This window comes from Shewanella olleyana, assembly GCF_023283825.1.
GTDB classification, from domain to species: domain Bacteria; phylum Pseudomonadota; class Gammaproteobacteria; order Enterobacterales; family Shewanellaceae; genus Shewanella; species Shewanella olleyana.
This window is the reverse complement of sequence record NZ_JAKILD010000008.1, coordinates 115,344-172,642: the sequence shown is the minus strand read 5'-3', so window position 1 is coordinate 172,642 and position 57,299 is coordinate 115,344. Positions and strand designations below refer to the sequence as shown.

The window sequence follows — 57,299 nt, the reverse complement described above, 5'->3', positions numbered from 1 at the left end:
GAAGCTCATAAGAAGAGAGTTGGGCATCGATAACCAACAATATTGCTCAAGATGTGTTTTTAAATAAACGTCGTGAAATGCGTATAAACCAATAAAATAAAACCCCCACTTAAAAAAAGTGGGGGTTTGTCATTAATCTGAGCCTAGCAATTGCTAGGCTTTTTGATTTTAAGCTCTTTGTTTTTAAACTCCTCGCTTTAAGGAGCTGAGAACAACTGATTTAGAACGAAGTACGTCTATAACGACGGTACTCAGGTTCCCAGAAATTACTGTCTATCTTCTGAGTTAATAACTCATCAGGACAAGGCAGGGCTAATTCTTGTTCTATCGCTTTTTTCGCGACAGCAAAGGCAATGTACTTACTGACTTCTTGAATATCTTCAAGTGCAGGCAGTAAAGAACCTGTGCCATTTTTCCCTAACGGTGAGCATTCTGATAATGCGCGGCTTGACGCCATTAGCATCTCATCAGATACGCGGGTCGCACCACTGGCTAAAACGCCTAGGCCGATACCTGGGAAGATAAAGCTGTTGTTACATTGAGCAATTTCATAAGATTCACCGTCAATGACCACAGGCTCAAACGGGCTGCCAGTTGCCACTAACGCTTGACCTGACGTCCAGTGCAGCACATCTTTTGGTGTCGCTTCAACTCGACTCGTTGGGTTAGACAGTGGGAACACAATCGGGCGCTCACAATGGCTGTGCATCGCACGAATAATTTCTTCAGTGAATAAACCAGGTGCGCCAGACACCCCAATTAATACTGTCGGTTTAGCGTTATTAACCACATCAAGTAATGAGATATGATCGCTAAAGCCGTCCCATTGTTCAACGTTAGTGGTTTTTTGAGCCAGTTTCTTTTGGAAATCTAGTAGTGTTGGCATGTTGTCGAGTAGTAAGCCCCAACGGTCAACCATAAATACTTGTGAGCGAGCTTGCTCATCAGATATGCCTTCAGCCACCATCTGGGCAACAATAGCTTCTGCAATACCGCAACCTGCACTCCCCGCACCTAAAAAGGCGACGCGTTGCTTACAAAGTTGAGTGTCAGCGGCTTTACATGCTGCTAATAATGAACCAACGGTAACAGCAGCCGTACCTTGAATATCGTCGTTGAAAGTACAGAATCTGTCTTTATAACGCTCAAGTAATGGCATGGCATTTTTCTGAGCGAAATCCTCAAACTGGATTAATGCATCAGGCCAGCGGCGACTCACTGCCTGCATAAACTCTTCGATAAAGTTTGCGTATTCTTCGCCGCCTATACGTGGGTGACGAGATCCCATATACATAGGATCATCTAATAAGTTGGGGTTATCAGTACCCACATCTAAGGTAATCGCCAAGCAATATGCAGGGCTGATCCCGCCACAGCTGGTGTATAAAGATAACTTACCGATTGGGATCCCCATACCACCAATACCTTGATCGCCTAGACCTAAGATACGCTCACCATCAGTCACCACAATAACCTTCACTTTATGGCGAGTTGAATTGTTTAAGATATCGTCAATACGATCTTTGTTGTCATAAGAGATAAATAAACCACGGTTACGGCGATAGTTTTTAGAAAAACGCTCACAAGCTAAACCCACCGTTGGGGTGTAGATGATAGGCATCATTTCACTAATATGGTTACGTACTAATCGGTAAAATAAGGTTTCGTTGGTGTCTTGAATATTACGCAAGTAAATATGCTTATCGAGATCATTACTGAAACTCTTATATTGTTCATAAGCACGAGATGCTTGCTCTTCAATGGTTTCAATAACCCAAGGAATTAGCCCTTCAAGATTAAAGTAAATGCGCTCTTCTTCGCTAAAGGCAGTGCCTTTGTTTAGCAGAGGAGATTCAAGAATGGCTGGACCTGCGAAAGGAAGATAGAGAGGGCGTTTATTATCGTCCATTGGAAACCTTATTATCAGTGTCGAATTACTGTCATTTCTAGCTATGATTAGACGGTTATTACTGTCTAATAGTAGACGTTTATTGTTATCGGTGAAGGTTAACACAAGTTAGATTTATTGTGGTCTGTTAAGTGAGCTATTTCACACTTTTTTTCCATGGTGGTGTGAGCTCTGCCAATACGTTATTTTTTATACAGCTGTTTGAATTGAGTTAAGCATCAAGGTGTCAGATACAAAAATGCACAGTCTAAGCTGTGCATTTAACGGTATTCATTCAAATGACGGAATGTTTATAATTCAACGCCGCGGTGTTTGATTGATAAGCCGTGTAAGAAGTTACGTAATATCTGATCGCCACAGGTTTTGTAGTTCTTATGTTCAGGGTTACGGAACAAAGCACCTAGCTCTGACTTGCCGATAACGAAGTCAGCTAAACCACAAATTTCAATAATGTCATCTTCACGAAGTTCAAGCGCAATGCGCAACTTTTTGAAGATTAAGTTATTGGTCAGGTTTTTAACCGGTGCTGGCACTTCACTACCTTCACGTAAACCACGCTTTTCGATAATTAGTCCGTCTAAGAACTGGCACATAACCTTGTCGTTACAGGCTTTGTAGCCTTCTTCCGCTTCTTTTTTAAGTAAGCTAATGATTTCATCAGTGCTGATTTCTACATTGGCTTGTGCGAAAACTTTAATCATTTTGGCATTTGAATAATCAAATATAAAACGAAGACGGCGAATAATATCGTTGTTAATCATATAAGTCTCTGGGCGCGGCTGCGCTGTTTTTTAACCGCAGGTTTAATATCCTGAGATTAAATAAAAATTGGACACGGATTATACCTGAAAATATTCTAATAGTTCAGATTATCTGCAATAAGTATACTCATGTTGAACAAGCTAAATAACAAGAGTCAGTATAGCCTAATCACAACGCTGGCTTTGTTTATTGTATTGCTAGCTTCCAATAGATAAATAAGCCTGAAAACCCAACCAGATACACTAAGCCTAACCAGGCGAGCATTTTCATTTTGATGCCATAACGGTGTTCTTCAGGAAGCGCGTCACAGGTCATTAAGCGTAGGTTTAGCCAAGCAAAGATGACAGTTGTTAAAAATGCTAAGGTCATTACAAATTCAAGCAAAGGTAATAGGGCGCCTTTGAAAAATAAAATGAGCCCTAAACCTAATGCAGATATGATTAGCATCACTTTGGTTAATCGTTTCGAGCAATCTTGTTGATTGTTGAGTAATTGCCAGCCGATATCTAAGGTGCGGCTGTAGCCATCAATCACGGTTACTGTGGTACTGAAAATACATAAAAATGCCACTAAACCAATTAAATAACGAGTTCCTTCACCCATCACATCACTGTATAAGTCCACTAGTTGACTAGCAAAAACAGCACCTGAATTTGAGAAGGTTTCGCCGCTACCATGCATAACAAGTGCGCCTAATGCCAAAAACACCACTGCTAAAACTGCTGTAACAATAAAACCTAAATTGAAGTCGAAAATGGCTTGTTTACTGGTCACCGTTTGTGTTTTTTTCTTTTCAATTAACCATAATGAATTCCATGCACTGACTTCAATCGGCGCCGGCATCCAGCCCATCATGGCCACTAAAAAACCAACATAAGCCCATTGCCAAGGACTCGTGCTTGCTTCAGTTACCACAGGCGCTTGGTAATGCTGCCAAGCCATTGCAACCGCGATTAAGGTTGTCAGCGTTAAGGCGAGCATGATGACTTTAGTCATTTTATCTAACAGTTGGTAGTGACCTAAGATCAACACGGCTAACGAACTCACCAATACTAAGAATGCCAGCACATCGATAGGTAAGGGGATAAATTGGGTTAACATTGCTGCAGTTAACATACAAACCCCAGCGGTACTGGCAATAGCTGCAATAGTGTTCAAGCAAGTAAACATTAATAAGTAGCCGCGGCCTTGTTTTAAATAGCCGTGCAGTAAGCTTTCGTTGGTGGCTGCTGTGTATCGCGCACCTGCGGCAAAGAAAGGATACTTGAGAAAATTCACCAGTAATACAACCCAAACAAGCTGCCAGCCAAATTCAGCGCCAGCGCGAGTGGAAGAGACTAAGTGCGATGCGCCAATCGCGGCGGCAGCCATTAAAATTCCGGGGCCAAGGCTGGCAAACAATGTCGCGGCTGAGTAATGACTGCTGGTGGCGTTTTGAGTCGTAGGCATGAGGTTCTTTTAAAGGTTAGCGTGACAGATTTGATTACAGAGCATATGACTATGTCACAATTTGGTAAGTTAACAAGTTGTTTACAAAGGCTAAGTCAAAAAGCTTTCAATGACAACAGATAAAAACTATGCGTTGACTTGCACGCATATTCGAATATGTTATTAAATCAGCTCAATTCTTTGAGTCCGTTTTAACACGACAAACTTGATATTGGCTAAAGTGATTCTGCTAAATGTGAATTCAAAAAACTTGGTTTAAAGGAAAATAGAGCATGGAAATAGTAGCAAGCACAGGTATTACCTTATATGGCACGCCGCGCAGTCGAGCGTTGCGTGTTTCATGGTTATTGGAAGAGTTAGGTGTTGATTGGCAGTTTTGCTTCCTTAATTTTGCCAAGGGCGATAATCGCTCTGAAGAATTTCTAGCCCTGAACCCAAGCGGCAAAATGCCAGTGATAACCGATGGGGATTTGGTGCTAACTGAATCTGCGGCAATTTTGCAGTATTTAGCTGAGAAGTATGGCCAAGGAAAGTTCTTACCAATACCTGGCACGGCGCAAGCAGGTCTGCACCATCAGTGGGTTAGCTTTGTAATTTGTGAATTAGAGCAACCACTTTGGAGTATGGGAAAACATCGCTTTGCATTACCAGAAGAGCAACGTTTAGATGCGATGCTGCCAGTGGCTAAATTTGAATTTGATAAAGCGGCGGCGATTGCTGAAAAGTGGGTGCCTGAATCAGGTTATGCTTGTGGTGATGAGCTAACCATAGCTGATATTTTACTGACTCAAACGCTTTTGTGGGCGACAGTGTTTGAACAAACTATTCCACCAAAACTGACGGCATATCGAGATAGAATGAAACAACGACCTGCAATGACGAGGGCGTTAGAAAAGTCAGAAGCAATTGCCAAGGCGGCTCAAGAAGAGTAACGATTAAACCGTGAAATTTTGACATAAAAAAAGGAAGCGAATGCTTCCTTTTTTATTCAATTCAATTAAGCCTTAAAGCTGAGTTGCTGCCCATTTAGCGCGGCTTTCGCGCGATTCACTCATACCATTATCTGCACGGAAACTTTTGTAAGCTTCAACTTCAAGTGGGATCAAGCTGACTTCCACTTCTAATACAATTTGGCATTCTTTTTTAATGCGCCATGCCGCGGTATTGTATAGCTCAGTAAACGGCAGTGAACTTAAAAATTCAGGGTTGTATTGGGTGTAAATCGCTTGAGTTGGGTAAACCACAAATGCTAAACGGCGCTTAGGCTCAGTTTTAAATAATGCTTCGATACCGTCTGTGGTATTGAGCACTTGCATTTCAATGGTGTCTTCAATTTCAAGGAGCTTCTTTTGCGCCACTTCAGGAGCATCAGCTTCGCCAGCTTCCCATGCCGTCACTGCATCTGCTGTGGTTTTGGTAAGCTCGGCAATTTGCTCAACACTTAAACCCAAAGATAAGCGTAAACACTGCATTTCAATTGCGTTTAAGGTATTTGATTTAGCCATGGTATGTCCTATTAATTCTGTTCTACGGTGTCATCTTGTGTAATAACTGGATTTATTTAAATATCGATTAATTTAAGTATCGATTAATTTAAGTATCGATTAATTTAAGTATCGATTATTTACGTTTCAGCCAAATGTCTTGGATCCAGTCCCACAAAGATTCCCACATAATGTCTGCCATGCGACCATTCTTAAAGAAGCGAATATTGGCTTCTTGATCGATGCAGTAAAAGTTATCCCCTTGCTGACAAATAGCGATATATTCTCGCGGCATACCGATTGACCAGGCATAGCTGGTGACTTCAGGTAGATATGTGTGCGAATAAGGATCTGATGCGGTTACCATTTCAATAGCACCATAAATCACATCGCTACCAAAAAGCAGGTACTCTTTTAAATCGTTTGGTAGTGAAATTAAAATCTGTTCTTCAACTTCAACTAGTTGCTCGAATGTCGGTAATTCAAGTGGTACAGGGACCGTTTCACTTAATTCTTGAAGCATTTCGATGACATCATTCATCAGTATTTCCAGTTATCGGCAATAATGGCGGGAGTATAGCTTGAATAGCGCTGTTAACCAATTATCTCACTGGCAAAAAAGTAAAAAAAAAGCACCTTAAATTAAGGTGCGAAAGGAAGGGGAAAACAATATATAGAAACTATGAATGAGAAAAATAGTGGCTTAAGCCGCTTGGGTCTGGCCTCCTATTTGAGTCGTGTCAAATTGAGCAAGACTTTGGCGCTTATAGCTAAGCCATGCTTTGTGATAAAGCTTGTGTGATGACTGACGTAACTTAACTATTTGCATCATCTCTAAATCTGTTAGCGCACGGTGCTGTGTTTGTGCAACGGCTTCAATATGTTGGATTTGCTCATATACCTGATGCTCAGGGCCGCTTTTTATGTCAGCAATCTCACTAAGGTGCAGCTGCACTTCTACAATCATCTGAGTTTTAGGCAATTTCACCAACAGATTTAAGTCTCGATAACCTGATGCTTTAGGCTCTGCAAAGCGGTTTTTAACTTGAACGACTTCAGTGGTTTCTGCCAAAGTTCGGTAACTATGCATTAAGGTTTCAACGTCATTGGCAACCAAGGTTGCTCTAGCAATGTCGGTGATGTAGCTGGCATCTCCATCAAATTTTCGGTCAATCTTTTGCTGGGCTCTTTGGTAACTTTTTATATCTGGAATCAGTAAATCTGTATGGCTGTCTTGGCTAATGATTTCTAACAATTGAGTTAACTCAGTTTGCGCGAGTGGTGCTCGGTCAAATAACTGGTTTAAGTCATTTGTATCTTGTTGAGGTAAACCACCTGAAGTACTTGCTAGTTTAAGTAGACTGTCTAAATCATCGACTAAGGTTTGGTTAACATCGTAAATCGGTTTAATAGGGTTCGTGTCGACAGTAACTGCCACGGCATTACGGGTGGTGAGTAATAATAAAAAGATAAAAAAGGTACGAAAAATTCTGTTCATTTGCGTTACCACTGACTCTTTAAGTAATGAATGACGGTTAATAACCCCTTTGGGATATGCCATTACTTTAGCTGTTTGAAGCTGAATCAATGCTGAATATTTTGCCGAGTTTGGGGGTGGTTTACGCTTCTTTACACAGTCAGTTTTAATAGTGTGACAGAGGATGTTGAGCAGGCTTTGATTTGCTAAATTTAGAATTTAGAATAGCAATAAAAAAGGACATCGAAATGATGTCCTTTTTAGTCGTTTTACCCTTTAAGTGATACAGGGTTACTCAAATGAGTTATTACCAAATTTTTACGCGCTTAGCAGGCTCGATATACATCTTATCGCCTTCTTTCACATCATAAGTGCTGTAAAATTCTGGCATGTTAGATAACGCACCTAATGCACGGAAATGACCTGGTGAATGTGGGTCTGTCGCAACGCGGTTACGCAATGCTTCTTCTTTCATTTTTACACGCCAAATCTGAGTGAAGCCCATGAAGAAACGTTCATCACCTGTTAAGCCGTCAATCACTGGTGCTTCTTTGCCATCCAGAGACATTTTGTAAGCTTTATAAGCAATGGTAACACCAGACAAATCACCGATGTTTTCGCCAAGGGTTAGTTCACCATTAACGTGTAAATCATCAAATACTTGGTAGCCATCGTACTGTGCTACTAGTGCATTACCTTTAGCGGTAAAGGCTGCTAAGTCAGACTCAGTCCACCAATCACGCATGTTACCTTCACCATCAAACTTGGCGCCTTGGTCATCAAAACCATGGCCCATTTCGTGGCCGATTACTGCGCCGATGCCGCCATAGTTAACTGCATCATCTGCTTGCATGTTGAAAAACGGTGGTTGCAAAATGGCTGCTGGGAATACAATCTCGTTCATGGTTGGATTGTAATAAGCGTTGACGGTTTGAGGCGTCATATGCCACTCGCCCTTATCGATTGGGCCGCCAAGTTTCGCAATATCTTTATTGTGGCTTTCAACGCTTGCACGCTGAGCGTTACCCACTAAGTCATCACCTTTAATAGTAAGCTTGCTGTAGTCTTTCCACTTATCTGGGTAGCCAATTTTTGGATTGAACTTAGCAAGTTTATCTTTTGCTGCGACTTTAGTGTCAGCGCTCATCCAATCTAACGAGTCGATGCTCGTACCATAAGCGCCGCGTAAGTTTTCAACTAGCACGCTCATGCGATCTTTAGCTGCAGAAGTGAAGTGACGCTTAACGTACACTTTACCAACCACTTCACCTAAAGTGCTACTTACCGTGTTGACACCACGTTTCCAGCGAGACTCTTGCTCTTCTTGACCGTTTAGTGTTTTAGAGAAGAAATCAAAGTTTTCAGCATCAATTGCTTCAGACAAGTTACTTGCAGCGTGAGTTAACACATTCCACGTCATGTAGGTTTTTAAGGTGTCTAAATCTGTTTCACCAATCACTTCACTCAAACCACTCACATAGCTAGGCTGATTGATAATGATATCTTTTTGGTCGGCAACCCCCATAGTTGCCAGGTATTGGTTCCAATCAATGTTCGGCGCAAGCTCTGCAAGCTCAGCTATCGTCATTTTGTTGTAAGTTTTAGTGCTATCGCGGGTTTCAACCACATCCCAGTGCTTTTCTGCAATGGCAGTTTCAAGGGCTAAAATAGACTCAGCAGCAGCTTTACCGTTCACAAGGCCTGCTAAGTTATACATTTTTTCAATGTGTTCAACGAAAGCTTTACGAATATTAACGAAACGTTCTTCTTCGTTAAAGTAGTAATCTTTTTCTGGAAGGCTTAGGCCATATTGCCAGATATGAGTGGCGTAGCGGGTTGAGTCTTTAGCATCAACGTTAACGTAAAAAGCCAGTGGTGTGCCGTAGCCATTGACTTGGCTATAGGCGAAAAAATTCGTTAAGTTAGCTTTTGAATCAATAGCAGAAATTTTATCAAACTCAGCTTGAATTGGGGTTACGCCCAACTTGTTTAATGTCTCAACATCCATAAAGGCACGGTATAAATCAGCGACTTTCTGCTCGTCTGTACCTTCTTTAAGAGTCGGCATTGCAGCGACTTCTTCAATAATGGCTTTTACATCTTCACGGGCATTTTCACGTAGGTCGTAAAAGGCACCAATATTGGTACGATCGCCTGGGATTTCAGCTGTTTTTAACCAAGTACCATTAACGTATTCATAAAAATCATCTTGTGGGCGAACTGACTTATCGATGTTTTCAAAATCGATACCAGACGTTAGCGCCGTCTGAACAGCTTCAGCCGTGGCAGTTTTAGCGGTGGTTTGCACTTCATTATTACCACAAGCACTCAGGCCAGCGATAAGTGAGGCACATAGACCCCCAATAACAAGCTTTTTCATGTTGTTTCCCTTTGCATTATTTTAATAAGCCCTTCAATGAACTTTAGATGCTGATTTTTCATTTACTCTTTTTCGTTATATAAAGCGATTTAACGAGAAACAGTAAATAGAAAATCAGTCTTTATAGTTGTGAAACCCATGTTAAGTGCTGAAAAGGGCATTTAACAAGGGGGAAATCTGTTTTTGTTGAGAAAATGTGAGACTTTAAGAAGGAGATATGTAACTAAAAATTACCATTTTAGGCTCAGGGTCGAATATTTGATGTTCATTTATTCGCTGACGGCTCATAATAGCGCGCAATTAAGACAAAGAATTGGTTGTAGCAATGCGTTTAGATAAGTTTATCTGTGAAAGTACTGAGCTGACACGCTCACTGGCGAAACGAGTATTAAAGTCAGGCGAAGTCACTTGTGATGGTGTGGTAGTGAAAAGCTCTAGTTTTAAGGTCGGCGATGAAACTGAAGTGTGCATTGAAGGTCGTCAGATAAATATCATTGGCGATCGTTACATTATGATGAATAAGCCAGTCGATACTATTTGTTCAACGATTGATGAAGAGTATCAGTCGGTATTAAGTTTGATGGACATTGAAAAGGTCGATACCTTGCATATTGCAGGACGCCTTGATGTTGATACCACAGGCCTTGTGTTGATCACCAGTGATGGATTGTGGTCGCATAAAATCACCTCGCCTAAAAAAGATTGTGGTAAACGCTACTATGTTGAAGTGGCTGAACCTTTAGATGAAAGCTTAGTAGACACCTTTAAAGAAGGTGTTCAGCTTCGCAGTGAAGATGGCTTAACAAAGCCAGCTGTACTAGACATTATCGATGCGACACATGCTAGATTAACAATCAGTGAAGGCAAATATCATCAAGTAAAACGCATGTTTGCAGCTGTTGGGAATAAAGTGGTTAACCTTCACCGTGAAGCTGTTGGTAGCATTGAAATGGAAGATGATCTATTGGAAGGTGAGTGGCGTTTTCTTACCGATGAAGAAGTTAAATCAGTTAAATAGTACCCGTCTCTTTTGCTTGTGTCTTAAACACATCAGTTAATTTCTATCTCATGTTCAACAGCAAAGCATAAAAAAGGGCCTTCTTTGCAGAAGGCCCAAACACTAGTTTTGGAACGCTTTTCTAGTGTAGTTTACGACGGCGACTTGCGCCTAGTAAGCCAACTAAAATCAGACTTAAGATCTCCATGCTACCGCCATTTGAAGAACTCGTTTCAACAGGAGCCTCTTCTGCTGGTGGAACTGGTGCAGGTTCTACACCGTCAGAGTTCACTGTAAGCATGAAGCTAGTAGAAGCACTATCCGATGGATAAGCCATATCATGTACCATAACCGTTACTATCGTCTCGCCATGCCAGTCTGCAGCTGGAGTGATAGTGATATCATTACCGTCAATTTCAGCTGAGATATTGTCTCCAGACACTTGAATACCGTTAACAGTATTTTTAAGGTCAGCATAAGTCACTGATAATTCTAGCGTGTCGTTTTCTTCAATCATTTGATCGTTAATCGCAACAACTTGAATATTACTCGGTGAGCTTACGGTCACATCTGAGGTGATTAATTCTGAGTCACTATATTGGCTTGTCACCGTGACTGCATTTTCAATTCCAACAGCTGCCGCAGATACTCGGGCTGAGAAACTTACCGTAAGTCCAGAACTTTCTGGACCTTGATAGTTAGCACAGACCATCATACCTTCTGACACTTTGTCATTTACATTATTGTAGGCAAATCCATCATTTGACCAACCATTGACAGGAGCAAATGTAGCACGCTCGCCATAGTAGCCATGTAGGCCGATAGAACCGTAATGATCATTTGTAGTTTCAATTGACTTGTAGGCAAACATCATTTCATGCTGTCCAGGTGCAAAGTCGATATTGGTTGAGATGATGGTCTCAATGTCAAAGAACGAGTTTACGTCAGGATTACGATTTCCTGTGAAACGGTTGACAAATTCCTCACCGCCTTTCCACTGGAATACATAATAATCACCAATAACGGCACCATAAACATTATTTATTACCTCACCACGGTCTTCACTAAATGTTGATTCCGGCATCATGACATCACCACGCCACAGCGGCGCGACTATGGTGTCAGGAAAGTCTTGGAATTCATCATTAAATTCTCTATGAAAACTATAGAAATCAGGCATCTCATCAAATTTTACATAACCGAATGGCGATATCTCTAACAAGTCATGCAACATATCAGCCTCGGCACCGTATAAAGGCACATGAGGTAAGCCATTGCTCGACATAGGCAAGCTTAGATATTGGTTTGAGTAGCCAGTAATCCCCATCGCAGATGAAGCCATATGTAGACTTAGATCGAGGTATTTATCTTCATCAATTTGTATTGAGGAAGGAACCCTACAGGTCGCATCTTCAAGGCTTGTTGTGAAGACATAATGACGTGCTATATCCGCTGAAGAAGGCTGAACAGTATTGAAACTAATGCTGTTTCCTTCAACCATCATGGCATCAGTATATTCCGCTAAACCAGCAACTGTAATCGTATCTTCGAGTAACTGTAATCCAGAAGCTAATTCTGTGTTTAGAGTAAACTGACGCTCACCACCGAGTAGATTTGGTTCCAGTGATACTTCAAAGTCAATAATATCACCAGTCTTTGCACTTGACTGACTCGCGATGACTTGGGTATCAGTACCACTATGAATTAACTGAACAGGAATATAACCTAGGTTCGCAGAGTTATAACTGTCGCTTCCTAACCCAACATAACCATAGAAAATATCGCCTTCCATTGCCTCAGGTAAGTTGTAATCAAGTTGAATACGATAAGGGTCGATACCATTACTCATATCCGGCCCAGAAGCTATCAAGTTACCATCATCTTGTTCACCTATAACCGCTAGTGCTAAGGTGAAATTATCCGCTAAATTATCAGGGTCTTCATAGTCATACTTGTAGTTTGAAGCATAGGCCCAATATGTGCCTGGAGTAGGATTATTGATTGCACAGAAGTCATTGTTATCAATTCGAGAGTAACAAATAGCCTCATCTTGCCACTGAATATCTCCATCATCATTGAGATCTAAGCCTAAGTCGATAGAAGCGTACGCATTATTGTCGGCATGAATCACTTCCCAAACAATGCGTTTAGTGCCTTCTGGTACGTCAAAGAATCGTACCACTTGTCCATCAGCTTCTCGTGCTTCACGGCCAGCAAAGTCTTTCACATCACTTCGCTGTATTTGCGCATCGATGCGTTCAGCTTTAATCAACCCATTAGACTGATAATTGAATTGTTGGATTTCTTCTGTATAAATTTCAGGTGTAAGAATGTGGCCTTGTTGTCGGTGGATTTTACCCATGACATTTTCAGGCATGTTATTACCACTATAACGAATGCTCACAGGAAGATGCTGTAGTGGCATATCAAGGCTACTTGGTGTAATGGTGACATCACCCAAGAGGCGTAATGATGATGAGTCAGCACCAGGCGCTTGAACTTCAAGCACTTTTGCTGTCAGCATAATGGTTTGAGATTCACCTTTTGCTAATGAGAAGCTGCTAGGAGAGACTTCTAGCGATAACATGTCAGCGCCTTCCATAGCTAGATTTTGCGCATCAACAGTCCAAGTACCATCCGCTGTAGCAGTAAAGGTACGCATCATAGTACATGTACCGTTACATTCTTCATTGTAAAAATATGGCAGGTTCAAGGTGCTAACTGTACCACCATTTTTAGGATTAGCAGCGCGATAGTTATCGGCGGTTTCATCCATAATCAAGCCCGCTTTATAGGCGTGGGCTACATTGATCACTCCGCTACCAGCATCACTAAATCCTGCAGGCTCTGAGTCATCATATGGATATTGCTCAATGGTTCTATTCATGCCCTCTAAACTGGCGGTTGTCATTAACGCTGACTGAATTTGAGCCGGTGTCCAGCTAGGCTGTGCTTGTTTGAGTAACGCCATTGCGCCAGCAACATGTGGTGCAGCCATTGATGTTCCGCTAATCGCATTGTAATCACTCGGTACACCTACAGCAGTCATTGGCATATCATCTGCCCAAGCGGCATAAACATCGACACCTGGCGCAGCTAAATTAGGAGACATAACTTCTGGGTTATCAAAGTTATGACCACGTGATGAGAAGTCAGCGACATAATTAGCTTCTCGCGTCTTAGCAACCACCTCTGATGCCGTTATGGTTAACCGATGATCGCTACCATTAGATAACCATTTTGATAAACCATACCAGTTATTTGAAGAGTCACCATTGTAACCTGCATAGGAGATGTGAACTCCCGGTATAGCAAAGGCGTCATTATTGATGCTTTCAGAATTGCTTGCGTTACGCAAAATAATGGCACCAGCACCACCTGCAGCAACATTCATCGCTTTTTCTACACGTGCAATATCACCTCGCTTACAAACAACAATAGGCGCTGTGTCGAATGCTACACCGTCAGGGTCTAAGTCAAAAAAGCCTTCAGGGAAAGGTTCGTTACATTTTTCATATTCCCAACCATATGCTTTCGCATCGACGACAGGACCAGTATAACTTTCTGTTATGCCGCCACCTTCAATATTAGTAAGCTCTTGTTCACCACCAACAGAATCCGTAATCATCTTACCTTCAACACCAAATTCTCGGGTGTGAGTTGTTGCTGCAACGGAAGTTAACCAAGGTGATAAATGGTCAATTGCACCACGACGAGCGTTAGATTCTCTAGGGTCAAATGAGTTACCTGCAGAAGCTGCGACAGAAATACCGGCTTCACGAGCAGCAAGAAATGCCATTTCCATTGGGTCTTCCCAAGGAAAAGCGCCATAAGCAGTACCAATAGAATAGTTGATAACATCAACACCATCAGCTACAGCATCTTCAATCCCTGAAAGCAGTGCAGAGCCTGGACAACCAGAGTATTGGTTAAGCGTTGCGTCACCTGGGTGACATACTTGATACATAATGACATTGGCATGAGGCGCAACCCCTGAAATACGAGGAAGGCTAAGATTCGTTGGGTTACCACCGCCAGTAACGCCCACTTCAGGAACAGTATAAAAGGTGTCGACTAAAATATTACCTGCAACCGTAGAAGCCGTGTGTGAACCGTGGCCATTATAATCTTCACCGTTTGCAGGACGAACTGGATCCGTTATTTCCCACCAATTCTTGTCTGGTTGGAAAGTCGGGTCTGTGTAAGTATCAGTAATAACAGGGTAAGAGCGGACACCAATAAGTTTGTCATTACACATGGATTCAAATTCGGCTAATTCACAATCACCTATATAGCCATCGTAGCGAGCGGGTAATTGATGTACATAACCATCATCACCCTCAGCAGCAAAAGACACATGATCACTGTTGATACCTGTATCTAGAACACCTACAACAATACCTTTACCGGTAAAAGCTTCACCTGTTACTTCGCCAGTCCAAAATTTATCAGCCCCAATATGTTGTGGGCCAACGTCGGTGTGAAGTTCATACATTTTTTCACGTGTGACATTAACAACACCTGGTAAGCTTGCCACTTGAGCGGCTTGATCTTGGGTCATTCGCATCGACATACCGTTAAAGGCTAACTGGTATTGGGCGATGGTTTCTGCTGTGCCTACGGTGCTCGTAATTTGTGAGATAACATTATCTTGCTGTTCAAGTAGGTGAGTGCGATAAGCTTTAACGGTTGCACTATTAACATCGATTTTGTTATGAAGGTTTGGGCTTAAACTGGCAGGTATGCCATTGCTTTTAGCTGATGTGGCCAGTAAACCAGTTTTATTACCTTGATATAAAGAAACAGGTTTGTCCGATAATTCAATAATATAGACTTGTTCACCTTCAACGTCAGCTTCATATTGAAAAGGCACTTTACGGTTATCACTACTGACGGCTCGGTGAATATTACGGCCATTAGTGATAGTGCTATTTGACTGGGTAGATGCACGGTCACGATAACGATCTTCATTAAATTTTTTTACCGCGTCAGTGACTTCTATTGGTTTAATTATTATTCCATTAGGTGTAGTGACTGTGCTATTGATTGCACTTGCTCCTACAGCTCCTGCATAGATGGCCGCGAGCGTCATTATGCTTATTTGCTTTAGTTTCATTGTCCTTTCCTTGATTGCTATTTTTTATTGTTACACAGACGTTAAATTCGTCTGATTACCTCCTTTTTATCGTTTGCTTGTAAAATCATCCAATATCTATCAGTAATGAATTGATGCGGTATGCGCATTAATTAATTGTTCTTTTATGTGGTCAATTTAGCTTTGCGTTTATTTTTTTGAATTTAAACAGTGTTTTAGCTGTGTTTAGTTGATGCTTGGTGTATCTGGGGGGAGTCTACTAAGTTAGCTGGAATGATCTATTCTGATGAGTATTGATACAAAAAGTAACACTAATGTAACATTTGGTTCGGTTAAAGGTGGTAGGACTCTGTTACTCTGAAATAACTGACATGGAGAGACTATAGCTCTTGGTTTTTTCACCTTGAACAAGGAACCGTAATGGAGTTACGCCATATAAAACATTTTGTCGTATTGGCTGAGTTAAGGCATTTCTATCGCGCAGCTGAGAAGTTAAATATTACTCAGCCATCATTATCTAAAAGTATCAAAAAGCTTGAATTGCTAATCGGAGGTAAGTTATTTGATAGGACAACAAAAGAGGTACAAATAACAGCGTTAGGTAAGCTAGTGTTAGCGCGTAGCCTAAAAATATTACGAGAGGTAGAGTCGTTACATCAAGATATTTCTAATTTTAATGGTACAGACACTAAAGAGCTAAACATTGGTGCTAGCCCAATCCCTTCTAATAGTCTCGTTGGCCCTATTATTGGTTACTTTCTTAGAGACTTCCCCGATATGGCCGTTGAATTGAAAGTGGCGGGGTGGAGTGATTTGTATCAGCAATTAGTTAACGGAGATATCGATTTTTTTGTTGCGGCTGAAACTAAGAAATCTGACATTGATAAAAGTGAATTGGTGACTATGGTAGATTTACCACCTTTTCCAGTAATATTTTGCTGTCGTCCTAACCACCCTTTACTTTCTCTTCCTCGATTGTTTTTACCGACTTTACGTGATTACCCTTTAGCTATTCCGCGTCACTTACCTGAAGAAGTGTCACATATATTCGAAGATTTATTTATGATACAACGTGATGATTTTTCAGGTTTAGTTCGTTTTGAGCAGTTTCATCCAATTAAAGAGGCCATTATGACAGGTGATTTGGTGGCATTAACGCCAGAAATTGCAGTTAGAGCAGAACTAGAAAGTGGCGCCTTGGTAAGCTTAAAACCTACTATGATGCCTGAGTTATTTGCTCAATTTTGTATTGTCTACTTAAAACAAAAAAGTCAAAGCCCATCAGCCAAAGCTTTTATAGAATATTTAAAAGAGCGCGCTATGGATGTAAAACTAAAACAAACAGTGCTAAAAGAATCAGCATAAGAGCAATGGTGTAAAAAAAACAACGGTTAACACATGCCGTAAATGATATTCCCTATTCAATAAATAAGGCCTTCGATTGAAGACCTTATTATGTAAACTTATTCAGAATACTCGACTAGATTAATGCACTTTACGGCGACGATTTGCAGCTATTCCGGCAAACATCAGTAAACTTAATATACCTAAGCTACCACCTGAACTTGATTTAGGTTCTTCCGCTTCAGGTTCAATTGGGTTTTCAGGTGCTGGTGGTGTGGGTTCCACCCCGTCAGAGTTTACTGTCAACATAAAGCTTGTAGAGGCCATATCAGTTGGGAACACATTATCAGCAACCGAAACAGTCACTAAGGTTTCACCCCAAAAGTCTTGATTAGGCGTGATATCAAAGCTAGATCCCGATGTATGACCATTAACAGTCGCTGTAAAGTTATCGCCCGTTACAGTAATCGTGTTGGCAGACTGACCGCCATCATTATCAATGTAATGAACTGTGATACCCGTTAGCGTGCCATTCTCATCAACCGTATGATCAGCAATTGACTGCATTGAAATATTGGCAGCTACAGTGACAGTTTGAGATGTGTTTGCATCTGCAATGCCATCAATAGTTCCTGTAACATCAATTAATTGATTCACTCCAAGGGCTGCTTGAACGACTTTAGCTTGGAAGCTCACTTCAACACGACTAGACTGCGGGCCATCAATGTTATAACAAACCACTAATTCATCATGTAATTTGTCGTTAAGATCGTTATAAGCATATGAAGCACCTTGATGACCATTAAGCGGCCAGAAACCCGCTCTTGGTCCATTGTAACCACGTACACCAATTGATCCTGAACCACTTTGGCTGCCTACATCAACATTGTTGTAAGCCATGATGTATTCATATTCACCAGGTTTATGGCTAGTGTATTCACGCATAAATACTTGGAAGTCGTAGCTATCATCACGAGGTGTAATGATTTGATTCCAGTTTTCATCGTAGCCAAAGTCATGGGTGGAAGCATTATCCCACTCAACTAGGGTGTAGCCATCGTAGTAAGCAATAGATACACCTTTTTGTAATTCAGCATCCCAGCTAGGTTCGTACATTGCTAGCGTGGTTTTCTGATTCCAGTTGATGTCTTGTTCTGCATTCCATAAAGGGGCGACAATAAAGTCAGGTGGAGTAGAGTAGTCTGTTGCGGGTAACTCTAAGTGTACTTGTTGCGGCATGATATCCCATGGATTGAATTGCACATAATCAAGCTGCAGCCAACCACGAGAACTCAAGACAACTTGATCAGTCACAAAGTAGTCTTCATTATCAAACGGTTTCATGTCGTTATAAATCGTCGGAATGGTGACTTCATGTGTCCAGTTACCCCAGCCCCATTCGTTCACTTCATATATTGAGCCCCAAGAAGGTTGTATATCGAACTTAGCGAGATCAACATACTTACCATCAATTGGCGTACCATCGATATAGTCAATGTTCCAAGGAGTACGACACATAGGATCGGTTTCATTGGTCGTGACGACATAGTTAGTGGCTTTATCTGCAGTATTTAATTGACTTGTGGCCAATGTAAATCCGCTGTCAGTTGCAGTAACGCCCGCTAAATCCACCAGTGAATCAGGTACGATACTTAGGCCTTCTGATAGTAAAGTTGTTAACTCTACATTACGGTCGGCGCCGCTTTGATTCGCTTGAACAATTAAGCTGACATCAATAATGTCACCCACTCGTGCAGCATCTTGTGAACTGTTGATTGATACTGTATTCACGCCACGTTTTATGGTCATTGGGACTAAAGCCAGTGAACCTTCTTCATTGGTACCAGCTTGAATAGCTGCCGCAGAGTAATAGGTTTTACCTTGCTCCATCATCATATTCCAATCAATATTTAATGATGAATTTAGCTCCTCTGAATCACTGAAAGTTAAACTAATATCATTAGCTTGTTCTTTGGCGACCAAAGCATAAGACATTTCATAAGTATCGACAGTTTCCCATGGGTACAATAGATAGTTTTGCACCATGATGATGTATTCACCTGCAGTTGGGTTTTCCAATGCACAATACTCACCTATCGATGTTTGCGGCAGTTGAGAGCCACAAATGGCCTCAGAGTAATGAAGTTGACCGTCGTTGTTATAGTCTTGGAATATCATAATATCCGCATCAGCAAACACGTCATAAGCCGTATTCATAGAAGACTTTATACGGTCGGTTAATTCAGCTCTGAAAACAGCTGTATTCTGCGGTACCGTTACGTTGAAGGTTTTGATATTGGCAAGTTCGGTATTCCAAAAACCATTTTCATCGACCATTTGATCGCTAAATTGCTGTCTTGGTAAATCAAACTCATGAACAATCGCTTCAACAGGCGCATAGGCAACACCTGAAAGTGAACTCGCTGGGACCCCAAATGGCACATCCTCAATGGTATGAGATGCCATATCATCATGGGCTTTGACATTAATGGTATTTGGCAGTGTTGTGCCAGTAAACTTAGCCGAAAATGGCCAATGTGACGTTGGAATTGTTTCATCAGTCGCGATGAATTGGATTTCACCATGGGTTTCAGCGATAGTTCCGTCATACCATGCCATGTCAGATTCTTCGAAAGAGCCGTTAACGGTTAAGGTAATTGATTCACCTTTTTTCAAACTAAACTCTGCCGGAGTGACAGTTACTTTTGCACTAGGATCTAATGAATAATCCCAGTACATAGGACCTTCCTGCGCTTGGTTAACTTCAACATTCCAAGTACCGTCTTTGGTCGCTGTGACAGTACGTAGCCAAGTGCAAGTTCGGCCACAATCATTATTGATTAGCTGAGGTAAATTCAAATCACGAACTAGACCACCATTTTGTGGATTCGCACGGCGGAAGTTATCAGCAGTTTCATCCATTAACAGACCCGCATTAATAGCGCGTTCAACATTCGCTAAACCATGACCTGCACGGTAAACACCTGCAACTTTTGTTTCCCCTGACATAGGGTGAGGGGTTTTAACCGCCATACTATCAGCGGTCATCTGTAATGCCGATTGAATTTGGCTGGCAGTCCAATCAGGGTTGGCCTGACGAATAAGCGTCATCATACCTGCCACATGTGGCGAGGCCATCGAAGTACCACTAATGGTGTTGTAATCTCGGGTATCACCTTGAGGGTTAAATGGGCTTTCATCATTCCAAGCTGCAAAAATATTTACCCCTGGCGCTGCAATGCCTGGTGAAAATAGTTCATCAACAGTACTTGATGGGCCTCTTGAAGAGAAGTCAGCTAACCAATCTGCATCATCAGGATTGATATCACGTGTAGCTCGTGACGCTGTGATAGTGCCTGATAAGGTTTCGCCATTGGCAGACATAAGCCAGGGCTGTAAACCGGTTACGTTCCAGCTACCAAAATACTGGTTTGCTGTTAAATGAATGCCTGGAATAACGTATGCATCGTCAACGACATCATCACCTTCATTCCAAGTGTTATAAAGAACAAAACCACCTGCGCCACCGGCTTGTACATTCATCGCTTTTTCTACACGGGCAATATCGCCGCGTTCACAAATAACAATGTCGGTTGCTTGGAAGGTGTCAACAGCAAACGGGCTATTACAACGGGCATCGCCAAAGTCGGCAGCAATAACAAAATCACCGCTGAATTCCCCTGAAATACCAGCGCCATCAAGCTGCTGAGGTGCTAAGTTACTGTCGCCACCCATAAGGTTATTAAGTGCTTTATCATGGATATTGATTGAGCGAGCATGAGTTGTGGCCGCGACATTGAGAACCCAAGGTGAAGTATGATCTACCGTGTATAAACTATCTGAACCATAGGCTGCACCTGAGTTACCCGCTGAAAGTGCGACAGCGATACCTGCTTCACGAGCCGATAAGAATGCCATTTCAAAGGCATCGTTCCAAGGGAAGCTTTCACCGCCACCAATGGACATGTTGATTGCATCAACACCGTCAAGGATTGCCTGCTCGATACCAAATAAAATCGCATCACCAGGACAACCATCAGAATCACACACTTGATATGAAATTATATTGGCATGGGGCGCAACACCTGAAATCATTGGCATGGTGACACCAATAGGGTTACCCGCACCGCCGCCAAGTTCTGTGGTGACTACATCTACATCATATAAAATATTACCCGCAACCGTGCTGGCTACGTGGCTACCGTGGCCTTCATAATCTTCACCAAACTGCATGTCACTTGGATAGGTACCTGTGATGTTTTCATGGGTGTAAACCCCAATAAGTTTGTCATTACATTTATCTGCAAACTCGGCTTCAGCACAACCGCCTAAATAGTTACCACTGCCTAGCGGGTTAGTATGAGCATAACCGTCACCGCCCACTGCAGCAAAAGAAGGGTGATCGGTATTAACGCCGGTATCAATGATACCCACTACCATGCCTTCACCTTGGTATTTCATTCCATTTGAGGTTGCGGTTCCATCCCATATTCCACTTGCGCCAACATGTTCAGGCCCCACATCAGTATGTAGCTGCAATTTTGTTGAACGTTGAATAAAGGCAACTTCAGACTGCTCAGCTAAGCGCATCGCTTGTTGCTGAGTCATTTTTACCGTGAAAGCATTAATGGCAGTGGTAAATTGCTTTTCTGCTTGAACACCTGCTGTTGCGATAACTTGTTGTTGTTTATTGAGCAAGTGAGTTTTATAGCCATCAATGGCTTGTTGATGCTGTGGCTGGGCGTTGAAACTATTTAGATTGCTACGCTTTCGCTGCAGCGCTTGTTTGGTGGATTTCAGCCCCGGAATAGTGCCATCATAAGTGGCAATCGGTTTGTCATTCATTCGTACTATGTAAGTGTGTTGGCCGCTCAGTCCTTGTTCTAAATTAATCTTTTGTGTGGCTGACTTAGGTTGATAATGAATATTTGCTGTTTGTCTATGACGCAAAGGCGTTGAAACTGTGTTTGCTTTAGATTGAGCCGCTAATTGTTTTTGTTTGTGTAACTCCATCATATTAATTGTTGAAGGTATTTGCGGCTCAGTATTCAATTTAGACTGCTGATTAATATCAGCTGCCGCATTGGCAATACCGCCTGCATAAATAGCAGCAAGTGTCATCAATGTCAGTTTTTTTATTTTCATGATGCTTCCCTATTAATTATTATTTTATTAACCGCAAATAAGTTAATTTGGCAGTTAAATAGATATTGCAAAATTGTTAACCGATAATCCAATGCGAAATTAAGCAATAAACAATGCAAATAAACTATTAATGGTGAATTGTTGTATGTATTTATTAATGCATTTTATGAATTGAATTAATACCTATTTCAAATCGATTGAAATTAAAAGGTTTGATACATTCTGATACATCCTTGTTTGGTGCTTAATGGTAAATAAATCAAGTGCTTATCCTTTATTTTGGTGGCGTGAAATATTGTTTGTTTTTATGGTTGGATTAATATTTAATACTCAGTTAATTTTTTGATTTTTTAAATTTTAATTTTATTTGATGTATATTGATTTTCTGAGTAAGTTGACGTGATTGTTATTGGTTAAATTTTTTGTTTATTTTATATATTTGGGATTGTTATGGAATTGCGTCATTTAAAACATTTTCTGGTAGTTGCAGATTTAAAACATTTCCATCGTGCAGCACTAGAATTAAATTTGGCACAGCCTTCTTTATCTAGAAGTATTCAAAAAATGGAAGACTTATTAGGGGCTAAATTATTAGAGAGAACATCACGTTCTGTGACATTAACTCCTTTTGGTGATTTAGTTGTTGAGCATGGAAGTCGAATTATTCGTGATGTGGACTTTTTAAAACGTGAAATTAAAGCAATTCAAGGATTAGAAACCGGAGAGTTAATTGTTGGCGCCAGTGCAATACCTTTAAATAGTATTGTTGGACCTAGTATTGGTCAATTTGTTAATACTTTTCCAAATGTGAATGTGGAGCTAAAAGTCGGTAATTGGTTGTCGCTATATCAGCAGTTGTGCAAAGCTGAAGTGTCGCTATTTATCGCAGAAACCAAAGCGACTGAGTTGGACCACAGAGAAGATATTGAGGTGTTACCGTTGCCAAGTTTTCAGGCTATATTTTGCTGTCGAGCTGAGCATCCATTAGCGGAATATACAGCATTGACTTTAGAAGACATTAAAAGTTTTCCCATTGCCATTCCATCTGCTTTGCCTAAGACTTTGTATGATCAATTTGGCGATCTGTTTTCAAAATATCGAGGTGACTTTTCGGGTTTAGTTAAATTTGAACAGTTTCAGGTAATTAAAGAATCATTAACTGAGTGTGATTTGGTGGCGTTAGCGCCAGATGTTTCGGTTAAAAAAGAGATTAACTCAGGGAGTTTAGTGGCATTATCTGTTGTGGATATGCCAAATATTCAAGCGTCTTTTAGCATAGTGCATTTAAAAAACCGACGACTCACGCCTGCAGCTACAGCTTTCATCAACTTTATTAATCCGCAGTAGATTATTTAGTGGTTTTTTCTATTTGATGTTGATGGCTTATTATTTGATTTACAGTTTCAAATACCCATTGAAATAACGGCTTGTTTCGATGGCGGTAATGGTGACAAAAGTAGCTGTTAAATTTTACCGGCTTGTTTTCTAGATGGATGCGCTTACCTAATACCTGAGTTGAGTCCACACCATGATATTGGGCGCTCGCAGCATGTAGCAGTTCAGTTTTAGCGACAACACTTAAAACAGAATTTGGATGCGGACTTCGATAGACTATTTTTGGGGTTAATCCTAATTGCTCTAGGTATTTTTCTACATAAGTGGTGTTCTCATTCCAACCTGGTACATGTAAAACAGCGAGAGGGTAGGTTGCAAATGCTTGCTCATCAATGGTTCTGCTAGCAAGCGGGTGCTGCTTACTTAAATATACACGGGCATGTAGACTTGGCATTGATTTTACCGTCATTTCTTTCGACAATTTCGGCGAAAGCATTGTCACTGCAATATCTTGCTTTCCAGTTAATAAATCTTCTTCTGTATCATTACTCCAAACTGACACAATCAGTTCGACTTTTGGTGCGACCTTGTGAAGTGCTAAAAATAACTTATCACTTAATAATCCTATTAATGCTGGATGCAAGGTGACATTGAGTCGTCCTGTTAATTCTGACATCTCAAACTGTTCTACATGATTAATAATGTCGGATAGTTCTTGCCAGGTATTAGGTAAGCGCTGGGCTAAATAGTGAGCTTTGTCTGTAGCACTAAGGCCATGTCTCGTTTTAACAAAGATAGGGTCATTAAAAGCATCTCGCAGCTTTTGTAAGGCGCGGCTTACCGCAGGTTGACTCATATTAAGTCTGCTTGCCGCTTTATGGGTATTAAGCTCTTCATATAAAATGAAAAAAACTGTGATCAAATTAAGATCGAGCATTTCAAATGGTGTTTTATTCATTGTATTTAAAGATAATAGCTTTTAGGTTTTTACAGTGTATTGCGGATCCGCATAAATGTCGAAATTGCTGTCATTTTGATAGCGTTCAATTAAGCAAATTCAGTTAAAAAGCCCTTAACAGCAGCGTTAAGGGCTTAGTATGCATCTATTGATAAATGACATTAGCGCTGTCGAACTACTTCTCTAAGATGACTTTTCCGCTAATCGTACTAGCATCAAAGCTGCCACTGCCTTGTTGGGTTTTAAATTGCATAGATTGTCTTGAGGTGTACTTGGTTTTCATTGGTTTATCGTCAGTTAAACGATTTTCAATTCTTCCACCTGGGCCACCGTCAATCTCAAATGCTAAATTTGGCATATTGGTAAACTTAACTTCAATGTCACCGCTGACAGTATCGAATAATACTTTAGTGATGGCGTCACTCAGTTTGACTTCAATATCGCCGCTAACAGTGACTACTTTCACTTTTTCCGCAGCTGTAAAGCTGCCTTCTACGTCACCAGAAACTTGGTCAATGCTTAAGTCAGTCACTTGGTTGTTTTCCGATTCAAGTTCACCACTCACTAAGCGATACTTTGCCTTGCCTTTAATATCCTTATCTTTGATATCACCAGACACTGTTTCTAGTTCAATTTTACCATTTAGCGATTCGGCTTTGATGTCACCAGATACGTTAGTAAGGCTTATTTTTCCTTCAATATCTTCGACTTTCATATTGCCGCTTACTAAAGATAGCTCGACTTTACCGGTGAGTTTCTCCATCGCATAATCAGCTGATACGCCTTCAGCGGTGATCTTTAATTCTGATGGCACGTAAATCACTAAATTAGAACCTTGGGTATTATTGCCTCGGTAGCTACTTGGCATTTTATCTTCGATTTTTATTTCATCGCCTTTCTGCGCCAAAATAAAACCTTCTGAAAGTTCATCTAAATGACCTTTTACACTGATGAGATCTTTATCCCAACCAATAATCTCTACTTTTCCACGCTGAACTTTTAATTCAATCTGCGGGTTAGCGGAAACCGAAATTTCACGGTCAATTTGCTCTGCGGCTTGGGCTATGAGTGAGGTGAATAACACACTAGAGCCGATAATAATGCGGCCTAGCAGCTGGCTAAATTTAGCGTTCATATTAGATTTCCTTGAGTCGATGGAGTCGTATTAATTGGCGTACGTTGTTGCTGTTGTAATAATTCGATTTCTCGTTTCATGATCCAAAGCCATAAATCCCATACAGGCTTGTTATTTGGATCATTTTTTAAGGCTTGTTGGATCTGTTTTGATGCAAGCTCTAGTTCTGAAAATCCTTTATTGAAAGGATTAGCTTGATTATCAAGCTGCATACCTACGGTATATTTGTTGTCATCAAAGGCGGCTATTTGTTGCTTGTGGGTCTGAGCAATTTGATCCACCAATGCGATTAAATCTTCAGTTGATTGATTCGATAAGGCATTGTTGACCGTCACAGGCTCTTGAGTTGGTGACACGGCTGGAGTTGATAGTTTCCAACCTAAGACCATCACAAAAGCGAGACTTGCAGCCATAGCGAGCATTTTCCAATGCTGTTGATGACTGGTGCTATTTGAATGGCTGATATCATGAGTCGTTTTAGCACTGATTTGCTCACCAATGTTTTGCCATAAATCAACAGGAGGCGTTATTTCTTTTGGCAAACTTACAATGAGATCATCAAGTTGGCTGTTATTATGATCTTGTTGCTGTTCTTGAGACTTTGAGTGTTTATTTTTCATGACAGCATCTCCTGTAACATCTGCTTTGCTCTGTGGTACTGGGCTTTACTGGTACCGACTGCAATATTGAGTATTTCCGCAATTTCTTGATGTTGGTAGCCTTCAATGGCACTTAATACAAAAACCACTCGGGTTCTTTCTGGTAACTTCATAATCAACTTATCTAAACGGTGATATTCATAGTGAACACTTGCATCTAGTTCAGCGTCTTGCGTCACATCACTACTCGGTAAAAATCGATGCCAAAAGCGCTGTTTTGCTTTCATGCTATTGATTGCCTGATGAACCGATAATTTATGCAGCCAAGTCGTAAACTGACTCTCTCCGTTAAATTGATCTAACTTTTGCCATAACCTTACAAAGCAGTCTTGGCAGATCTCGTCAGCATGATCGTGACTACCGCTTAAGCGGAAACTAATCGCGTAGACTCGACCTTGATGTCGCTGATAAAGCTGTTTAAAAGCGGCTTTATCTCCTGTCTTTGCTTGGTTCACTAATATCTCGTCAGACAATTGTCCGTCGAGTTGCTCGTCATTCAATTCAGCTTGCTTTGTTTGCTGCTGCATTTGATGATCATTATCAGTGATGTTACTGGAATTCAGATTCACCGTTTGTTCCGTTTAGGTGCGAGTTACTAGATTAGACATTAGCAAGTTCATAAAAGGTTTACTCGCTTATAAAAAATATATTTAGATAATGGCGCTGTGGTCGATAAATAGACAGGGGTAAGGTAAGGCTAATTAAGTCATAGCTTGTATTGCCTGCACAAATTTAGTTTGCTTAAAAATTGTCTAATACTGAATTAAGCATCTATGTTTTTATATGTACCTTAAGGTTATTAGGGATTTATATGCTAATTCGTACCAAATTAATGTTGAGTGTTGCAGTGTCTTTGGTGGCATTTGTCGCCATGTTTTTATTACAGCTTTACACGAGTGATGTGAAATCAACCTTGGCGGATGCAGCCAACAATATTATCGAAGTAGAACGTGATGTTTTGCAGCTTAGAGCAACTGAGAAAGATTTCTTTGCCCGATTAGATGCTAAATATATCGAACGTCACGATGCCATTTATGGTGAAATCAATGACACAATGACAATCCTGGCAGAAACCCTTAAGAGTCGAGGCTTATCGACTCAAAGTTTATCAAGTTTTGAACAAAGTTTAGATACATATAAAGTGATGTTTGCCGAGTTAGTCACGCTGCAAACTGAAATCGGTTTAACGCCTAAAACTGGCTTATATGGTGAGCTTCGAAAATCGGTTCACAATGTTGAATCAATACTTGAAGCGCAAGGAGAAGCAACTCTTTCGGTTACAATGTTGCAGTTACGCCGTAATGAAAAAGACTTCATGTTAAGACGTACACAGAGTTATCTAGATAAATTCGATAAAAACCTCAGCTTGTTTAAATCCCAATTACAAACTTCGTCACTTAACGCTCAAACCCAAATGCAACTGGCTTCATTAGCCGATGCTTACCAAGCTAGCTTTAAATTACTTACCGACAAAGAGAAGCAATTTGGTTTAACAGCCTACGATGGTGACATGCTTAAACTGAGGCAGGCAATTCAACGTACTGATACGGATTTGAATCAGTTACATGTTCAAGCTTATACCGAAATCGAAGATGCAGAAAATAATGCACTGATATTAGGAATAAGCATATTTATCCTCATTACGTTGGTGTTGTCGGTGTGTGCTTATTTGATTTTGCGCAGCATTGTGGTGCCGATTAACGATATCAATAAAGTTATTTCCGAAGTTGAAAAGAATAAAGACCTTACTTTACGTTGTGATGAAAGTAAAAATGATGAACTTGCTAGAATTGCCAAGCATTTTAATGCCATGGTGGTGAGCTTTCAGACCTTAATTGAACAAGTTAATGAGTCCGTCGATGCAATGAATATATCTTGTGAAGAGCTAACCCAAAATGCAGTTGTGGCATCAGAGGGAGTGTCAAGGCAGCTAAGTGAAACCGACATGGTCGCTACGGCGATTACTGAAATGGGGGCAACTATTGAAGAAATTGCCAGTAATACTGAACAAGCTGCGCTTAAAGCCAACGAAACTAATGATCATGCCCAGCAAGGTCTGGTCAGCGTTGAACAAACCATTGTGAAAATCCAAACCTTGGCGAGTCAATTAAGTGATTCATCTGAAGTGGTAGGTGACTTAGAGCGTGACAGTGAAACCATTGGCAGTGTGTTAGATGTTATTCGAGGCATTGCCGAGCAAACAAATTTATTGGCATTAAATGCGGCGATTGAAGCGGCAAGGGCAGGTGAGCAAGGTAGAGGTTTTGCCGTCGTTGCAGATGAAGTGCGTAGCCTTGCAATGCGAACCCAAGAATCCACCGAAGAAATATCTAAAATTATCACCACATTGCAATCAAGGACTCATTCAATTGTGCAATTGATGGATGCAAGTCAGCAACAAGGTAGTGACAGTGTCGAGCAAGCTGCAGGAGCAGGGGATTTATTACAGTCGATTACCCAAGATGTGCAAACCATATCAGATATGAGTACGCAAATTGCGACAGCGATTGAAGAGCAAAGTATGGTGGCAGCTGAAGTGAATAAGAATGTGGTGATCATTCGAGATATCGCTGATGAAACCGCAAGCGCAACGGAAGAGAACTCTGCAGCTACCCAAGATGTCAGGAATAGGGCTGAGTCACTGCATGAAGCGGTCAGCTTATTTAAGGTAAGCTAACTTATTGGTTCTCGCTTATTAGACCCATATCCATTGCAAGCGGTGTCTGTCGGTTTCGCATTAATTTAGACATGAAAAAGCCCAATTAATTGGGCTTTTTAGTCTTTAATAAACCAAACTGCTGAAGTTTGTTAGCGCTCTATACTGGTGGTTTACTCAGGTAAAATAGTTTTAACACCGTCTGGTGAGCCAACAAGTAATACGTCTGCGCCACGGTTTGCGAATAAACCGTTAGTCACGACACCCACAATGGCATTCAGCTGAGTTTCGAGGGCTTTAGGGTCCATTATTTTGTAGTTGTACATATCAAGAATAACGTTACCGTTATCAGTCACTACGCCTTCACGATAAACAGGATCGCCACCGAGTTTTACCAATTCACGAGCAACATAAGAACGTGCCATTGGGATAACTTCGATTGGCAAAGGGAACTCGCCTAATACGTCTACCTGTTTAGTATTATCAACAATACAAACAAACTTTTTAGCCACTGCAGCAACGATCTTCTCACGTGTTAACGCAGCGCCACCGCCTTTAATCATGTCCATATGAGCGTTGATTTCATCAGCGCCATCAACGTATACAGATAAATCTGCAACACTGTTCATATCAAACACTTCAATGCCTAACTGCTTCAGTTTTTCTGTTGACGCTTCAGAGCTTGAAACTGCCCCTTGAATGTCATGCTTCATGGTTGCTAATGCATCAATAAAGTGATTTACCGTTGAACCCGTGCCAACGCCAACAATACTGTTTTCTTCAACGTATTTAAGCGCAGCCCAGCCGGCAGCTTTTTTCATTTCATCTTGGGTCATATCAACATCCTAAAGTGGCAAGTTTGCAATGGTATGTATTAAATTTGGCAAGAGTATAGCAAATGCTGTGCTGTTCAAGATATGGCAGTAATTTAATTAATTGCCTCAGCGGTCTCAGAAGTTGACATAGAATAAAATCCTGCCTGTTTAAAGGCATTTAAAACCCGAAAATTAATGTCACTGGCAAACTTTCGCTCTAGCCTGATATCCATCACATAGGCTTTTATCGTTAACTGAATAAGGTGCTCGCCATACTGATAATCAGTAGCAATATTGACGGTAATGGGTTTATCTAAAAAAGTATAAGGTGAGCATTGAGTCGCTTCTTTTGCGAGTTGTATTGCTTTTAAGTGATCAGCTTCAATAGGGAGGTTAAACGTGACTACGACCATTTCATCTAATGCACCGCTATTAGCATTCGACACCGCAGTTTTAAGCGCCTCAGCATTAGGCACCATCACAGTATTATCATCAAATGTTCTAAGCCATGTGACACTCCAATCAAGCTGAATCACTTCACCGTAATGGCCTGAAAGCGTCACCATGTCGCCAACGCGATAAGGCGGGGTAATCATAATGATAAGGCCTGCAATCATGTTTTTAGCAGGCTCTTGGGTCGCTAAACCCAATACAATTCCGATTGAACCAATAACAGCTAAAATCAGATTTTCGTGGGGATCAATAATTTCAGTAATGGTGTAAATGATAACTGTTGCCCATACAAACAGGCGTGCAAAAGGATATAAACGACTCCAGAGTAATCGATATTTGGGTAGTTTTATGGTCAGTTGTTTTAGCACAAACTGCACAATGATCATGATAACCCAAGCAAATATGCAAACCGTAGCGAACGCCAACAATTTATCGAAAGAGATGATATCTAAAATGGCCTGTAGAGCTTTACGAGAATCTTCCATTTACTACTACTCCCTACTGCAAACCGAGCTGATTAAAAGAGATAATATTTAATATGGCTTGTAGTGCTTTACGAGAATCTTCCATTTCCTATTGCTCCTACTGCAAACCGAGCTGATTAACAGAGATAATATTTAATATGGTTTGTAGAATTTTACGAGAATCTTCCATTTACTAGTACTCCCTACTGCAAACTGAGCTGATTAACAGAGATAATATTTAATATGGTTTGTAGAATTTTACGAGAATTTTCCATTTCAATTATTTCCTACAAGTACAATTTATTATGATTTAGCAAGTGATTGGCAATGATGCGGGTTAACGAGGGGGCAATCGCATAATAATGCTGGGCAAAATCTTGTTTAGAGTAATGTGCCTTCAGCAGCCCCTGCCGTGATAAATACTCAAGTTTTAATGAGCTTTGTTCAACGCTGCAAGCAAAGATTTCAGCATGTTGAAATATTCGCAGGCCGCCATGGACGTATAACTCCGCAAGACTGAATAAGTCTTCATCTGAGCATTGTTTGAGTGTAGTGGTATCGGGTGTGCAAATAGGCTGCAAACTTAATGGGTGGTTTCCATCTTCTGCTAATGCATTAAATAACAATATACAGGCAAGCTTACTATGGCCACCACTCACTTGATGTAATTGTTTGCTCAGTTGCTCTACTGCGCTCTTTTCATTTTCATCATCACTATCGAGTGTCAGCTTTAAGCCAATTTGTGCTGTTTTACTTTCAACAATATCTCTAAATTCTAGTGCAGAAAAGTAGTCTAATCTAACGATGATTTTAACGAAGTTAGTGATGGAATATTGCGATGACAAACGATGCCATACATAAGTCTCACAGCCTAATATCCAGCAGTGTTGTTGCCTGGTTTCCATAATGATAGTGGCAAAGGTCACTAAGGCTTGATAATTGCCCATCATTCTCAGCATCAACTTGTGAAGATCATCAATGATAATGATGTGTGACTCTTGCTGATTGATCAGTGAAATAGCCGCGGTAATTGATTTGGGTTCGTCAGTTATATTGAAGCAATAGCAGAGGTTTGCGATAGCTTCTTTAGCTGAGAGCGCTGCATGGTAAAAACTTAAATAAGTCACAGGTTCTGTTTGGTGATATTGATTATGAAACTGATTCAAAAAAGAGCTGACTCCAGAACCAAACGGGCCAATTATCGCGGTCAATTCTCCCTTATTATTTTTCCAACGATTGATAGCATCAACGACTTTTTGTTGCTGAGTGTCACGGCCAATAAAAAGGCTTTTGCTTGCTGAGCTTGTATTTTCAACCTGTGAGCGTGGTTCTTGGTTTTGTTTGCTGAAAGGCTGGGAGGGAGTCGATAGATTATTTGTTAATTTACCGTCTATAACAGATGTACTTGCTTGATTAACTTTAGCTTCTGATTCATCTAGAGACGAGTTAATGGGTTGATTACCAGGTTTTATTGGATTGTATAACAGGCATTTTTCTATTTCTGACTGTATAGGGGTATTACGAGGATACAGTTGGGTGATTTCTTTGAGTGATAACTTGCCTTCAACGCTATCACTATCGGCGCTGACGTTGGTTTGCCCTGAAATGAGGTTTTTAATTGCTTGCCATGCTTTTGAAACGAGAGGGAGTTGAACATCCATTTAGTGGCTACCTTCATTATCGAATCGGTGTTATTTCTAAGCTTGGTTTTAATCAGATTGATTGCATTGAGCTAGATTTGCTTCAGTTTTTAACCATGAGCAACATCAAAAAGATAATTATTCCATTGTTCTATCATAGTGCTAGCTTAACTTAGTCTTAACTCTAGCATATACCCAAACAAGCTGAAGATGCTCGATTTCAGCAAGAATTTACACGCGTTTAGGCAAGGCATTGATTGCGGGTAATGGTTATTCCCTTTTCAAAATCAATAACGCAGCATAAACGCGTGTAAAACTTGCCCTCAGGGAGTTTCACCGTGTTCCCACTACGTTGTTGCGCTAATTTATAAGGTACCTACATTACCGCATTAACGCGCCTAGTATTGAAAACACGGCGAAGCTCTGAAACACGTATCTTCAAGTTGTTTGGGTATAATTAATTTAGCTTAAATTAATCACAGTGATGATTCACAAGACTAAAAGGCGATAAAGTCCAAGTTGATATCGACCTAGCGCTGCTCATCTTTGTAAGGTGTAACTGTGAATGAGGCTTTTTTGATACAAAGTAGTGTGATCTACCTTGGTTGTAATCGGTATTTTTGATACAGCTTCGCTTGCTAATCTGTTATGGGGTTAACCTACCTTATTAGTTATTATTTACAGTGATTTAAGTCTCGTTTTTATCATCCAAATACGCGATAGACCCAATCGAATTTAGTCGCTGTAACTAATAAAAAGTGGAGGATATGATGGCGTTAATTAAACCATACACTCTATAAGGTTATTAGTTATGACAAAGCTAACCTCAGTTGCAATTTTAATTGCATCAATTTTTTCAATCTCTACCTCACAAGCTAGTGAGCCAATCGAAGTGATCAAGCCAGCTGTTATCACTGAGCCTGAAAAAGTTGAACTAGGCAAAATGTTATTTTTTGAACCACGTCTTTCTATGTCTGGTTTCATTTCATGTAACTCTTGTCATAACCTCTCTCTAGGTGGTGTTGATGCTCTGCCAACTTCTATTGGTCATGAGTGGCAAGAAGGGCCAATTAACTCTCCTACTGTATTAAATGCCGAATACATGCTTGCCCAGTTTTGGGATGGCAGAGCAGCTGACTTAAAAGAGCAAGCTGCGGGTCCAATCGATAACCCTAAAGAAATGGGCTACACCCATGAATTGGCTGTAGGCACTATTGCGTCAATGCCTGGATATGTAGAACGTTTTAAAGCGATCTACGGTTCTGATGAAGTGAATATCGACAGAATTACCGACGCAATTGCAGTATTTGAAAAGACGCTAGTCACGCCTAACAGCCCATTCGATAAGTATTTAGAAGGCGACAAAAAAGCCATTACAGCGGATGCTGAAGCCGGTTACCAGTTATTTAAAGATAAAGGCTGTGTAGCTTGTCATAACGGTCCTGCTGTTGGTGGCACCATGTACATGAAAATGGGCTTATTAAAACCATTCCATACTGAAAACCCTGCAGAAGGTCGTAAAGGCGTTACAGGTAAAGAAGCTGATAAGTACGTGTTTAAAGTACCAACGCTGCGTAATATCGAACTTACCTACCCGTACTTCCACGATGGCAGTGTATGGACGCTTGAAGAAGCAGTTAACACTATGGCTGATATTCAATTAGGTCAGAAAATGACTGAAACTGAAACTAAGCAAATGGTTGATTTCTTGAAAAGCTTAACCGGTGACCAGCCACAAATTATGTTACCAATTTTACCACCATCAAATGAGAACACGCCGCGTCCAGTTCCATTTAAATAAGACGTTTGGCTCGCTGTTTTATTGAATGATGAACAGTGAAAGCAGTAATTAGCTTCATCTCCTGATGACTACTCATTGCAATCTCCCTTCCAAAGCCTGTTCAATTTATTGAGCAGGCTTTTTATTTTCTGCTTATTAAACCTATCACACTTTAGGTGCTGACTAGGCTTTAATGGTGTTTCAGCCTATGATGTTGCCATTAAGCAATAACGAAGAGTCGTGGTGCAATGGATACTATCAATATGGATTTCACTCAGCGTGTGGTGATAAACACTCAGCAGCTGAAGTGGGATAAAAGCCCTGCCAAAGGAGTTTGGCGCAAACGACTAGCACGTGAGGAAGCGGAGCGTGGTCATGCAACAAGCATTGTTAAGTACGATGCTGGCGCGAGCTTCTCATCACACCCTCATCCATTAGGCGAAGAGATTTTAGTGTTATCTGGGATCTTCTCAGATGAAACGGGTGATTATCCTGCTGGCACTTATATCCGCAATCCTGAGGGATTCAGTCATGCGCCCTTTAGTGAAAAGGGCTGTGAGTTATTAGTTAAGTTGCATCAATTTTTACCTAGCGATACAGAGCAAGTCAGAGTCGATACTCGAAATACTGATTGGTTACCTGGCCAAGGTGATTTACAAGTGATGCCTTTGCATCAGCACTTAACTGAATCTACCGCTTTAGTGTTTTGGCCAGCAGGTTGCCAATTTCAGCCACATCGTCATTTTGGCGGGGAAGAGATTTACGTGATAAGCGGTGAGTTTATCGATGAGTTAGGTCGCTATCCTGCTGGCAATTGGATCCGCAGTCCACACTTAAGCCAACATAATCCGTACGTTGAACAAGACACTGTGATACTGGTAAAGGTTGGTCACTTGATGGTGGATGATAACAATTAGCGTAGGTTAACATAGCGGCGATTTTAGTCGCTATTTTGATCACTGCAGTGGCAATAAGAAATAGTTTGGAAATAAGAGTTTGTTTCAATTGACCTAAGTTGTTCATGCCTTTAGGGTAATTTAAATTTATTTTTCAGCAGTTTATTTATTGTATTGTCATTTTATATTGGTAAAGAGGATTAAAAACAGGTTATGACACCATCAACATCAACATCAACATCAACATCAACACCAACATCAACATCAACATCAACACCAACACTGACACAGTTTATTGCCGCATTAGCAGATCCAGAACAAATACAGTTTGAACAAACCATGGCAGTTATTGAAGCAAATTATAGTTATACCCCCAGTGCATTTACTAATGGCGCGCAAAACAATGCAGAGGGTGAAAATGCGGGTTCTTGTAAGGTGTTTGCTTTTGGCACTTTACATCAGCTAAATGAGCAACAAACCTTGAGTTTATTTGGTCAGCATTATCGAGATGTAGTGGCCACCCCTGAAGGCAATGACCACCAAAATATCCGTCAATTTATGCAAAATGGTTGGGAGGGGATTAGCTTTTCTCAAGAACCATTAGCGTTAAAAGCATAAAGAGTAAAAGACTTGTTACTAGGGTTTAGTTACTAGGTTTTAGTTACCAGGGCTTTAAAACTAAGCGCTTTATAACTAGGCCCTTTATAACCAGGCGCTATTTTATAAAGAGGGAGGATTTGCCCTCTTTTTATCGACTTAGTCTATCAATGCACTTAGTTTTATTTGATATAAATTACCTCTGCCATTTTCAATTCGAGTAAAGAATAAATACTCGCCGTTAGGGGAGATAATGGGAGTGAATTCATGATCGGCCGTATTCACTTTATCCCCTAAGCTTTTGGCTACAGTCCATTTACCGTTAACACGATTTGATATGTATAAATCGCCTTTACCTTTGCTGTCATCACGATCTTTAATACTAAATACAATCGTGTTCCCGTCTCGAGATACGGCTGAGTCACCAATATTACCATTGAAGCCATAGATATGACTTGGCAAGGGTTTGGGCTTACTAAAACTGTTTCCTTTTGGCTGAGCAACATACATATGGCGGCCATTATCTCTAAAGGAAGGGAAGTAGAGCTCGCCTTTGTCGGTTATCGATGGGTATAAATCTGCCGCATCTGAGTTCACATTAACTAAGTATTCTGGAGTTTGCCACTGACCATTAAGTTTAGTTGAACGCCATAAATTCACCTCTGCTGACTCAGCTTCCCCTTCTGCAATCGGACGCTTAGAGACAAAATAAAGCTGAGTATAGTCAGGACTATAAAAAGGGTCCGCATCTAAATAGTCACCTGATATTGCAAGTGCAGTTGGGTGCTGCCATTCACCCGATACAAACGATGACTGCATCATAGTGCAGTGGCTAAAGTCATCTTTACATCTTGCAAAAATTACCTCATCACCCGTCTTATTGAACACAGTATTAATTTCAAAATGAGCTTTAGTTGAAATAATACCAGGCGCAAACTCTACCGCTTTATCTTTTGCTAACGCTGAATGGTAAGGTGCAGCGTATAACTCCGGTTGCGGAAACAAGGTTGAGATAACTGCTGTGCAAGCCATTAATTTAACGATATTTTTCATCTTTTATTAAACTCCCTTTATATACTTACTCGCCACAGTTCCACGTTAAGTAGCCTAATTTTTGAGTAGAAATTTTGGCAATGGTATTATAAAAAACACAAAATGTGAATCTGAGTTCATATTTTGTTGGTTATATAACTTATTCATTTGGCTTAATTGTCGAATTTAAAATCAGTAGAAAGGGGTTAAAAAAGAAAATAACATTTCGCTTTGCGGGAGCATCTAACGCTTAATTAAGTGTAAACAAAATGTCATAATAGCTGGCGCTGTTTTGTTATGAGAATAATCTCGGCAAAGAGGGGTTTGACTTCTTGCAAACATAACTGTCGGTAATCATTAAATATAACATTTACAAGGATTTAATATGAAACGTTTGCTCGCCCTGATACTGCTTTGTCAGGCTCCATTTGTTGCAGCAAATGAGGCTACTTCAAGTGAGATAGTTCAATGGCAAGACAATAGCCTGTCCTATCTTTATGGTGATAACTTTAAAGTTAATCCTCAAATACAACAAACAATCACTTATGAACACGCTAGTGGTTGGAATATTGGTGATTTATTCATGTTTGTCGACTTCACAAAATACAATGGTGAAGAAGACTTTTTAAATGGTGAAACAGCCTATTATGGCGAATTCTCTCCACGTTTTAGCTTTAGTAAAATGTTAGACAAACCTGTAGAAATAGGTTTTGTAAAAGACGTACTAATTGCGACTACCGTTGAATTTGGTGAAGGTGATGTTGAATCTTTTCTTATTGGCGCAGGGCTTGACTTAGCCGTTCCGGGCTTCGATTTTTTTCAATTAAATATGTACAAAAGAATGCCCGATGGTCGTGATGGTGACACTTGGCAAATAACCCCAACTTGGAAAATGAGCTGGCCTGTGGGCGAGTCAACAATTGTATTTGATGGCTTTATTGATTGGGTTGTCGATTCAGACGGCAGTTACGAGAAAAACTTCCATTTTAATCCGCAGCTTAAATATGATTTAGGTAAACAAGTCGGCATGCGAGAAAGCGCGTTATACGTGGGTATTGAGTATGACTATTGGAAGAATAAATACGGCATTAAAAGCAGCTCAGGCTTTAACACAGATCAAAGCGTGACGAACTTATTGGTGAAATATCACTTTTAATCAGTTCTGATTTAATGACTACAGCATATTGAGTTGAAATACGGATATCGTTTATGCGTATATACCCAAACAACTTGAAGATACGTGTTTCAGAGCTTCACCGTGTTTTCAATACTAGGCGCGTTAATGCGGTAATGTAGGTACCTTATAAATTAGCGCAACAACGTAGTGGGAACACGGTGAAACTCCCTGAGGGCAAGTTTTACACGCGTTTATGCTGCGTTATTGATTTTGAAAAGGGAATAACCATTACCCGCAATCAATGCCTTACCTAAACGCGTGTAAATTCTTGCTGAAATCGAGCATCTTCAGGTTGTTTGGGTATAGGTGCCAAGTGCGGCATAAACGATATTCGCTCTAGCGCTTATTTAGGATCGCGTAAATAGGTTTTACGATGGGGAAATTGCTGATTAAGTTTACTCACATCAGCTAGAGTCGGATCCAATACCTCAGTAGTACCATCATCATTAATCATATATTTATCAACGGTTTTATTAACAAAATCCACCACGAAAACAGAGCCTGTCTCTCGTTGAGCGATTGAAGCATCTCGCTGCTCAGCAGAACAATCATTACATTCGATAACCGCAGCAAAAGTGCTTGATGCCATGAACAAGGAAGCAGCTAAAACACAAGCGGCAAAAGATAAGTTCATCATGACTTTTTTATTGATAGAAAGGTTATTGATAGAAAGGTTATTGGTCGCAACCTGACTCTTAGCTCCATGATTCGTAGCCCTCTGACTATGTAGTAGCTCAGACTTGATCTGACAGTTACCCATTTTTTATGGTGTCTGTCAGCTTAGATTTGAGCTAGATTTTTATCCGCCCAAATCTGTTTCCCATCCAATAATGTTTCAAGTGGCGTTCGACTACAGCACATTTTGCCTTGATGGGTTCGTTCATTGTTGTAGTAATTTATCCATTCGTCTAGATCTTTTTGCAACATGTCTAAATTATCGTATAGCTTTTTTCGGAAAGTGACTTGATAAAACTCATTCAAAATTGTCTTATGGAACCGCTCACAAATACCATTAGTTTGCGGTGACATCGCTTTAGTTTTTGTATGGTCAATATCATTTATTGCTAGATATAACTGGTAGTCATGCTGCTCAACTCGCCCGCAATATTCTGTTCCCCTATCTGTTAATATTCGTAGCATAGGAAGCTCATGCTGTTCGAAATAAGGCAGCACTTTATCGTTGAGCATATCTGCTGCGGTGATCGGGGTTTTCGTCGTATAGAGCTTAGCGAACGCAGTCTTGCTATAAGTATCGACGAAAGTCTGTTGGTAGATCCTACCCACACCTTTTAGATTGCCGACATAGAACGTATCTTGTGAGCCGAGGTAGCCTGGATGATGTGTTTCTATCTCGCCACAAGCTTCATCATCATGTTTTTTCTTTTCAAGAGCGGCAACTTGGGCATCGGTGAGTATGATCCCGTCATTAGCGACCTTGTCCTCTAATGCTTTAAGCCGTTTCTTGAAGTTTTCTAGATTATGGCGAAGCCAAATAGAGCGAACACCACTACCTGACACAAATACACCCAACTTACGCAGTTCATTACTGGTTCTATGTTGGCCATGAGCGGGGAAGTCGATAGCATATTTGAGCACTGACTGCTCGGTCGCTTCGTCAACTCGATTCTTTAGATTAGGTGTTCTACGTGTCTTTTCGATTAAGGCGTCAATACCACCATCTTCAACAAGTTCTTGATAGCGATAAAATGTATCTCTAGAGACACCCATGACTTTACATGCTCGGGATACGTTACCCAGCTCTTCAGCTAAATTGAGTAAACCCGCTTTGTGTTTAATGATTGGATTGTTAGTATGCAACATGAGAGTTACCTTTGGTTTTGATTAAAAGATTCGACACCTTTATCAAAACGGGTAACTCTCACTTTTTCAAGTTGAATGTCAGCTCAAGTCGAGACTAATACAATTCAAGATGGTCACAAGTGTGGATTGGATATCATTCAACGGATCAACAAAAGCCAATTCAATTTGATTGAATTAGATTTTGCTGAAAATGAGCGAGTGACATAACACTTGTTATGTTAGTTATGATTAGTTTAGTGCTTAAGTAGATCGGTAAAATGTTTTGTATATTCATCTACAGCCATCAAAATTGATTTTTTAATCGGCATTAATGGTTTGGAGTGTGGATTCCACAGCGCAAAAGGAAATTTTAGACCTTGTTTGAGTTGTTCAAGATCCATCATTTGTAAATGTTCGGTGGCATAAGATGATTCACTTAAGACTTTAGGCAACCATGCCCAACAGTTATCGTCTTGTAGCATTTTTATGATTAAAGCCACTTGGTCTACTTCTTCATGAATCGCTGATAATACGACTTTATCTTTCAAATTTTCTTGTGAAAAAGCGCTTAATACATATTGTCTGCTTTTTCGCAGCTCGGTTAACGCCATTTCAGGCGTGACATTAGCTAGAAGGCCTTCTTTCTTTACAAAAGGCATGAACTCAATATAACCGATAAGACTTGAGTCCATATCGAACATACCCTTACCGTGATGCACATTGGCAATACCAAAATGGATGCTTCCTTCTTTTATTTCTTTTTCTAGCTCCGCTTTATTTTTGATTAAAAAATTGACTTTCATACTGGGGAAGTCATTCGTTAATTGGCGACGAATTATCTGTAACAAACCAAGCGGTATCATACTAGAGTAACCAAAAGAGATAGACTCCAACCCGCCATAGGCAAGGCTTAAGGCCATTTTATCGAAGATTTTTGATTGTTCTATTATCGACTTGGCGTAGTGGTACAATAAATGAGCTTCTTCTGTAGGTTCTACATATCTTCCTTCCCGCACCATTAATTCAACGGCAAGCGTATCTTCTAGGTTTGTGATTACCTGTCCGGTTGTGGTGCGATGCTTATTAAGTTTTGTTGCAGCTTTACTAAAAGAGCGTTCTTCATAAACCGCAACAAACGCTATTAATTGCTCGAGACTAAAATTCATTAATGTAGTTCTAAAAGTATTGTTGTTAGAGTTATTCAATATATCACTTTAATGTGGGTATTTATACGCAATGTAATCAGTGCGTTAACAGTATTTAAAGTCAAGATTAGCTACTTTTGTTATTTCCCCAGTAAACCTTGTGACGAAGTGAGAACCGCGTCCTCACTTAGCGAGGAGGTCAATTCAGTTTTCCCCTATAAACTAACACCTAATTCAACCAACTTAGAGGTAGTTCGATATGAGTTTTCACTCTTTTATGATGCTTACAGTGGCAGATGATAACAATGCAGAACTAATAAAAATCTGGAAAGAAAGACGCTGCATTGAAGAAGCTGCAGAGACGATAGCAGGATTTAAATATGGAGAAGTATTAGCTTCCGATGAAGATCCCCGTGTGACTTATATTCACTGTTGTTGGGAAAAAGAGTCTTGCTATCAAGCGTGGCTAGATAGTCCCCTACGAAACAAGCAAATTGAAGATTTAACGCCGATTGCCAATGTACTAGAGATTAAAAATATTTTACTGACCAGCAAGCATTTAGTTGAGGTTTAGCTTTAGCTTAGCGGTTTAACTGATTGACTTTACGCAAATAAAAAATTGTAACTTAACGAAAATAAAGAAATACAAATAGGATAAAGGCTATGACAAACAAAAAAGTAACCGTATTTACAGCAAAAAAAGTGCTAACAATGGATCCAGGCCGCCCAGAAGTTGAAGCTGTCGCCGTTTTAGATGGCAAAGTATTATCAACAGGTACCATTGACTCAATGTCTCCTTGGCTAGCTCAATATGACTGGGAAGTTGATAACTCTTTTGAAAACAAAGTGATTATGCCAGGTTTCATCGAACCGCATTCTCATTGCTGGATGTCTTCTGGCTTTATGTCATTGAACTTTATTGGACCATTAGCGTGGCCAGGAAGAAATGGCATGAATAAACCGCTGAAAAACTGTGAAGAAATTTTAGACTTTCTACGCAAAGCAGATAAAGAAGAAAAAGACCCAACGGCACCCTTGATTGCTTGGGGTTACGATGAAGCAAAACAAGGTGGCGGTGTATTAGAACGTGACGTATTGGATAAGATTAGTTCAACTCGTCCAATCTACCTTATTTCTTGGGCACCACACTTGATTTATATGAATACGCCTGCGATTGAGTTGTCTAATATTCCTCAACATAGCAATGACCCTCATATTAAATTTTATGAAGATGGTCGCTTAAAGGGCATTGTTACCGAGCCAGAGGCTTGTAGCCATGCACTTATTCCTATCATGCAGACAATTTCAGAGGCAAGTGGTGTCCCTGGTCTTAAATTCATGGCTGATATTGCCAACCGAGCTGGCGTGACAACCATTGCCGATTTAATGTTTGGCGTGATTGATTTTGATATTGAGCTTGCAGACCACCAGGCAGCAACGCAAGACGCTGAGTTTCCTGTACGTATACGTCTAACGCCATACGCTGCTGCACTGAATGCTAAGTTTGGTGACGCAGGCCCTCAGTATATGGATACACTTAAGAAGAATGAAACCGATGACCTGTGTTTTGGCGGCATCAAATTCATGAGTGATGGCTCATACCCACTGATGGGTTCACTAGTCGGCTTTCCGGGCTATCTAGATGGCTCAAATGGTCAACCGGGTGATAGTAATTTAGCAAAAATAATGAAGCCATACTGGGACGCAGGATTACAGCTACATTGTCATGCAAATGGTGATTTTGCTATTGACCTGACCTTGGATGCTTTAGCTGAGTTACAAGCAAAACACCCACGCTTTGACCACCGCTTTACGGTAGAGCATTACGCCATGAGTAATCAAATGCAGGCTCGCAGATTGAAAAGCCTAGGCGGAATTGCCAGCGTTAATAATTATTTCTCTCACTTCCGTAGCTTGTTACACAGAGATCATGCTTACGGTCCTGATCGTTCAGAAACTGTGGCACGATTAGGTACACTTGAGAGAGAAGGTGTCACTTTTGCGTTGCACTCTGATTATCCGCAAGTAGTTGTTCCTATGCTGCCTCTAACGGCTGTGTATGCAGCTGTAAATCGTGTTGCAGAGGATGGCGAAACGGTCGTTGCACCCGATGAGTGTATTGGCGTGGAAAGAGCGCTTCGCGCAGTGACGATTGATGCGGCTTATATTCTTGGTTTAGAAACCACCTTGGGTAGCATCGAACAAGGAAAGTTTGCTGACTTTACCGTTCTGGATGAGAACCCATTAGAGGTTGAGTCAAAATCTATCAAAGATATTCCGATTTGGGGCACCGTAAAAGGTGGCGTTAAATTTGAGGCAAAGGATTAATTATGAAGCCACTTGATGATCAAATCTTTAATACAAGCGTGTCTGACTCAGACATTCAGACTAAAACAGAAGAAAGTCGTCGAGCCTTATCAGGCATGTTTTTTGCTGCATTAGCAATGCGAAAACATAAACCTGTGCTAAATAAGAAGTCGCTTCCATTGACTATACTGAGTGGATTTTTAGGGTCAGGTAAAACTACGACCCTAAACCATTTACTTAATACTCCTCATGGTATGAAGCTGGCTGTTTTGGTCAATGATTTTGGTCGTATCAATATTGATGCGGAACTGATTGAGTCAAAAACAGATGAAATGATCAGTTTAACCAACGGCTGCGCATGTTGCGCAGTCTCTGGTGACTTAACCAAAACCTTGATTGAGTTAACTGAAAAAGAAGATGCGCCAGATGCGATCATCATCGAGGCAAGTGGCATTGCTGAACCCAATGGTATTGCACAAGTGGCACTAGTTAATCCTGCTATTTATCTTGACGGTATCATTACAGTTTTAGATGCAGAAACATTATTGTCTCAAGTTGCCACAGAATACACAGCAGGAACCATCTCTAGACAGATGCAGTCTGCAGATATTCTGCTGTTGAATAAACTTGACATTGTTTCTGCAGAAACAAGAGCTGAGGTTATTGAGTACTTGCAAAAGCATTACCCTCAAAAGTCACTACTAGAAAGTGAATTTGGCAAAGTCCCAGCATCAGCAATATTGGGATTATCTGAACCAGGTAAGAAAATGAGAATTTTGCCTGTGGAAGATAAATCACACTCTGATAATTTTGAAAGTATTAGCTTCACTCTATCAAAACCACTTGAGCGAGAAGCATTAAATCAATTTTTTGCTCAGCTTCCCGTCACGGTAATACGTGGAAAAGGGGTATTAGATGTTTTGGATAGCACCGAAAAAACGACCTATCAACGAGTAGGAAGTCGATGGAGTTGCACAAATTCTGGTGCATGGGAAGAGGCTGATAAACGATCAAATATCGTATTTATTGGACAAAAGGGACTGTTAGATCGCGCAAAGTTAGAATCACAACTATTAGCATGCTGTGTGAATAACTAACTTTTCAAGATAATTAAATTTCCCTATTTTATTTGTGGGAATTTTAATAATGTCACTCAGTTTGCTGTAAAATTCACATGTGAAATCACGATGGCATAGCATTTATTCATAAATTGCTTGCCATCTGTGAGCCTTTTATATTTAGTTTACATTGAGATTAACATGTTCAGTTCTTTAACTTTTATTGAATTTTTAACCATCCTTGGTACCGCTGCATTTTCCATATCAGCGGTATTGGCTGTCAACAAACAACAAATTGATATATTTTCAATTATCGTGCTGGGTATTATTTCTGCCGTGGGTGGCGGGACGATTCGAGATTGCTTATTAGACACTCCTATCTTCTGGGCTGAAGATATCTCTTACATATATATAGCCATTGTTGCAGCTATTATTGGCTTTTATTCACGCTCTTTATTGACACGAAAATGGATAACAAAAGCATACCTTTATATTGATGCGTTTGCGGTTGCCATGTTTTGTATCCAAGGTACTGAAAAGGCTTGGTCGTTTGGCTTTGGACTGCCTATAGCGCCTATTATTCTGGGTACGATGACAGCGGTAGGTGGTGGAATTATTCGAGACTTGCTTTTACAAAGACCTTCTTTGATTTTGTCCCGAGAGTTGTATGCTATCCCTATTGCGCTAGGAGGAACCGTGCATGCAATGACATTAGCTTACGCTCCTGAATATAAGGGAGTCAGTGCCGTTGTTGCTTCAGCATTAATCATCTATTTACGCCATCTTGTTATCAAAAATAACTTAGTGGTACCGAATTGGGCTGTCATTAACCCGAAATAATTATTCGGGTTATTGATTAAGGTGTTATTGACTAGCTTGCTAAACTTGCTGCTTTAAAGTTTGGTCAATAACATCTTTTTGTGTCAAATAGGTTCTATTTAAACAATGGACGATAAAACAGAGCCAGCCTCTGATTTTACTGTTTAAGCATCTTGCTGTTCAGCGAGGCAATTATTACATTCGATAACCGCAGTAGAAGCGTAGGTTATTAAATACGAAGTCGTTAAAACACAAGTGGCACAAGATAAGTTCATTATGACTTTGTAATTGACCTTTTAGGAGACTCTGACAGCCATATTAAAGAAACGGTCATCTTCACTTTCAACTACAAACCCATTTCGTTCATATAAGCTGATTGCTGGGCTAACTTTTAATACGCGTAGCTTAAGGTATTAAAGTTTGCACTCAGCGTTTTTCGTTTGGCTTCATTTAATGCCACTTTTCCAAAGCCTTTGTTTTGATGTTTAGCTGAAATTTGGAGATCCCTGAGATAGCAAAAGGTATCTTTATATTCGAGTCTCATAACGCCTATAACTTCATCACCAAGCTTAATATCAAAGTTCTCTAAATCTTTTGTTACTTCAACTATCTTTGAGGTATTCCATTCAGGAGCAATTTTTTGATAATACTGATGCATATTTTCAAAAGTAAATTGTGCTGCTTTTTGAATATTGTCAGTGGGACAAAATATAATATCCATTTAGCCTCCCAATGCCCAATTAAGTTGCAGGCCAATGCAAACTTGAACCTAAAGCAACACACCGATTATACAAAACCACTTGGAACTGAAAATGTCACGTGTTAGCTGTCAGCTAAAATTGTTAGTTTAAATCATTAAAACACAGCGCATATTCGACTTCAGAAACACTAGCCTTCTTAACTTTAACGTGACTAAGCTCAGGATTATCTGCAATAATTCTTAGTATGGCTTCAGTTAACGAAGCCTTTGCATTAACACCAATGATTACTTCTTCAATTAAGTCTTCTGGAAATTTAAACAAATGAACGGGAGGGGCAATTGCATCTATAATCGTATCTGCGTCAGGCAGAACTGCACACATACGCCACTCTTGTTCATACTCCCAAACTTCTGATTTTAATAAGAGCATATCTGTTCCATTCATATCAACCATCATCTTTGATGGTCTATGAGGTAGATATTTTACCTTTCTCAAATGGTAAAACTCGTCCTTTTCAGAACGTTTTCTCTTAAAGAATGAATGATTAGAATTGAAGCCTATGCAGTAACCACTGTGCGATTCAGCATAGTGAGACCACATAAGCAAATTGTCCTCCTTTTCAGTTAAGCTCAAGACACCAATTAGTTCATTTGATTTTTCGGTTAAAACAGTTGAAGCATGCTCTTTTGCTTTATCCATAACAGCATTAAATTCTTCATTCTTGCTCTGAACGAATAGCTCTAAAAGTTCTTGAAATTTAGACTTGGGAATTTGATTTCGTATATGTTCTGGATATTTAGATAACTCAGATTCGACCATACTTTCTAAGTTTTCTTCCATATAAGCGTCTATGTACGTGTCAGGTGTTAAACCACTAATCACTGGTTTAAACTCGAACGGATCATTGAACGCATTGGGTGGAGAAAAACGAATGGATCTATTTTTCAAGACATCTATACGATCAGGATGTAGGTATTTATATAGTTTCAATACTCACCTTTGATTTATAACAAAGTTATTGATTAATAAGCACTCTACCAGACTCCTGTTTGATAAACGAGCATCGGAATTGGGAAAGTGAGCATAAGTGATAGGTTAGCTATTTCGTTTCCAAACTTTGTTTGGATTAAGGTCAACGTCGTGGCGCTTCGCCCACACCAGACGAAAGGGAAACAACAGCATTTCCCTTTTCGATATCCCTTGCCGCCCCTACGAAATTGCTCTGAAAAGCGAGCAAGCTTCATGCTTATTCGAAAATAGCTAACGCTTTAGAAAGGCCATCCATGGCCAACTAAAGCTAGTCTGACGTCCTGTCAGTCTTTCGCTATTTTCTTCAACACATTTCAGCAATTTCAATGGGGTTCGTTGTGTCCGTAGATTCATTTGTTTTTACCCAATTTAAAAGTGTTCTTCTAGACATTGAATGTTCAATTTGAATTGAGGTAAGCAAGAAAATTGCATGAATCTGGCCATGGGTGGCCAGCTAGCTTTCGAGAGTAGTTGTTGGGTCAGTGTATACTAATTCAAAGACCGCCGCAGTCCCCAACAATTCCCCATTCCAAGTTGCTGAAATACGTAGATGAAAATACCGTGTAGCTATCATGGTTTTCTCTAATGATAGGGCTGTTTACACGTATATTACTCACAAATAAGCTCCAATCGAAGAGATAGAATCTCAGGTGTAAGCACGGCTGTGACCGTCCATGACATGGACGTCATGGCCGAGCTTTCAGGGATGAACTTGCAGCGTGTCACAGTCGTGCTTGCACGAAGGCCTGCGGCAGGCAATGGGTTACAATGAACCTAGAGTTTTAGATTAATTAATCAATACCTTAACTGGTAAAGTTTAGACGTAAAAAATGCGGCCTAGTGGGCACATTTTTAATTCAAACGAAGTTTGAAAAACTACAGAGTAACCTTATGATTACTCTGGGTCATAGTCCAACACCGGTGCTAACCAACGCTCGGTTTCTTCAAGGCTCATGCCTTTACGCTTAGCATAATCTTCGACCTGATCTTTACCTACATTAGTTACGCCAAAGTAGCGTGATTTCGGATGAGCAAAGTACCAGCCTGATACCGCTGCGGTTGGGAACATCGCATAGCTTTCTGTGATGTTTAAGCCGATGGTTTCATCTGGCTTGAGCAAGTCCCACAATAAGCCTTTTTCAGTGTGATCAGGGCACGCTGGGTAACCAGGAGCTGGGCGAATGCCTTTGTATTTTTCACGAATAAGCGCTTCGTTATCTAATACTTCATCAGCGGCATAACCCCAAAACTCTTTACGTACTCGTTCATGCATTCGCTCAGCAAATGCTTCAGCTAAACGGTCTGCAAGACACTTAAGCATAATGGCGTTGTAGTCATCATGGTTAGCTTCAAAACGTTCGACATGTTCATCAATCCCGTGACCTGCTGTGACCGCAAACCCGCCCATATAATCGGCGACTCCTGAGTTTTTAGGCGCAACAAAATCTGATAAACAGAAGTTGTCATTACCCACACGCTCTAGTTGCATACGTAAGTGATGCGTAGTCATTTCCACTTCGGTGCGTGATTCATCAGTATAAATTTCGATATCATCATGGTTTACAGTATTCGCTGGAAATAATCCCATCACTGCTTTGGCTGTGAGCCATTTTTCACTGATGATCGTTTCAAGCATCGCTTTACCGTCAGCGTAGAGTTTACGGGCTTCTTCACCGACCACTTTGTCTTCTAAAATGTCTGGGAAGCGACCATGTAATTCCCAGCTTCTGAAAAACGGTGTCCAGTCGATGCGATCGACTAAGTCTTCTAACGGGTAATCATCAAAGACTTGGCGACCTAATACATTAGGCGTGAATGGCGTATGATTTTGCCACTCATGCTGACAGCGGTTTTCGCGTGCCGCTTCAATAGGCACGATGGTTTTACGTTTGGTCTGCGATAAACGTTTTTCACGCATCACATCGTATTCGGCATAAGCTTCATCGATAGTGGCTTGGCGGGTGTCGTTATTAATTAACTTCGACACCATAGGCACTGCGCGTGAGGCATCAGCAATATAGATCGCACCATGTGGATAATGCGGCGCAATTTTCACAGCCGTGTGAATTTTTGAACAAGTCGCGCCGCCAATAATGGCTGGAATGGTTAAACCTTCACGGTGGAAGGTTTTCACGTTATGCACCATCTCATCAAGGCTTGGAGTAATAAGCCCTGACATGCCGATAATATCGATATTGTGCTCTTTTACGGCATCAAGGATTTTATCAACGGCGACCATTACGCCTAAATCGACCACTTCATAACCGTTACAGGCGAGTACCACACCAACAATGTTTTTGCCGATATCATGGACATCGCCTTTTACGGTGACCATCAAAATGCGGCCATTTGATTGGCCTTCGACTTTTTCAGCTTCAATATAAGGGTTGAGATAAGCGACGGCTTTTTTCATCACGCGGGCAGATTTCACCACTTGTGGCAGGAACATTTTACCTGCGCCAAATAGGTCGCCAACCACGTTCATGCCATCCATTAATGGCCCTTCAATCACATCTAAAGGTCGGCTGGCTTGCTGTCTTGCTTCTTCGGTATCGTCATCAATAAATTCTGTAATGCCTTTTACCAATGCATGAGACAGACGCTCGTTTACTGGTAGACTTCGCCATGCTAAATCTTCTTTTTTAGCGGCTTGTTTGCCGTCACCGCGGAATTTTTCTGCCACATCAAGTAGCTGCTCGGTGTTGGTTGAATCAGCAACTGGGCATGGCAGGTTTTGCACCACGTTCTCAACTTTTTCTTTAAGTTCTGGGTCGATGTCATCATAAATCGCTAGCTGACCCGCATTAACAATCCCCATGTCCATACCTGCTTGAATCGCATGATATAAAAACACCGCATGAATCGCTTCACGTACAGGGTTATTGCCTCGGAATGAGAACGATACGTTAGACACACCACCTGAAATCATTGCATAAGGTAGGGTGGCTTTAATGTCTTTAATGGACTCAATAAAGTCGACTGCATAGTTATCGTGCTCTTCAATACCCGTGGCGATAGCAAAGATATTCGGGTCGAAAATAATGTCTTCTGGCGGGAAGCCGACGACATCAACCAACACGCGATAGGCGCGGGTACATATTTCGGTTTTACGGGCGCGGGTGTCGGCTTGGCCATCTTCATCAAAGGCCATCACAATGGCTGCAGCGCCATAGCGTTTAACTAAAGTCGCTTGTTTAATAAAGGCTTCTTCGCCTTCTTTCATCGAAATAGAGTTAACGATGGACTTGCCTTGAACACACTTAAGGCCAGCTTCAATCACATCCCATTTTGATGAGTCAATCATGATAGGTACACGTGAGATATCAGGCTCTGAGGCGATTAAGTTCAAGAACTTTTTCATCGACTCAGCGCCATCGAGCATGCCTTCATCCATGTTGACGTCGATGATTTGGGCGCCGTTTTCAACTTGCTCGCGCACCACATCTAACGCTTCTTCAAATTTCTCTTCTTTGATTAAACGCAGGAACTTAGCTGAACCTGTCACATTAGCGCGTTCGCCGACGTTAACAAACAACGAGTCGCCATCAATGGTTAATGGCTCTAACCCTGAAAGGCGACAAGCCACTGGAATATCAGGTATTTGACGAGGCTGGTGATTAATTACCGACTCACGAATGGTATTGATATGATCTGGCGTACTACCACAGCAGCCACCAACGATATTAAGCATGCCTTCGCGTGCCCACTCGCTAATAACGTCGGCCATTTCTGCTGGGGTTTCATCGTAACCGCCAAACTCGTTTGGCAGACCTGCGTTAGGGTGGGCAGAGACAAAACATTCAGATATACGTGATAACTCTTCAACGTATGGGCGCAGTTCTTTCGGGCCTAACGCGCAGTTAAGACCGATTGAAAGCGGTTTGATATGACGCAGTGAGTTGTAAAAACCTTCGGTTGTTTGTCCGGTAAGGGTTCGGCCTGATGCATCGGTAATGGTGCCTGAAATCATCACGGGTAGGCGATCGCCCAAGTCATCAAAGACTTTTTCGATGGCAAATAAAGCGGCTTTAGCGTTAAGGGTATCAAAGATGGTTTCTACCATGATGATATCTGCGCCGCCTTCGATTAGCGCAGTTGTTGATTCAACATAGGCATCAACGAGTTCATCAAAGCTGACATTACGAAAACTTGGGTCATTTACATCTGGGCTAATTGAACAAGTACGGTTGGTTGGGCCCAAAACACCGGCAACATAACGTGGACTGCCAGTTTGCGCGGCCACTTCATCAGCCGCTTCACGGGCAACACGGGCACCTTCAAGGTTGATTTCTGTAGATAACGACTGCATGTCGTAATCTGCCATGGCAATCGTGGTGGCGTTAAAGGTATTGGTTTCGATAATGTCGGCGCCAGACAACATGTACTTGGTATGAATGTCTTTAATGATTTGGCGTTGGCTCAGTACCAACATGTCGTTGTTACCTTTTACGTCGCAATGCCAATCTTTAAAACGCTCACCGCGGTAATCGGCTTCTTCCAATTTATAGTCTTGGATCATTGTGCCCATGGCACCATCAAGAATTACAATGCGCTCTTTAAGCGTATTTGTAAGTTGTTCAAGAACCTGACTGTAGGAAGTCGACTTCGTCATATCGGAATACCTTTATTGCTATATTAGTTGGTGCTATAGGCCAATTGATTGGGCGATGAAGCAGTGCGATTGATTAAAAATAGCATACCTTTATTTAGCTTATAAAAGGCGGCTAGTGTTAAAAAGTCCCCGCTGAAATACTCGTCCCAATCATTATCTTTAATCCCATCTTCAATATGGATGAGACTTTTGTTTGGACATTTAAACGTATAGACGTCCATAATACGTTTAAATGGTTTGTAAGAGCAAGCGCATTACTGAACTAAGCAGGCCAGATTGTTAAATTCACTGTCTTTGAAATCTCTATAATCAGTGATTGTAATTGCCGTTTATGGTTAGCAATTGAATGACTTGAATAAAGTGACTATCTGCAAATACCTGCAATTTCGGAACGGAATAGAATAAGCAAAATATCTTTAGACAGAAAAGTAACCATTAATAATCGTTTATAAAGGTGAAAGGATTAAATGAAACAAGCCAAATTGATATTACTACGCCATGGCCAATGCGAAGGCGGCAATATTTTACGGGGAAAAACCGATGTTTCATTAACGCCACTTGGCTTGGCGAACATGCAGGCAAGTGTTAAAAAGCTTGGATTGAATAATCTAGCGAACTCCCTGTTGATTTTTAGCTCGCCTTTAATTCGATGTAGCCTATTTGCTGAGGCGTTTGCCGCAGATATCAATCAAGCTCGTTTGTTCTCTGAGAGTATTGATAATAAAACTCAGGTTGCAGCTTCAGCTAACTCTTCACTTAATCAGGAACAGGAACAGATGCAAGAACAGAAGCAGGCTAAGAATCTGCTGCTACAAGCTAACCTGCTACCTCAGTTAAAAGAAGTGGATTTTGGTGATTGGGACGGACAAAGCTTTGATGCTTTATACCAAGCCCATCCGCAAGCGTTAGATCAATACTGGGATAATCCATGGGACAATACGCCGCCTAATGGCGAGCCTATGCCTGACTTTGAAGCGAGAGTGACACAAGGGCTTGCCTTGATCACAGCTATGTTGCACAAGCAACTTGAGTCTAGCAAAGCTCTAAGTGGGCAAGATAGTAAACAAGAAAGCGGACAAGACAGTGGACAAGGCAGTGGAGAAGAGAGTACAGCCACTGCATTAGTGGTGACTCACGGCGGGGTCATCAGGCATATTATCGGTCAAGTGCTCGTGCTTGAACGCTGCAAAGGCCTGTATGCGCAATTAGCCATTGATTATGCTGCCAGTGTGACTATCGATGTTTATTGGCCTGAAAGTCAGGCTAATACCGATGGCGACAATTCGGTTTCAGATAAAGCAGGTTCACCAGAAGCAGCTATGGTTGACGAAAATAAACAAGCACATTCTGCTGCGATAAAGCCTGTATACCGATTGAATTGGCCAAGCTAAAAGATATTACTGAAAAGCTCATAAACTCAGCCAGATATATCGTACAATAGTGCGATAAGATTGTTAGCCTGTGTTCAGGTTATTTATAAAACAAAATAGCGTTAATTTGTTGCTAAAGTTTATCTGTATTAACTGGCATCAAATGAATAGGGAATCATGGTTCTCATAAGGCAACTTATGATGATTAGCATGAACTGTACCCGCAACTGTAATGTGAAAATACACTTTGCTTAAACTGTGTAGTATTTTCATAAAGTCAGATACCTAGCGCCATTTTCCTTGCTGTTATCAGCGTTATACAACCTGTGCGGGTGACTCAGGCGGAGTGTGAATGTTATTAAATTTTACGTGTGCGTTATTGCACAGAGCGGCAGTTTTAATAGCTAAGGCTATTAAAATATGAGCTTAAATCCTGCTTCAGCGTTAAACGTTGAACAACTCAGCTGGTCTGTGGATCAAACCCAGATCCTTTCGCGAGTCAGTTTTGCCCTATCAAAAGGTGAAATGCTCGGACTTATTGGTCCAAATGGGGCTGGTAAATCTAGTCTGTTACGTTGCTTGTACCGCTATATCACCCCAGACCAAGGCCAAATTAAAATTTTTGGGCAAAACATCAGTGGTTTGAGCCAAAAGCTGTTAGCGACCAAAGTTGCCGTAGTGCAACAAGAAACCCCTCATTATTTCGAAATGACCACAGAGCAAATCGCTTCAATGGGGTTAACCCCTCATAAGGGCTTATTTGAAACCGACTCCCAAGCTGATAAGCAACATGTTGCAGAAGCACTTGAGAAAGTGGGTTTGCAACATAAGGCGCAGCAGCAATATGAGCAGTTATCAGGCGGTGAAAAACAACGGGCGTTAATTGCCCGCGCCATTGTGCAAAAGCCGCAGTTGTTGATCCTCGATGAGCCCACTAACCATTTAGATATTCGCTATCAAATACAAATATTAGAACTGGTTAGACAATTAGGGATCAGCGTGATCGCATCTATTCATGATTTGAACCTTGCCAGTGCTGTGTGCGATCGCTTGTTGTTATTGGATGAAGGGAAATGTATTGCTCAAGGGTTACCTGATGAAGTGCTAACTGAAGCCATCATTGGTGATGTATTTGACGTTTGTTGTCAGATTTCGAAGCATCCCCAACATGGTAAACCTTTGATTACCTACTTTTACGGTTATCAAACAGGCCAGCCACATGGTGGAGAGCATGACTCATGAGTTTAGCTGCAACATCATTTAAGTATAAAGCCTTACTGTTTGCGACCGCATTACTGACGTTAGTCACCCCGATTGCAGCAGCGAGTTTCGGGGCTGCCAATATTAGTTTTGAGCAAGTTATCACTCTATTTAGCTCATCTATTTTTGGCGCTGATCCCTCTGGTTTAGAGCCCTTTGGTTCAAGTAATACTAGTGCGATAACTCAGCGAATCGTGTTCGAACTTCGCTTGCCGCGCATCATATTGGCGTTTATTGCCGGTGCTGGTTTAGCGTTAGCAGGGAGCGTGTTGCAAACTGTCACGCGAAATCCATTAGCCGATCCCTATTTATTTGGTATAAGTTCAGGAGCCTCTTTTGGGGCGGTATTAGTATTGAGCTTTTTTGGTAGCCAAGGATTGGTGCAGCAATGGCTATCGGAGTCAGGTAGTCATTTAGCTGATGCTTTATTGCGTTCGGGCTGGTTTAGTCATGATGCTTGGTGGTCTTGGTCATCCCTTAGCTTACCAATTGGCGCGTTTATTGGCGCTTGTTTTTCCGTGTTATTGGTATTGTCTTTATCGGGTTTTGGCCGCGCAAGCCAAGTGGAAAGAATGCTGTTATCGGGTGTGGCTACCTCGTTTATGTTTGGTGCACTCACCAGTTTAGTCTTGTATTTTTCTAGCCCGCAAGCCGCGGCTTCTGTGCTGTTTTGGAGTTTGGGCAGCTTTGCTAAAGCAAGTTGGGAAGGACTGGTTATACCTGCAGTTGTTGTGTGCAGTAGTATATTGATTATCTTAGCTTTTAAACGTCAAGTTATAGCGATACAAGCTGGGGATGAAACCGCGCATTCTCTTGGTGTTAACGTGGCTAAATTGCGCTTGTATATGCTGTTATTGTGCTCGTTAATTACGGCGGTATTGGTCGCAAGCTGTGGCGGGATTGGTTTTGTTGGCTTAATGATCCCTCATACCGTTCGGCTACTATTTCCTGGTCAGCAGCCCATTTTAATCACCGCGCTAGTGGGTGGGCTATTTATGATTTGGATAGACGTACTTGCCCGCTGTTTACTGGCTAATCAAGAGTTACCAGTTGGGATCATTACTGCTGCTATTGGTAGTGTGTTCTTCTTATTTGTTTTACGCCATCGTCGATAAGACGCTGTTTTGGAGTATAAAAATGTTTGCAGTAGATCCGGTTAACCATTATATCGATGAGCAGATCCAACATAAAATAAACCAAAAAACTAAGCCTTTGGGCGCCCTAGGCCTATTAGAAACCTTGGCAAAGCAAATTGCTCAAGTGCAGTTTGCCAAACAATTTAATGGTAGACACAAATTGTCGATTAAAGAGCCTGCAATGTTAGTGTTTGCAGGGGATCATGGTATTGCGGCCCACGGGGTGTCTATTGCCCCAAGTGAAGTGACTAAACAAATGGTGGCAAACTTTGCCACCGGCGGCGCAGCAATTAATGTTTTTTGCCGTCAAATGGGCTTAAACCTTGAAGTGATTGACTGCGGTATGCTTACCCCAAGTGATCATCCAAGTGTGACAAACCATCGACTCGGCGCAGGCACCCAAGCCATTCATCAAAAGCCTGCAATGAGCTTATTGTCAGTAAAAGACGGCTTTAGCTATGCCCATGAAGTGGTGCAGCGCCATTATGACTCAGGTTGTAATTTAATTGCCTTAGGTGAAATGGGCATTGGCAATACGTCATCAGCGGCAGCGGTAATGGCAGCCTTATTAAAGCTTGAGGTCAAAGACTGTGTTGGCCGCGGAACTGGCATTAACGATGAAGCTTTTGCATTAAAAACTGAATTATTAACCGTGGCGATGAACTTACATCGCAATAAACTTAACGACCCAGTAAATATTTTGGCGTGTTTGGGGGGCTTTGAGATTGTACAAATGACTGGCGCTATTTTAGCGGCTGCCGAGAAAAGAATGCTGGTGGTAATTGACGGTTTTATCGCGACAGCGGCAGCATTAGCTGCGGTAGCACTGCACCCTGACGCCCGAGGTTATTTGATTTTTGCCCATCAATCAGATGAGCAAGGCCATGTAAAAATGCTTGAAGCCTTGGATGCAAAACCTATTTTATCTTTAGGGTTAAGACTTGGCGAAGGCACTGGCGCAGCACTGGCGTTACCGATTATTCAATCAGCGGTTAACTTTTACAATGACATGGCCAGTTTTGAAAATGCTGGTGTGAGCAATGTGGTCTAGGCCGCTATTAACATAAACTCTATCAAGGATTAGAGAATGTCTCAGGGTTCAGATACTGGCTCATATTTCAATATGGGCTGGCTTAGGAAACAACTAAACTTACTGCTCATCGCAATGAGTTTTTTTACTCGAATTCCTATCCCTGCATGGGTTGAGTTTGATAGCGATAAGCTCAATAAAGCCAGCCGTTACTTTGGTGTAGTCGGACTCATTGTTGGCGTGTTGAGTGCAGCGGTATTTGGGCTCAGTCAGTTTATATTGCCAAACAGTGTCGCGGTGATCTTAGCGATAATTGCTAGCGTATTAATTACAGGTGGTTTTCATGAAGACGGCTTAGCTGATACCGCAGATGGTTTTGGTGGTGGCTGGAAAGTGGCTGACAAATTAAAGATCATGAAAGACTCCCGCATTGGCACTTATGGCACCTTGGCAGTGGGTTTAACCTTACTGCTTAAGTGGCAACTATTGGTTGAAATTGCACTTTATAGTCCATTAAAAGCGGCAATTGCGCTGATTGTGGCACATTCTTTAAGTCGGGTTGTTGCCGCTAGCATGATTTTCTCTGAGCAATATGTCACTGAAGATGACGGCAGTAAATCTAAGCCGTTAGCACAGCACCAACACATTAATGATTTATTGATTTTATGCCTCAGTGGATTTGTCGTTTTAGCTTGTTTAAATGGCCTTGTAGCATTTGTGTTGTTGCTGGCATTAGTTGCGGTTCGACAACTATTGATTTGGGGATTCAATCGTCAAATTGGTGGATACACAGGCGATACCTTAGGGGCAGCACAACAAATTAGTGAACTGATGTGTTACTGCATCATTTTAACCATAGGATTGAATTAATGATCCATCTTGTTTTAGGCGGCGCGCGTTCAGGAAAAAGCCGATATGGAGAGTCACTTGCTCAGCAATATGCCGAGCAAGGTGGTACTTGTGTTTATATCGCCACCGCAACCGCCTTAGATGACGAGATGCAGCAACGTATCGCAAGACACAAACAAGACCGTGCAGATGCAAATGTGGATTGGACATTGATCGAAACTCCTTTAGCACTGGCGTCCGCTTTAGTTGAGCAAAGCGGTGAAGATACGGTGATTTTGGTCGATTGCTTAACCTTATATTTAAGCAATCATTTGATCGCGAGCGAAGAAACCCACCGTAATGGCGTTGATGATTTATGGCAGCAACAGAAAAAAGCCTTACTTGCATGCTTACCCAAGCTTAAAGGCAAAATCATTTTTATCAGTAACGAAGTGGGCTCAGGTATTGTGCCTTTAGGTGAGCTCACTCGCCGTTTTGCCGATGAAGCAGGTTGGCTTAATCAAGCCATTGCAGCTAAAGCAGATAAGGTGAGTTTAGTGGTCGC

Annotated in this window: 42 protein-coding genes (1 of these 42 only partly in view); 19 read left to right on the top strand and 23 right to left on the bottom strand. The window is 41.1% G+C overall.

What is annotated here, in order from left to right; translation table 11 throughout:
- Nucleotides 1–220: 220 nt before the first annotated feature.
- From L2735_RS07910 to L2735_RS07900, 3 genes are all read right to left on the bottom strand, one after another.
- Nucleotides 221–1,909, bottom strand: coding sequence for an NAD-dependent malic enzyme (locus L2735_RS07910; RefSeq protein WP_248984175.1), 1,689 nt, complete (start codon nt 1,907–1,909; stop codon nt 221–223).
- A gap of 290 nt (nt 1,910–2,199) precedes the next feature.
- Nucleotides 2,200–2,670: a YehS family protein gene (locus L2735_RS07905; protein ID WP_248984174.1), complete on the bottom strand. Its 471-nt coding sequence runs from the start codon at nt 2,668–2,670 to the stop codon at nt 2,200–2,202.
- A gap of 187 nt (nt 2,671–2,857) precedes the next feature.
- The gene (locus tag L2735_RS07900) at nt 2,858–4,120 is read right to left on the bottom strand and encodes an NRAMP family divalent metal transporter (protein WP_248984173.1); all 1,263 of its coding nucleotides are present in this window, start codon (nt 4,118–4,120) and stop codon (nt 2,858–2,860) included.
- 272 nt (nt 4,121–4,392) lie between these two features.
- On the opposite strand from L2735_RS07900, the gene L2735_RS07895 reads away from it, so the two are divergent.
- Nucleotides 4,393–5,052, top strand: coding sequence for a glutathione S-transferase family protein (locus L2735_RS07895; protein ID WP_248984172.1), 660 nt, complete (start codon nt 4,393–4,395; stop codon nt 5,050–5,052).
- A gap of 72 nt (nt 5,053–5,124) precedes the next feature.
- On the opposite strand, the gene L2735_RS07890 is transcribed toward L2735_RS07895, so the two are convergent.
- The 4 genes from L2735_RS07890 to L2735_RS07875 form a co-directional block, all read right to left on the bottom strand.
- The gene (locus L2735_RS07890) at nt 5,125–5,625 is read right to left on the bottom strand and encodes a DUF4447 family protein (RefSeq protein ID WP_153914217.1); all 501 of its coding nucleotides are present in this window, start codon (nt 5,623–5,625) and stop codon (nt 5,125–5,127) included.
- A gap of 115 nt (nt 5,626–5,740) precedes the next feature.
- Nucleotides 5,741–6,145 (bottom strand): SMI1/KNR4 family protein, encoded by a 405-nt coding sequence (locus L2735_RS07885; RefSeq protein WP_248984171.1) that lies wholly within the window; start codon nt 6,143–6,145, stop codon nt 5,741–5,743.
- A 162-nt stretch (nt 6,146–6,307) separates the two neighbouring features.
- Nucleotides 6,308–7,102, bottom strand: a complete 795-nt coding sequence (locus L2735_RS07880) for a RelA/SpoT domain-containing protein (protein WP_248984185.1) — start codon at nt 7,100–7,102, stop codon at nt 6,308–6,310.
- 286 nt (nt 7,103–7,388) lie between these two features.
- Nucleotides 7,389–9,461, bottom strand: coding sequence for a M13 family metallopeptidase (locus L2735_RS07875; RefSeq protein ID WP_248984170.1), 2,073 nt, complete (start codon nt 9,459–9,461; stop codon nt 7,389–7,391).
- A gap of 325 nt (nt 9,462–9,786) precedes the next feature.
- Here L2735_RS07875 and rsuA point away from each other — a divergent pair, with 325 nt between their 5' ends.
- On the top strand, nt 9,787–10,479 hold the full coding sequence (gene rsuA / locus L2735_RS07870; protein WP_248984169.1) for a 16S rRNA pseudouridine(516) synthase RsuA: 693 nt from the start codon (nt 9,787–9,789) through the stop codon (nt 10,477–10,479).
- 121 nt (nt 10,480–10,600) lie between these two features.
- Here rsuA and L2735_RS19990 read toward each other — a convergent pair whose 3' ends face one another.
- Entirely contained in the window at nt 10,601–15,574 is a 4,974-nt protein-coding gene (locus L2735_RS19990; protein ID WP_283104574.1) for a S8 family serine peptidase, read from the bottom strand.
- Between the two features lie 399 nt (nt 15,575–15,973).
- Between L2735_RS19990 and L2735_RS07855 the strand changes: the two genes are divergently transcribed.
- Nucleotides 15,974–16,918 carry a LysR family transcriptional regulator gene (locus L2735_RS07855; RefSeq protein WP_248984168.1) on the top strand — a complete coding sequence of 315 codons (945 nt, stop codon included), beginning with the start codon at nt 15,974–15,976 and terminating at the stop codon, nt 16,916–16,918.
- Between the two features lie 120 nt (nt 16,919–17,038).
- Here the strand turns inward: L2735_RS07855 and L2735_RS07850 are convergent, their stop codons facing one another.
- Nucleotides 17,039–22,042 (bottom strand): S8 family serine peptidase, encoded by a 5,004-nt coding sequence (locus L2735_RS07850; RefSeq protein WP_248984167.1) that lies wholly within the window; start codon nt 22,040–22,042, stop codon nt 17,039–17,041.
- 450 nt (nt 22,043–22,492) lie between these two features.
- Here L2735_RS07850 and L2735_RS07845 point away from each other — a divergent pair, with 450 nt between their 5' ends.
- Nucleotides 22,493–23,389, top strand: a complete 897-nt coding sequence (locus L2735_RS07845) for a LysR family transcriptional regulator (protein WP_248984166.1) — start codon at nt 22,493–22,495, stop codon at nt 23,387–23,389.
- Nucleotide 23,390: 1 nt separating this feature from the next.
- Here the strand turns inward: L2735_RS07845 and L2735_RS07840 are convergent, their stop codons facing one another.
- From L2735_RS07840 to L2735_RS07825, 4 genes are all read right to left on the bottom strand, one after another.
- Nucleotides 23,391–24,314 carry a LysR family transcriptional regulator gene (locus L2735_RS07840; protein ID WP_248984184.1) on the bottom strand — a complete coding sequence of 308 codons (924 nt, stop codon included), beginning with the start codon at nt 24,312–24,314 and terminating at the stop codon, nt 23,391–23,393.
- A 196-nt stretch (nt 24,315–24,510) separates the two neighbouring features.
- The gene (locus L2735_RS07835; RefSeq protein WP_248984165.1) at nt 24,511–25,470 is read right to left on the bottom strand and encodes a DUF4097 family beta strand repeat-containing protein; all 960 of its coding nucleotides are present in this window, start codon (nt 25,468–25,470) and stop codon (nt 24,511–24,513) included.
- Entirely contained in the window at nt 25,467–26,090 is a 624-nt protein-coding gene (locus L2735_RS07830) for a hypothetical protein (protein ID WP_248984164.1), read from the bottom strand. The genes L2735_RS07835 and L2735_RS07830 overlap by 4 nt, the downstream gene beginning before the upstream one ends.
- Nucleotides 26,087–26,656, bottom strand: coding sequence for an RNA polymerase sigma factor (locus L2735_RS07825; protein WP_248984183.1), 570 nt, complete (start codon nt 26,654–26,656; stop codon nt 26,087–26,089). Before L2735_RS07825 ends, L2735_RS07830 begins: the two co-directional genes overlap by 4 nt.
- Before the next feature lie 284 nt (nt 26,657–26,940).
- On the opposite strand from L2735_RS07825, the gene L2735_RS07820 reads away from it, so the two are divergent.
- A complete protein-coding gene (locus L2735_RS07820) occupies nt 26,941–28,806 on the top strand; it encodes a methyl-accepting chemotaxis protein (protein ID WP_248984163.1) in 1,866 nt (621 codons plus the stop codon).
- A 152-nt stretch (nt 28,807–28,958) separates the two neighbouring features.
- Here L2735_RS07820 and rpiA read toward each other — a convergent pair whose 3' ends face one another.
- The 3 genes from rpiA to L2735_RS07805 form a co-directional block, all read right to left on the bottom strand.
- A complete protein-coding gene (gene rpiA, locus L2735_RS07815; RefSeq protein WP_248984162.1) occupies nt 28,959–29,621 on the bottom strand; it encodes a ribose-5-phosphate isomerase RpiA in 663 nt (220 codons plus the stop codon).
- Nucleotides 29,622–29,713: 92 nt separating this feature from the next.
- Nucleotides 29,714–30,538: a mechanosensitive ion channel family protein gene (locus tag L2735_RS07810; RefSeq protein ID WP_248984161.1), complete on the bottom strand. Its 825-nt coding sequence runs from the start codon at nt 30,536–30,538 to the stop codon at nt 29,714–29,716.
- A 266-nt stretch (nt 30,539–30,804) separates the two neighbouring features.
- Complete coding sequence (locus tag L2735_RS07805) at nt 30,805–32,178, bottom strand: ATP-binding protein (protein WP_248984160.1); 1,374 nt, start codon at nt 32,176–32,178, stop codon at nt 30,805–30,807.
- Nucleotides 32,179–32,968: 790 nt separating this feature from the next.
- Between L2735_RS07805 and L2735_RS07800 the strand changes: the two genes are divergently transcribed.
- The 3 genes from L2735_RS07800 to L2735_RS07790 all read left to right on the top strand — a co-directional run bounded on the left by L2735_RS07800 (nt 32,969) and on the right by L2735_RS07790 (nt 35,451).
- Nucleotides 32,969–33,958 (top strand): cytochrome-c peroxidase, encoded by a 990-nt coding sequence (locus tag L2735_RS07800; protein WP_248984159.1) that lies wholly within the window; start codon nt 32,969–32,971, stop codon nt 33,956–33,958.
- Nucleotides 33,959–34,185: 227 nt separating this feature from the next.
- The gene (locus tag L2735_RS07795; RefSeq protein WP_248984158.1) at nt 34,186–34,854 is read left to right on the top strand and encodes a cupin domain-containing protein; all 669 of its coding nucleotides are present in this window, start codon (nt 34,186–34,188) and stop codon (nt 34,852–34,854) included.
- Nucleotides 34,855–35,046: 192 nt separating this feature from the next.
- Nucleotides 35,047–35,451, top strand: a complete 405-nt coding sequence (locus L2735_RS07790) for a HopJ type III effector protein (protein ID WP_283104573.1) — start codon at nt 35,047–35,049, stop codon at nt 35,449–35,451.
- 138 nt (nt 35,452–35,589) lie between these two features.
- On the opposite strand, the gene L2735_RS07785 is transcribed toward L2735_RS07790, so the two are convergent.
- The gene (locus L2735_RS07785; RefSeq protein ID WP_248984157.1) at nt 35,590–36,483 is read right to left on the bottom strand and encodes a TolB family protein; all 894 of its coding nucleotides are present in this window, start codon (nt 36,481–36,483) and stop codon (nt 35,590–35,592) included.
- Between the two features lie 364 nt (nt 36,484–36,847).
- Here L2735_RS07785 and L2735_RS07780 point away from each other — a divergent pair, with 364 nt between their 5' ends.
- Nucleotides 36,848–37,618, top strand: a complete 771-nt coding sequence (locus tag L2735_RS07780) for an outer membrane protein OmpK (RefSeq protein WP_248984156.1) — start codon at nt 36,848–36,850, stop codon at nt 37,616–37,618.
- Nucleotides 37,619–37,982: 364 nt separating this feature from the next.
- On the opposite strand, the gene L2735_RS07775 is transcribed toward L2735_RS07780, so the two are convergent.
- From L2735_RS07775 to L2735_RS07765, 3 genes are all read right to left on the bottom strand, one after another.
- Complete coding sequence (locus L2735_RS07775) at nt 37,983–38,276, bottom strand: hypothetical protein (RefSeq protein WP_248984155.1); 294 nt, start codon at nt 38,274–38,276, stop codon at nt 37,983–37,985.
- 143 nt (nt 38,277–38,419) lie between these two features.
- Nucleotides 38,420–39,460, bottom strand: coding sequence for an IS481 family transposase (locus L2735_RS07770; protein ID WP_248984154.1), 1,041 nt, complete (start codon nt 39,458–39,460; stop codon nt 38,420–38,422).
- A 233-nt stretch (nt 39,461–39,693) separates the two neighbouring features.
- Nucleotides 39,694–40,644 carry a LysR family transcriptional regulator gene (locus L2735_RS07765; protein WP_248984153.1) on the bottom strand — a complete coding sequence of 317 codons (951 nt, stop codon included), beginning with the start codon at nt 40,642–40,644 and terminating at the stop codon, nt 39,694–39,696.
- 199 nt (nt 40,645–40,843) lie between these two features.
- Here L2735_RS07765 and L2735_RS07760 point away from each other — a divergent pair, with 199 nt between their 5' ends.
- From L2735_RS07760 to L2735_RS07745, 4 genes are all read left to right on the top strand, one after another.
- On the top strand, nt 40,844–41,158 hold the full coding sequence (locus tag L2735_RS07760; RefSeq protein ID WP_248984152.1) for an antibiotic biosynthesis monooxygenase family protein: 315 nt from the start codon (nt 40,844–40,846) through the stop codon (nt 41,156–41,158).
- Nucleotides 41,159–41,247: 89 nt separating this feature from the next.
- On the top strand, nt 41,248–42,912 hold the full coding sequence (locus L2735_RS07755; protein WP_248984151.1) for an amidohydrolase: 1,665 nt from the start codon (nt 41,248–41,250) through the stop codon (nt 42,910–42,912).
- A 2-nt stretch (nt 42,913–42,914) separates the two neighbouring features.
- Nucleotides 42,915–43,988 (top strand): CobW family GTP-binding protein, encoded by a 1,074-nt coding sequence (locus tag L2735_RS07750; protein ID WP_248984150.1) that lies wholly within the window; start codon nt 42,915–42,917, stop codon nt 43,986–43,988.
- A 162-nt stretch (nt 43,989–44,150) separates the two neighbouring features.
- Entirely contained in the window at nt 44,151–44,789 is a 639-nt protein-coding gene (locus L2735_RS07745) for a trimeric intracellular cation channel family protein (RefSeq protein ID WP_248984149.1), read from the top strand.
- Nucleotides 44,790–45,159: 370 nt separating this feature from the next.
- On the opposite strand, the gene L2735_RS07740 is transcribed toward L2735_RS07745, so the two are convergent.
- The 3 genes from L2735_RS07740 to metH form a co-directional block, all read right to left on the bottom strand.
- Entirely contained in the window at nt 45,160–45,489 is a 330-nt protein-coding gene (locus L2735_RS07740) for a GNAT family N-acetyltransferase (protein WP_346348129.1), read from the bottom strand.
- Nucleotides 45,490–45,610: 121 nt separating this feature from the next.
- Entirely contained in the window at nt 45,611–46,309 is a 699-nt protein-coding gene (locus L2735_RS07735; protein ID WP_248984148.1) for a DUF2971 domain-containing protein, read from the bottom strand.
- A 1,084-nt stretch (nt 46,310–47,393) separates the two neighbouring features.
- Complete coding sequence (gene metH, locus L2735_RS07730) at nt 47,394–51,110, bottom strand: methionine synthase (RefSeq protein WP_248984147.1); 3,717 nt, start codon at nt 51,108–51,110, stop codon at nt 47,394–47,396.
- A 467-nt stretch (nt 51,111–51,577) separates the two neighbouring features.
- Here metH and L2735_RS07725 point away from each other — a divergent pair, with 467 nt between their 5' ends.
- The 6 genes from L2735_RS07725 to cobU form a co-directional block, all read left to right on the top strand.
- Nucleotides 51,578–52,501 (top strand): histidine phosphatase family protein, encoded by a 924-nt coding sequence (locus L2735_RS07725; RefSeq protein ID WP_248984146.1) that lies wholly within the window; start codon nt 51,578–51,580, stop codon nt 52,499–52,501.
- A 399-nt stretch (nt 52,502–52,900) separates the two neighbouring features.
- Nucleotides 52,901–53,722: an ABC transporter ATP-binding protein gene (locus tag L2735_RS07720; protein ID WP_248984145.1), complete on the top strand. Its 822-nt coding sequence runs from the start codon at nt 52,901–52,903 to the stop codon at nt 53,720–53,722.
- The gene (locus L2735_RS07715; RefSeq protein WP_248984144.1) at nt 53,719–54,855 is read left to right on the top strand and encodes a FecCD family ABC transporter permease; all 1,137 of its coding nucleotides are present in this window, start codon (nt 53,719–53,721) and stop codon (nt 54,853–54,855) included. Before L2735_RS07720 ends, L2735_RS07715 begins: the two co-directional genes overlap by 4 nt.
- A 4-nt stretch (nt 54,856–54,859) precedes the next feature.
- A complete protein-coding gene (cobT, locus tag L2735_RS07710) occupies nt 54,860–55,927 on the top strand; it encodes a nicotinate-nucleotide--dimethylbenzimidazole phosphoribosyltransferase (protein WP_428848300.1) in 1,068 nt (355 codons plus the stop codon).
- A 72-nt stretch (nt 55,928–55,999) separates the two neighbouring features.
- Nucleotides 56,000–56,776, top strand: coding sequence for an adenosylcobinamide-GDP ribazoletransferase (locus L2735_RS07705; protein WP_248984181.1), 777 nt, complete (start codon nt 56,000–56,002; stop codon nt 56,774–56,776).
- Nucleotides 56,776–57,299, top strand: partial view of a bifunctional adenosylcobinamide kinase/adenosylcobinamide-phosphate guanylyltransferase gene (cobU, locus tag L2735_RS07700; protein ID WP_248984142.1) — the 5' portion only. Its footprint extends 28 nt past the window's final position; the window shows 524 of its 552 coding nt (coding positions 1–524); the start codon lies at nt 56,776–56,778; its stop codon lies off the right edge, out of view. Before L2735_RS07705 ends, cobU begins: the two co-directional genes overlap by 1 nt.

Bases quoted from the DNA above. Each gene is read 5' to 3' on its own strand.
- rpiA (WP_248984162.1), bottom strand. From the start codon at position 29,621: ATGACCCAAGATGAAATGAAAAAAGCTGCCGGCTGGGCTGCGCTTAAA.
- L2735_RS07745 (WP_248984149.1), top strand. From the start codon at position 44,151: ATGTTCAGTTCTTTAACTTTTATTGAATTTTTAACCATCCTTGGTACC.
- L2735_RS07895 (WP_248984172.1), top strand. From the start codon at position 4,393: ATGGAAATAGTAGCAAGCACAGGTATTACCTTATATGGCACGCCGCGC.
- L2735_RS07830 (WP_248984164.1), bottom strand. From the start codon at position 26,090: ATGAAAAATAAACACTCAAAGTCTCAAGAACAGCAACAAGATCATAAT.
- rsuA (WP_248984169.1), top strand. From the start codon at position 9,787: ATGCGTTTAGATAAGTTTATCTGTGAAAGTACTGAGCTGACACGCTCA.
- L2735_RS07720 (WP_248984145.1), top strand. From the start codon at position 52,901: ATGAGCTTAAATCCTGCTTCAGCGTTAAACGTTGAACAACTCAGCTGG.
- L2735_RS07820 (WP_248984163.1), top strand. From the start codon at position 26,941: ATGCTAATTCGTACCAAATTAATGTTGAGTGTTGCAGTGTCTTTGGTG.
- L2735_RS07770 (WP_248984154.1), bottom strand. From the start codon at position 39,460: ATGTTGCATACTAACAATCCAATCATTAAACACAAAGCGGGTTTACTC.
- L2735_RS07760 (WP_248984152.1), top strand. From the start codon at position 40,844: ATGAGTTTTCACTCTTTTATGATGCTTACAGTGGCAGATGATAACAAT.
- L2735_RS07800 (WP_248984159.1), top strand. From the start codon at position 32,969: ATGACAAAGCTAACCTCAGTTGCAATTTTAATTGCATCAATTTTTTCA.
- L2735_RS07725 (WP_248984146.1), top strand. From the start codon at position 51,578: ATGAAACAAGCCAAATTGATATTACTACGCCATGGCCAATGCGAAGGC.
- L2735_RS07735 (WP_248984148.1), bottom strand. From the start codon at position 46,309: ATGGAAGAAAACTTAGAAAGTATGGTCGAATCTGAGTTATCTAAATAT.
- L2735_RS07750 (WP_248984150.1), top strand. From the start codon at position 42,915: ATGAAGCCACTTGATGATCAAATCTTTAATACAAGCGTGTCTGACTCA.
- L2735_RS07880 (WP_248984185.1), bottom strand. From the start codon at position 7,102: ATGAACAGAATTTTTCGTACCTTTTTTATCTTTTTATTATTACTCACC.
- L2735_RS07705 (WP_248984181.1), top strand. From the start codon at position 56,000: ATGGGCTGGCTTAGGAAACAACTAAACTTACTGCTCATCGCAATGAGT.
- L2735_RS07740 (WP_346348129.1), bottom strand. From the start codon at position 45,489: ATGGATATTATATTTTGTCCCACTGACAATATTCAAAAAGCAGCACAA.
- metH (WP_248984147.1), bottom strand. From the start codon at position 51,110: ATGACGAAGTCGACTTCCTACAGTCAGGTTCTTGAACAACTTACAAAT.
- L2735_RS07890 (WP_153914217.1), bottom strand. From the start codon at position 5,625: ATGGCTAAATCAAATACCTTAAACGCAATTGAAATGCAGTGTTTACGC.
- L2735_RS07795 (WP_248984158.1), top strand. From the start codon at position 34,186: ATGGATACTATCAATATGGATTTCACTCAGCGTGTGGTGATAAACACT.
- L2735_RS07785 (WP_248984157.1), bottom strand. From the start codon at position 36,483: ATGAAAAATATCGTTAAATTAATGGCTTGCACAGCAGTTATCTCAACC.
- L2735_RS07840 (WP_248984184.1), bottom strand. From the start codon at position 24,314: ATGCTCGATCTTAATTTGATCACAGTTTTTTTCATTTTATATGAAGAG.
- L2735_RS07905 (WP_248984174.1), bottom strand. From the start codon at position 2,670: ATGATTAACAACGATATTATTCGCCGTCTTCGTTTTATATTTGATTAT.
- L2735_RS07845 (WP_248984166.1), top strand. From the start codon at position 22,493: ATGGAATTGCGTCATTTAAAACATTTTCTGGTAGTTGCAGATTTAAAA.
- L2735_RS07825 (WP_248984183.1), bottom strand. From the start codon at position 26,656: ATGCAGCAGCAAACAAAGCAAGCTGAATTGAATGACGAGCAACTCGAC.
- L2735_RS07755 (WP_248984151.1), top strand. From the start codon at position 41,248: ATGACAAACAAAAAAGTAACCGTATTTACAGCAAAAAAAGTGCTAACA.
- L2735_RS07775 (WP_248984155.1), bottom strand. From the start codon at position 38,276: ATGATGAACTTATCTTTTGCCGCTTGTGTTTTAGCTGCTTCCTTGTTC.
- L2735_RS07910 (WP_248984175.1), bottom strand. From the start codon at position 1,909: ATGGACGATAATAAACGCCCTCTCTATCTTCCTTTCGCAGGTCCAGCC.
- L2735_RS07790 (WP_283104573.1), top strand. From the start codon at position 35,047: ATGACACCATCAACATCAACATCAACATCAACATCAACACCAACATCA.
- L2735_RS07835 (WP_248984165.1), bottom strand. From the start codon at position 25,470: ATGAACGCTAAATTTAGCCAGCTGCTAGGCCGCATTATTATCGGCTCT.
- L2735_RS07885 (WP_248984171.1), bottom strand. From the start codon at position 6,145: ATGAATGATGTCATCGAAATGCTTCAAGAATTAAGTGAAACGGTCCCT.
- L2735_RS19990 (WP_283104574.1), bottom strand. From the start codon at position 15,574: ATGAAACTAAAGCAAATAAGCATAATGACGCTCGCGGCCATCTATGCA.
- L2735_RS07715 (WP_248984144.1), top strand. From the start codon at position 53,719: ATGAGTTTAGCTGCAACATCATTTAAGTATAAAGCCTTACTGTTTGCG.
- L2735_RS07780 (WP_248984156.1), top strand. From the start codon at position 36,848: ATGAAACGTTTGCTCGCCCTGATACTGCTTTGTCAGGCTCCATTTGTT.
- L2735_RS07875 (WP_248984170.1), bottom strand. From the start codon at position 9,461: ATGAAAAAGCTTGTTATTGGGGGTCTATGTGCCTCACTTATCGCTGGC.
- L2735_RS07810 (WP_248984161.1), bottom strand. From the start codon at position 30,538: ATGGAAGATTCTCGTAAAGCTCTACAGGCCATTTTAGATATCATCTCT.
- L2735_RS07805 (WP_248984160.1), bottom strand. From the start codon at position 32,178: ATGGATGTTCAACTCCCTCTCGTTTCAAAAGCATGGCAAGCAATTAAA.
- L2735_RS07900 (WP_248984173.1), bottom strand. From the start codon at position 4,120: ATGCCTACGACTCAAAACGCCACCAGCAGTCATTACTCAGCCGCGACA.
- L2735_RS07850 (WP_248984167.1), bottom strand. From the start codon at position 22,042: ATGAAAATAAAAAAACTGACATTGATGACACTTGCTGCTATTTATGCA.
- L2735_RS07855 (WP_248984168.1), top strand. From the start codon at position 15,974: ATGGAGTTACGCCATATAAAACATTTTGTCGTATTGGCTGAGTTAAGG.